The organism is Pseudomonas sp. BW7P1 (genome assembly GCF_024981055.1).
GTDB lineage: Bacteria > Pseudomonadota > Gammaproteobacteria > Pseudomonadales > Pseudomonadaceae > Aquipseudomonas > Aquipseudomonas bananamidigenes.
The window spans coordinates 5,115,841-5,172,684 of the sequence record NZ_CP103374.1; the positions used below are offsets into that span (position 1 = coordinate 5,115,841).

Annotated in this window: 56 protein-coding genes and 1 tRNA gene (1 of these 57 only partly in view); 23 read left to right on the top strand and 34 right to left on the bottom strand. The window is 57.8% G+C overall.

The genetic code is table 11. The features are described 5' to 3' along the window. A protein-coding gene (locus NWV16_RS22950) for a sulfite exporter TauE/SafE family protein (RefSeq protein WP_260520883.1) crosses the window boundary here: on the bottom strand, positions 1-312 show its beginning. Its footprint begins 456 nt before the window's first position; only the first 312 of its 768 coding nucleotides appear in the window; it begins with the start codon at positions 310-312; its stop codon lies beyond the left edge, outside the window. Positions 313-413: 101 nt separating this feature from the next. Between NWV16_RS22950 and NWV16_RS22955 the strand changes: the two genes are divergently transcribed. From NWV16_RS22955 to leuA, 4 genes are all read left to right on the top strand, one after another. Next, complete coding sequence (locus tag NWV16_RS22955; protein WP_260520884.1) at positions 414-1,301, top strand: LysR family transcriptional regulator; 888 nt, start codon at positions 414-416, stop codon at positions 1,299-1,301. A 10-nt stretch (positions 1,302-1,311) separates the two neighbouring features. After that, positions 1,312-2,691: an exodeoxyribonuclease VII large subunit gene (xseA, locus tag NWV16_RS22960; protein ID WP_260520885.1), complete on the top strand. Its 1,380-nt coding sequence runs from the start codon at positions 1,312-1,314 to the stop codon at positions 2,689-2,691. Positions 2,692-2,694: 3 nt separating this feature from the next. Next, a complete protein-coding gene (locus NWV16_RS22965) occupies positions 2,695-3,516 on the top strand; it encodes a peptidoglycan DD-metalloendopeptidase family protein (protein WP_260520886.1) in 822 nt (273 codons plus the stop codon). Between the two features lie 343 nt (positions 3,517-3,859). Beyond that, positions 3,860-5,539: a 2-isopropylmalate synthase gene (gene leuA, locus NWV16_RS22970; protein WP_260520887.1), complete on the top strand. Its 1,680-nt coding sequence runs from the start codon at positions 3,860-3,862 to the stop codon at positions 5,537-5,539. Positions 5,540-5,741: 202 nt separating this feature from the next. Here leuA and NWV16_RS22975 read toward each other — a convergent pair whose 3' ends face one another. The 21 genes from NWV16_RS22975 to trmJ all read right to left on the bottom strand — a co-directional run bounded on the left by NWV16_RS22975 (position 5,742) and on the right by trmJ (position 24,535). After that, positions 5,742-6,533 (bottom strand): amidohydrolase, encoded by a 792-nt coding sequence (locus NWV16_RS22975; protein WP_260520888.1) that lies wholly within the window; start codon positions 6,531-6,533, stop codon positions 5,742-5,744. Next, positions 6,521-7,669, bottom strand: coding sequence for a pyridoxal phosphate-dependent aminotransferase (locus tag NWV16_RS22980; RefSeq protein WP_260520889.1), 1,149 nt, complete (start codon positions 7,667-7,669; stop codon positions 6,521-6,523). The genes NWV16_RS22975 and NWV16_RS22980 overlap by 13 nt, the downstream gene beginning before the upstream one ends. A 164-nt stretch (positions 7,670-7,833) precedes the next feature. Next, on the bottom strand, positions 7,834-9,306 hold the full coding sequence (gene der / locus NWV16_RS22985) for a ribosome biogenesis GTPase Der (protein ID WP_065257694.1): 1,473 nt from the start codon (positions 9,304-9,306) through the stop codon (positions 7,834-7,836). Between the two features lie 135 nt (positions 9,307-9,441). Continuing rightward, positions 9,442-10,593: an outer membrane protein assembly factor BamB gene (gene bamB / locus NWV16_RS22990; RefSeq protein ID WP_065257693.1), complete on the bottom strand. Its 1,152-nt coding sequence runs from the start codon at positions 10,591-10,593 to the stop codon at positions 9,442-9,444. Then, positions 10,586-11,227 (bottom strand): tetratricopeptide repeat protein, encoded by a 642-nt coding sequence (locus NWV16_RS22995; RefSeq protein ID WP_065257692.1) that lies wholly within the window; start codon positions 11,225-11,227, stop codon positions 10,586-10,588. Before NWV16_RS22995 ends, bamB begins: the two co-directional genes overlap by 8 nt. 41 nt (positions 11,228-11,268) lie before the next feature. Beyond that, complete coding sequence (gene hisS / locus NWV16_RS23000) at positions 11,269-12,558, bottom strand: histidine--tRNA ligase (protein ID WP_260520890.1); 1,290 nt, start codon at positions 12,556-12,558, stop codon at positions 11,269-11,271. Positions 12,559-12,580: 22 nt separating this feature from the next. Next, the gene (gene ispG, locus NWV16_RS23005; protein WP_053152544.1) at positions 12,581-13,690 is read right to left on the bottom strand and encodes a flavodoxin-dependent (E)-4-hydroxy-3-methylbut-2-enyl-diphosphate synthase; all 1,110 of its coding nucleotides are present in this window, start codon (positions 13,688-13,690) and stop codon (positions 12,581-12,583) included. Between the two features lie 3 nt (positions 13,691-13,693). Continuing rightward, positions 13,694-14,758 (bottom strand): RodZ family helix-turn-helix domain-containing protein, encoded by a 1,065-nt coding sequence (locus tag NWV16_RS23010; protein WP_260520891.1) that lies wholly within the window; start codon positions 14,756-14,758, stop codon positions 13,694-13,696. Beyond that, the gene (gene pilW / locus NWV16_RS23015) at positions 14,758-15,516 is read right to left on the bottom strand and encodes a type IV pilus biogenesis/stability protein PilW (protein ID WP_065257689.1); all 759 of its coding nucleotides are present in this window, start codon (positions 15,514-15,516) and stop codon (positions 14,758-14,760) included. The genes NWV16_RS23010 and pilW overlap by 1 nt, the downstream gene beginning before the upstream one ends. 12 nt (positions 15,517-15,528) lie before the next feature. Beyond that, a complete protein-coding gene (gene rlmN / locus NWV16_RS23020) occupies positions 15,529-16,677 on the bottom strand; it encodes a 23S rRNA (adenine(2503)-C(2))-methyltransferase RlmN (RefSeq protein WP_260520892.1) in 1,149 nt (382 codons plus the stop codon). A gap of 29 nt (positions 16,678-16,706) precedes the next feature. Next, a complete protein-coding gene (gene ndk / locus NWV16_RS23025) occupies positions 16,707-17,132 on the bottom strand; it encodes a nucleoside-diphosphate kinase (RefSeq protein ID WP_065257687.1) in 426 nt (141 codons plus the stop codon). Positions 17,133-17,220: 88 nt separating this feature from the next. After that, a complete protein-coding gene (iscX, locus tag NWV16_RS23030) occupies positions 17,221-17,421 on the bottom strand; it encodes a Fe-S cluster assembly protein IscX (RefSeq protein ID WP_260520893.1) in 201 nt (66 codons plus the stop codon). Positions 17,422-17,435: 14 nt separating this feature from the next. Then, complete coding sequence (fdx, locus tag NWV16_RS23035; protein WP_041071821.1) at positions 17,436-17,777, bottom strand: ISC system 2Fe-2S type ferredoxin; 342 nt, start codon at positions 17,775-17,777, stop codon at positions 17,436-17,438. After that, entirely contained in the window at positions 17,777-19,642 is a 1,866-nt protein-coding gene (hscA, locus tag NWV16_RS23040) for a Fe-S protein assembly chaperone HscA (protein ID WP_260520894.1), read from the bottom strand. The genes fdx and hscA overlap by 1 nt, the downstream gene beginning before the upstream one ends. A 51-nt stretch (positions 19,643-19,693) precedes the next feature. Further along, complete coding sequence (hscB, locus tag NWV16_RS23045; RefSeq protein ID WP_260520895.1) at positions 19,694-20,215, bottom strand: co-chaperone HscB; 522 nt, start codon at positions 20,213-20,215, stop codon at positions 19,694-19,696. Between the two features lie 8 nt (positions 20,216-20,223). After that, positions 20,224-20,547: an iron-sulfur cluster assembly protein IscA gene (gene iscA / locus NWV16_RS23050; RefSeq protein WP_017904917.1), complete on the bottom strand. Its 324-nt coding sequence runs from the start codon at positions 20,545-20,547 to the stop codon at positions 20,224-20,226. A 28-nt stretch (positions 20,548-20,575) separates the two neighbouring features. Further along, entirely contained in the window at positions 20,576-20,962 is a 387-nt protein-coding gene (iscU, locus tag NWV16_RS23055) for a Fe-S cluster assembly scaffold IscU (protein WP_003227907.1), read from the bottom strand. Between the two features lie 98 nt (positions 20,963-21,060). Continuing rightward, positions 21,061-22,275 (bottom strand): IscS subfamily cysteine desulfurase, encoded by a 1,215-nt coding sequence (locus tag NWV16_RS23060; RefSeq protein ID WP_085709396.1) that lies wholly within the window; start codon positions 22,273-22,275, stop codon positions 21,061-21,063. Between the two features lie 50 nt (positions 22,276-22,325). Next, complete coding sequence (iscR, locus tag NWV16_RS23065; protein WP_007956690.1) at positions 22,326-22,817, bottom strand: Fe-S cluster assembly transcriptional regulator IscR; 492 nt, start codon at positions 22,815-22,817, stop codon at positions 22,326-22,328. 168 nt (positions 22,818-22,985) lie between these two features. After that, positions 22,986-23,762, bottom strand: coding sequence for a serine O-acetyltransferase (gene cysE / locus NWV16_RS23070; RefSeq protein ID WP_260520896.1), 777 nt, complete (start codon positions 23,760-23,762; stop codon positions 22,986-22,988). 2 nt (positions 23,763-23,764) lie between these two features. Beyond that, entirely contained in the window at positions 23,765-24,535 is a 771-nt protein-coding gene (gene trmJ, locus NWV16_RS23075; RefSeq protein WP_260520897.1) for a tRNA (cytosine(32)/uridine(32)-2'-O)-methyltransferase TrmJ, read from the bottom strand. Between the two features lie 145 nt (positions 24,536-24,680). Between trmJ and suhB the strand changes: the two genes are divergently transcribed. Further along, the gene (gene suhB, locus NWV16_RS23080; RefSeq protein ID WP_085709393.1) at positions 24,681-25,499 is read left to right on the top strand and encodes an inositol-phosphate phosphatase; all 819 of its coding nucleotides are present in this window, start codon (positions 24,681-24,683) and stop codon (positions 25,497-25,499) included. A gap of 98 nt (positions 25,500-25,597) precedes the next feature. Here suhB and NWV16_RS23085 read toward each other — a convergent pair whose 3' ends face one another. The 6 genes from NWV16_RS23085 to queA form a co-directional block, all read right to left on the bottom strand. After that, the gene (locus tag NWV16_RS23085) at positions 25,598-26,146 is read right to left on the bottom strand and encodes a glycine zipper 2TM domain-containing protein (RefSeq protein ID WP_065257678.1); all 549 of its coding nucleotides are present in this window, start codon (positions 26,144-26,146) and stop codon (positions 25,598-25,600) included. Positions 26,147-26,266: 120 nt separating this feature from the next. Further along, positions 26,267-27,181: a protein translocase subunit SecF gene (gene secF / locus NWV16_RS23090; protein ID WP_065257677.1), complete on the bottom strand. Its 915-nt coding sequence runs from the start codon at positions 27,179-27,181 to the stop codon at positions 26,267-26,269. 9 nt (positions 27,182-27,190) lie between these two features. Beyond that, positions 27,191-29,059: a protein translocase subunit SecD gene (gene secD / locus NWV16_RS23095; protein ID WP_065257676.1), complete on the bottom strand. Its 1,869-nt coding sequence runs from the start codon at positions 29,057-29,059 to the stop codon at positions 27,191-27,193. A 64-nt stretch (positions 29,060-29,123) separates the two neighbouring features. Continuing rightward, positions 29,124-29,459, bottom strand: a complete 336-nt coding sequence (yajC, locus tag NWV16_RS23100; RefSeq protein ID WP_065257675.1) for a preprotein translocase subunit YajC — start codon at positions 29,457-29,459, stop codon at positions 29,124-29,126. Between the two features lie 43 nt (positions 29,460-29,502). Beyond that, on the bottom strand, positions 29,503-30,618 hold the full coding sequence (gene tgt / locus NWV16_RS23105) for a tRNA guanosine(34) transglycosylase Tgt (RefSeq protein ID WP_260523576.1): 1,116 nt from the start codon (positions 30,616-30,618) through the stop codon (positions 29,503-29,505). 14 nt (positions 30,619-30,632) lie between these two features. After that, positions 30,633-31,682: a tRNA preQ1(34) S-adenosylmethionine ribosyltransferase-isomerase QueA gene (gene queA / locus NWV16_RS23110; RefSeq protein WP_065257673.1), complete on the bottom strand. Its 1,050-nt coding sequence runs from the start codon at positions 31,680-31,682 to the stop codon at positions 30,633-30,635. Positions 31,683-31,790: 108 nt separating this feature from the next. Between queA and NWV16_RS23115 the strand changes: the two genes are divergently transcribed. The 8 genes from NWV16_RS23115 (at position 31,791) to NWV16_RS23150 (ending at position 39,986) form a co-directional block, all read left to right on the top strand. Beyond that, positions 31,791-31,875 (top strand) — tRNA-Leu (locus NWV16_RS23115). Between the two features lie 160 nt (positions 31,876-32,035). Further along, entirely contained in the window at positions 32,036-33,064 is a 1,029-nt protein-coding gene (locus tag NWV16_RS23120; protein WP_260520898.1) for a hypothetical protein, read from the top strand. A gap of 161 nt (positions 33,065-33,225) precedes the next feature. Continuing rightward, positions 33,226-33,840, top strand: coding sequence for a hypothetical protein (locus NWV16_RS23125; RefSeq protein ID WP_260520899.1), 615 nt, complete (start codon positions 33,226-33,228; stop codon positions 33,838-33,840). Between the two features lie 670 nt (positions 33,841-34,510). Next, positions 34,511-35,701 (top strand): DUF4297 domain-containing protein, encoded by a 1,191-nt coding sequence (locus NWV16_RS23130; protein WP_260520900.1) that lies wholly within the window; start codon positions 34,511-34,513, stop codon positions 35,699-35,701. Beyond that, the gene (locus NWV16_RS23135; protein WP_260520901.1) at positions 35,698-36,177 is read left to right on the top strand and encodes a hypothetical protein; all 480 of its coding nucleotides are present in this window, start codon (positions 35,698-35,700) and stop codon (positions 36,175-36,177) included. The genes NWV16_RS23130 and NWV16_RS23135 overlap by 4 nt, the downstream gene beginning before the upstream one ends. Next, complete coding sequence (locus tag NWV16_RS23140) at positions 36,174-37,955, top strand: hypothetical protein (protein ID WP_260520902.1); 1,782 nt, start codon at positions 36,174-36,176, stop codon at positions 37,953-37,955. The genes NWV16_RS23135 and NWV16_RS23140 overlap by 4 nt, the downstream gene beginning before the upstream one ends. A 109-nt stretch (positions 37,956-38,064) precedes the next feature. Then, the gene (locus NWV16_RS23145; protein ID WP_260520903.1) at positions 38,065-39,408 is read left to right on the top strand and encodes a hypothetical protein; all 1,344 of its coding nucleotides are present in this window, start codon (positions 38,065-38,067) and stop codon (positions 39,406-39,408) included. A 248-nt stretch (positions 39,409-39,656) separates the two neighbouring features. Further along, entirely contained in the window at positions 39,657-39,986 is a 330-nt protein-coding gene (locus NWV16_RS23150; protein ID WP_260520904.1) for a hypothetical protein, read from the top strand. A 34-nt stretch (positions 39,987-40,020) separates the two neighbouring features. On the opposite strand, the gene NWV16_RS23155 is transcribed toward NWV16_RS23150, so the two are convergent. Continuing rightward, a complete protein-coding gene (locus NWV16_RS23155; RefSeq protein WP_260520905.1) occupies positions 40,021-40,770 on the bottom strand; it encodes a hypothetical protein in 750 nt (249 codons plus the stop codon). 18 nt (positions 40,771-40,788) lie between these two features. Here NWV16_RS23155 and NWV16_RS23160 point away from each other — a divergent pair, with 18 nt between their 5' ends. The 3 genes from NWV16_RS23160 (at position 40,789) to NWV16_RS23170 (ending at position 44,111) form a co-directional block, all read left to right on the top strand. Continuing rightward, a complete protein-coding gene (locus tag NWV16_RS23160; protein WP_260520906.1) occupies positions 40,789-41,259 on the top strand; it encodes a hypothetical protein in 471 nt (156 codons plus the stop codon). 117 nt (positions 41,260-41,376) lie between these two features. After that, positions 41,377-42,120, top strand: coding sequence for a hypothetical protein (locus tag NWV16_RS23165; RefSeq protein ID WP_260520907.1), 744 nt, complete (start codon positions 41,377-41,379; stop codon positions 42,118-42,120). 71 nt (positions 42,121-42,191) lie between these two features. Next, on the top strand, positions 42,192-44,111 hold the full coding sequence (locus tag NWV16_RS23170) for an alkaline phosphatase D family protein (protein ID WP_260520908.1): 1,920 nt from the start codon (positions 42,192-42,194) through the stop codon (positions 44,109-44,111). A gap of 53 nt (positions 44,112-44,164) precedes the next feature. On the opposite strand, the gene NWV16_RS23175 is transcribed toward NWV16_RS23170, so the two are convergent. Then, positions 44,165-45,337, bottom strand: a complete 1,173-nt coding sequence (locus tag NWV16_RS23175) for an aspartate aminotransferase family protein (protein ID WP_260520909.1) — start codon at positions 45,335-45,337, stop codon at positions 44,165-44,167. Positions 45,338-45,439: 102 nt separating this feature from the next. On the opposite strand from NWV16_RS23175, the gene NWV16_RS23180 reads away from it, so the two are divergent. The 4 genes from NWV16_RS23180 to NWV16_RS23195 all read left to right on the top strand — a co-directional run bounded on the left by NWV16_RS23180 (position 45,440) and on the right by NWV16_RS23195 (position 49,806). Beyond that, entirely contained in the window at positions 45,440-46,345 is a 906-nt protein-coding gene (locus NWV16_RS23180) for a LysR family transcriptional regulator (RefSeq protein ID WP_260520910.1), read from the top strand. Between the two features lie 247 nt (positions 46,346-46,592). Then, positions 46,593-48,074, top strand: coding sequence for an MBOAT family O-acyltransferase (locus NWV16_RS23185; RefSeq protein WP_260520911.1), 1,482 nt, complete (start codon positions 46,593-46,595; stop codon positions 48,072-48,074). A 55-nt stretch (positions 48,075-48,129) separates the two neighbouring features. Next, the gene (locus tag NWV16_RS23190; RefSeq protein WP_260520912.1) at positions 48,130-49,212 is read left to right on the top strand and encodes an alginate O-acetyltransferase AlgX-related protein; all 1,083 of its coding nucleotides are present in this window, start codon (positions 48,130-48,132) and stop codon (positions 49,210-49,212) included. A 78-nt stretch (positions 49,213-49,290) separates the two neighbouring features. Continuing rightward, a complete protein-coding gene (locus NWV16_RS23195) occupies positions 49,291-49,806 on the top strand; it encodes a hypothetical protein (protein WP_260520913.1) in 516 nt (171 codons plus the stop codon). 18 nt (positions 49,807-49,824) lie between these two features. Here the strand turns inward: NWV16_RS23195 and msrA are convergent, their stop codons facing one another. From msrA to msrB, 3 genes are read right to left on the bottom strand one after another with little or no spacing between them, the layout of a single operon-like run. Continuing rightward, the gene (gene msrA, locus NWV16_RS23200) at positions 49,825-50,529 is read right to left on the bottom strand and encodes a peptide-methionine (S)-S-oxide reductase MsrA (protein ID WP_260520914.1); all 705 of its coding nucleotides are present in this window, start codon (positions 50,527-50,529) and stop codon (positions 49,825-49,827) included. A 15-nt stretch (positions 50,530-50,544) separates the two neighbouring features. Then, entirely contained in the window at positions 50,545-52,353 is a 1,809-nt protein-coding gene (locus tag NWV16_RS23205) for a cytochrome c biogenesis protein DipZ (RefSeq protein ID WP_260520915.1), read from the bottom strand. Between the two features lie 43 nt (positions 52,354-52,396). After that, positions 52,397-52,915 (bottom strand): peptide-methionine (R)-S-oxide reductase MsrB, encoded by a 519-nt coding sequence (msrB, locus tag NWV16_RS23210; protein ID WP_260520916.1) that lies wholly within the window; start codon positions 52,913-52,915, stop codon positions 52,397-52,399. 152 nt (positions 52,916-53,067) lie between these two features. Here msrB and NWV16_RS23215 point away from each other — a divergent pair, with 152 nt between their 5' ends. From NWV16_RS23215 to NWV16_RS23225, 3 genes are all read left to right on the top strand, one after another. After that, positions 53,068-53,784: a response regulator transcription factor gene (locus NWV16_RS23215; RefSeq protein ID WP_260520917.1), complete on the top strand. Its 717-nt coding sequence runs from the start codon at positions 53,068-53,070 to the stop codon at positions 53,782-53,784. After that, positions 53,781-55,301 (top strand): HAMP domain-containing sensor histidine kinase, encoded by a 1,521-nt coding sequence (locus tag NWV16_RS23220; RefSeq protein ID WP_260520918.1) that lies wholly within the window; start codon positions 53,781-53,783, stop codon positions 55,299-55,301. The genes NWV16_RS23215 and NWV16_RS23220 overlap by 4 nt, the downstream gene beginning before the upstream one ends. Before the next feature lie 115 nt (positions 55,302-55,416). Next, complete coding sequence (locus NWV16_RS23225) at positions 55,417-56,121, top strand: hypothetical protein (protein WP_260520919.1); 705 nt, start codon at positions 55,417-55,419, stop codon at positions 56,119-56,121. A 69-nt stretch (positions 56,122-56,190) separates the two neighbouring features. Here NWV16_RS23225 and NWV16_RS23230 read toward each other — a convergent pair whose 3' ends face one another. After that, entirely contained in the window at positions 56,191-56,682 is a 492-nt protein-coding gene (locus tag NWV16_RS23230) for a RidA family protein (protein WP_065261336.1), read from the bottom strand. Between the last annotated feature and the right edge of the window lie 162 nt (positions 56,683-56,844).

The window sequence follows — 56,844 nt, forward strand, 5'->3', positions numbered from 1 at the left end:
GAGGTTAAGCAGGAAAATCACCCCAAGGGTGCATCCCACCGCCATGCACGGCAGCAACCGCAGCAACTCCGGCTTCGCCACATCACGCCGCGACGGCAGCAGATTGCCGAACGCCGCGATGAAATCCAGCAGCACCAACAACGGCACGATCTTCGACAGTGGCATGAACAGAATCAGGATCGGGCCCGCCACCAGGGCCGTACCGAAACCGGCAATGCCGAACACGATGTAAGCCAGCGCGACGCCCAGCCCGACAACCGCCCAGCCTCCGAAGCTCCACGCCCATTCGTTCAACAACCCCGCCACACTCATCCGCTCGCTTCCTTTAATAAGCCAGCCATGACTTTAGCCAGCGCCGAGAGATGCGACTAATATCATCGAAACCGTCAAGCCATCTCGAAAAGGCATGCCTCGTGCTTTCAACCCGTCAATTGCGCTACTTCGTGGAAATTGCCGAGTGCGGCAGCTTCAGCGCTGCCGCCGAACGCCTGTTCATCGCCCAGTCGGCGCTGAGCCGGCAGATCAAGGACATGGAAAACCGCCTGCAAACGCCGCTGTTCGAACGCACGGCGCGCCAGCCCCGCCTCACTGCGGCTGGTGAAGCTTTTTTGCCCCGGGCGAGAAACCTGCTCAATGAATTGAACAAGGCCAGCACCCTGGCCACGGAAATCGGCCACGGCCAGCGTGGCACCCTGCGCCTGTGTCACTCCAGCACCGTGCCGATCAGCGGTCGACTATTGCGCGACATGAGTACTTACCTGGAGCAGCAACCCGGAGTTTCACTGGACATCGGCACGCTCTCTTCGGAGGCACAGCTCGAAGAACTTGCCGAGGGTCGACTCGACATCGGTTTGCTGCGTCTTCCGGTGCTGCGCCAGCGCGAAAGTGTTCAGATTGTTCCGCTGTACACCGAGCGCTTGCTGCTTGCCGTGCCGACGAATCATCGACTGGCGTTGGCGGAGGCAGTCGATCTGGCGCAGTTGAAGGACGAAGCGTTCATTTCCATTCCGCATCCGCAGCGCGGCGGATTGAGTTATTTGTGCGCCGACCTGTGCATGCGTCACGGTTTTTTTCCCCGGGCAGCCCGCGTGATGTCGCGCAAGACCACACAGCTGCAATTGATTCAGGCCGGATTCGGCATCGCTCTGTTGCCGGAATCGATGCAGGACATCGCTGCGCCCGGCGTACGATTTGTGCCGCTGGCGGGAGATTGTCAGAGCACTGTCGCCCTCGCCTTTCGGCAAAATCCCACGCCACTGGTGCAACACTTCCTCCAGACATTCAGCGGCGAAAGCCTTTAAACTGCGCCCCATGATTAAAGATCCCTTTGCAAGACTCGGCCTGGACCGCGAGGTCCTGACCGTCAGCCAGCTCAACGGCCGTGCGCGGGTGTTGCTCGAAGACGTGTTCAGCAACATCTGGGTCGAAGGCGAAATCTCCAACCTCGCCCGTCCGGCGTCCGGGCACGTGTACTTCACACTCAAGGACAGCGGTGCGCAGGTACGTTGCGCGCTGTTCCGGCAGAACGCCGTGCGCGTGCGTCAGGCACTGAAGGATGGCCTGGCGGTCAAGGTGCGTGGCAAGGTTTCGCTGTTCGAAGGCCGTGGCGACTACCAGCTGATCCTCGACACCGTGGAGCCGGCGGGCGACGGCGCCCTGCGTCTGGCGTTCGATGCACTGAAGGAAAAGCTCAGCGCCGAAGGCCTGTTCAGTGCCGAGCGCAAGGTGCCGCTGCCGGCCCATCCGCAGCACATCGGCATCATCAGCTCGCCGACCGGCGCGGTGATCCGCGACATCATCAGCGTGTTCCGTCGCCGGGCACCGCAGGTCAGACTTACGCTGATCCCGACGGCCGTTCAGGGTCGGGAAGCCACGACGCAGATCGTCCGCGCCCTGAAACTGGCCGACGCCCGTGGTTTCGACGCACTGATCCTGGCCCGTGGCGGCGGTTCGCTGGAAGACCTGTGGTGCTTCAACGAAGAAGCCGTGGCCCGGGCAGTGGATGCCTGTGTCACGCCGATTGTCAGCGCAGTCGGCCATGAAACCGACGTGTCGATAAGCGATTTCGTGGCGGACGTGCGTGCGCCGACACCGTCTGCGGCCGCCGAACTGCTTGCTCCGGACTCCAGCCACCTGATCCGTCAGGTCGAAAGCCTGTATCGTCGACTGGTGATGCGCATGCGTGACCGTTTGATGCGTGATCGTCTGCGGCTTGAAGGAATGACCCGCCGCCTGCGCCATCCCGGTGAACGACTGCGTCAGCAGGCACAGCGCCTGGATGATCTGGACATGCGCCTGCGCCGGGCGTTCGAACGCCAGCTCAATACCCGCCGCGAACGCCTGATCCGCCTGGAAACCCGCCTCGCCGGACAGCATCCCGGACGGCAACTGGCCCTGTTGCGCCAGCGCCTCGACAGCCTTGCCGAACGCCTGCCCCGCGCCATGCGCGAAGGCCTGAAAAACCGCCGCCTGCAATTGCACAGCCAGATGCAGACGCTGCATGTCGTCAGCCCGTTGGCCACCCTCGGCCGTGGCTACAGCATTCTGCTCGACGAGCGTGGCCACGCGATCCGCAGCGCATCACAAACCCGGACCGGGCAGCGCCTGAAGGCCAGGCTGGGCGAAGGCGAACTGCAAGTACGCGTCGAGGACAATCACCTGACGCCCGTCACCCTCTCTTTACTGGACTGATCCATGCCGCGTTTTCTCGCTCCGCTGTTATTGCTGTGCCTGACTTTCAATGCCCACGCGGACAGCTACATCACCCGGCTGCTGAACAAACCGGTGCCGGGCGGTGTGGCGGTCGTCGATCTGGGTGCTGCCGCGCAGGCGCCGAAAGCCACGTATCAGGGCAAGCCGGTATTGGTGGTCAAGGAGCAGAACAACTGGCTGGCGATTGTCGGCGTTCCGTTGACCGTCAAACCCGGCGTTCAGCAAATCAGCAGCGGCGGCCGAAACCTGAACTTCACCGTCGGCAACAAGAAATACCCGGAACAGCACATCACGCTGAAGAATACGCAACAGGTCAATCCGAACCCGGCCAACCTCAAGCGCATCGAGGGCGAGCTGGCCGAGCAGATCAAGGCCTACCGCAGTTTCAGCCCGAACACGCCAAGCAACCTGCTGCTGGACAAGCCGGTCAACGGACCGCTGTCGAGCAAGTTTGGCGTTCGCCGTTTCTTCAACGGCGAAGAGCGCAATCCCCATGCGGGCCTGGACTTCGCAGTACCGGCGGGCACACCGATCAAGACCCCGGCGGCGGGCAAGGTGATCCTGATCGGCAACTACTTCTTCAACGGCAACACCGTGTTCGTCGACCACGGCCAGGGCTTCATCAGCATGTTCTGCCACATGTCGAAGATCGATGTGCAGAACGGCCAGCAACTGGCTCGCGGCGCGGTGGTTGGCAAGGTCGGCGCCACTGGCCGGGCCACCGGGCCACACATGCACTGGAACGTCAGCCTGAACGATGCGCGAGTCGATCCGGCAATTTTCATTGGCGCATTCCAGCCCTGACTCCAGGCTGAAAAGCCTCCAACGGGGATTGCGCATGACGAATGGCATGCGCAATCCGCTTAAACAATAACCGCCATTTCAAGAATAAAATCTCGGAAAAATCCGCTTTCCGGGTATTCCTCTCAATTTTTTTCGACTGCTTGCCATCCTCATTCCCCGCGGTTAGGGTTGAAAGCATGAAAACCTCTCACACCCTTATTCAGCTTCGCCAGCACCGCAGTCTGTGCCTCGTCAGCGCACGACTGCCGGGCTGAATCGCTGCGCCTCGTCCCACGCTTTTCCAAGAACGTTCGTTCCACCGGCAGGCCGCCTCTTTTCGGCCCAGACAATAAGGAATTTCCCGATGAGCATGCTCAAAGACCCGTCTTCGAAATACCGCCCGTTTCCTGTGATCAACCTGCCTGATCGTACCTGGCCGTCGAAAACCATCGATGCCGCGCCGATCTGGTGCAGTTCCGACCTGCGTGACGGCAACCAGTCGCTGATCGAGCCGATGGACTCGGTGAAAAAGCTGCGCTTCTGGAAAACCCTGGTGCAGGTGGGCGTGAAGGAAATCGAGGCATCGTTCCCTGCCGCGTCGCAGACGGATTTCGACTTCGTGCGCACGCTGATCGAGGACGGCCACATCCCGGATGACACCACCATTCAGGTACTGACCCAGGGCCGTGAAGACCTGATCGAGCGCACCTTCGAATCCCTGCGCGGGGCGAAGAAAGCCATCGTTCACCTGTACAACGCCACCTCGCCGTCCTTCCGTCGCATCGTGTTCAATCAGGACAAGGACGGGATCAAGGCCATCGCGGTGAACGCTGCCAAGCTGTTCGTCAAATACGCAGCCCAGCAGCCGGACACCGATTGGACCTTCGAGTACTCGCCGGAAACCTTCAGCGCCACCGAGCTGGAATTCGCCAAGGAAGTCTGTGATGCCGTGATCGAGGTCTGGAACCCGACGCCCGAGCACAAGATCATCCTCAACCTGCCGGCCACCGTTGAATGCGCCACCCCGAATGTCTACGCCGACCAGATCGAGTGGTTCCACCGCAACATCAATCGTCGTGACAGCGTGATCATCAGCCTGCACACCCACAACGACCGCGGCACCGGCGTGGCCGCCACCGAACTGGGCCTGATGGCCGGCGCCGACCGCGTCGAAGGCTGCCTGTTCGGCAACGGCGAACGTACCGGCAACGTCGATCTCGTCACCGTGGCACTGAACATGTACACCCAGGGCCTTGACCCACAGCTGGACTTCTCCGACATCGACGGCGTGCGCAAGGTCGTCGAAGAGTGCAACCAGATTCAGGTTCACCCGCGTCATCCGTACGTCGGCGACCTGGTGCACACCGCGTTCTCCGGCTCCCACCAGGACGCGATCCGCAAGGGCTTCGCCCAGCAGAAATCCGATGCACTGTGGGAAGTACCGTATCTGCCGATCGACCCGGCCGACATCGGCCGCAGCTACGAGGCGGTGATCCGCGTCAACAGCCAGTCGGGCAAGGGCGGTATCGCCTATCTGCTGGAGCAGGAATACGGCATCAGCCTGCCACGTCGCATGCAGATCGAGTTCAGCCAGGTCGTGCAGCGCGAAACCGATCGTCTGGGCCTGGAAATGACCGCCCAGCAGATTCACTCGTTGCTGCACACCGAGTACCTGCAAGCCAACACCCCGTATGCGCTGGTCAGCCATCGCCTGCAGGAAGAAAACGGTCACAGCGCCGTCGAAGTGGAAGTGGCGAGCAAGGGCCAGGGCGAAACCAACCTGCACTGGCGCGGCAAGGGCAACGGCGCGCTGGAAGCACTGGTGGCCGGCCTGCCGATTCCGGTGGAGATCATGGACTACAACGAACACGCCATCGGCGCGGGCACCAACGCCAAGGCAGCGGCTTATATCGAGCTGCGGGTGAATGGCGAACGCGCAGTACACGGCGTGGGTATCGATGAGAACATCACCACCGCCAGCTTCAAGGCACTGTTCAGCGCGCTGAACCGCTCACTGAGCCAGCCGGAAGCGAAAGCGGCGTAAATTACCGCTGAAATGAAAAAGGCCCCGGAGTGCGAACTCCGGGGCCTTTTTCATGCCTGCTGGCTTTATGTTGCCTGAACTGGCCTCTTCGCGGGCAAGCCCGCTCCCACAGGGTTTTCTGGTGTACATGACATTGAGTACACAACGGTCACTGTGGGAGCGGGCTTGCCCGCGATGGGGTCCGCACTGACAACGCAAAAAATCAGGTGAACTCGAAGGTGTCCGCATCCAGATTCGCCGGAAAGCGCTCGCGGTAAGCCGCCAGTGGTGCCGCTTCCAATACCACCTTGAATACCCCGTCAGCCTCCCCGGCCGTCAGCAAGGTCTCGCCCTGAAAATCCAGCACCTGACTGTCACCGGTGTAGGCAAACCCCTTGCCGTCGGTGCCGATGCGATTCACGGCCGCCACGTAGCACAGGTTTTCAATCGCTCGCGCCGGCAACAGACGGTTCCAGTGCAGACGCCGTGCCCCCGGCCAGTTGGCGGTGTACAGCAGCAGATCGGTGTCCTGCGCATCACGGCTCCACACCGGGAAGCGCAGGTCGTAGCAAATCAGCGGCCTGATACGCCAGCCCTTGAGTTCGAACTGCACCTGACGCTCGCCGGGGGTGTAGTGATTGTGCTCACCGGCCATGCGGAACAGATGGCGCTTGTCGTAATGCCACACTTCACCGTCGGGGCGCGCCCAGAGCAAGCGATTTCGATGGCTGCCGTCAGCCGCCTGAACGATCACGCTGCCGGTGATCACCGCATTGAGTTTCGCTGCCTGAGCCTTCATCCATTTGCTGGTCGGACCGTTTTCGGTTTCGGCCAGGGTTTCGGACTCCATGGAAAAGCCAGTGGTGAACATTTCCGGCAGGATGATCAAATCGGCGCCCCGGGCCTGCTCCAACAAGACGTCGAAGTGCTCGAGGTTAGCCTGGCGATCATGCCAGGCCAGGCTGGTCTGGATCAGCGCCAGATTGAGATCAGGCAAAGCACTCAGATCACGCATAGTTTTGCCGCTGCTTCCCGCAGCGTCTCCTCGCGTTTGGCGAAGCACAGGCGCACCAGGCGCTGGCCTTCAGGTGGATTGCGGTAGAACACCGACACCGGGATACTCGCCACACCATGCTCGCGGGTCATCCACATCGCCATCTCGACATCGTTCAGGTCGGGACGAATCTGCGAGTAGTCGACCAGCTGGAAATAGGTGCCGGTGACCCGGGTGAAGCTGAAACGCGACGGCTCCAGCAGATCACAGAACAGATCACGCTTGGCCTGATAGAAACCGGGCAACTCTTCGACGTGTTCCGGATGCCCGGCCATGTAATCGGCCAGCGCATACTGCAGCGGCGTCACGCCACAGAAACTGACGTATTGATGCACCTTGCGCAGCTCGGCAGTCAGCGCTGGCGGTGCCACCACGTAGCCGGTTTTCCAGCCGGTGACGTGATAGGTCTTGCCGAACGAGCTGACCACGAACGCACGCTGATACAGCTCTTCATGGGCCAGCACGCTCACGTGCGGAACGCCGTCGTACACCAGGTGTTCGTAGACTTCGTCGCTGATCACATAGATGTCGCGATCGCGGATCAGCGCCGCCAGCTGGTCCAGCTCTGCGCGACTGATCAGGGCGCCGCTGGGGTTGTGCGGGGTGTTGAGGATGATCATCCGCGTGCGCGGGCTCAGCGCTGCACTGAGCTTGTCGAAGTCGATGGAGAAATCATCCAGCCCCAGCTGCACATGCACGCAGCGTCCGCCGGCCAGCTCCACCGAAGGCTCGTAGCTGTCGTAGGCCGGATCGAACACGATGACTTCATCGCCACTGTGGATAACCGCCTGAATCGCACAGAAGATTGCCTGGGTCGCACCGGGGGTGACGGTCACCTCGTGATCGGCATCGACATTCACGCCGTAGCTGCGGGCGATCTTCGCTGCAATCTGTTGGCGCAGGGCCGGCAGACCGGTCATCGGTGAATACTGGTTATGGCCGCTGGCGATGTGCCGACCGACCGCGTCGCGCAGTGCCTGCGGGCCGTCGAAATCGGGAAAACCCTGGGACAGGTTGATGGCTCCGGTCTGCGCCGCGAGCTGAGACATCTGCGTGAAAATAGTGATGCCGACATTCGGCAACTTGCTGGTAATCATCGGAAGCCCCTTGCAGGTGAGCTGCAAGTTTCAAGCGGCAAGCTCCAAATCTCAAGCGGCAAGTTACAAGCAGCAAGCAGAAATCACCGCCCACAAAAAAGGGCTTCGTGCGAAGCCCTCTTTGTTTTTCCGCTCTTGCTTGAAGCTTGCCGTTCGAAACGGCTTTATCGCTTGTCGCGACGCTTCTTTTCGGCCTTCTTGTGGTGCGACATCAAGCGACGCTTCTTGTTGACCTGGCGGTCGGTCAGCGTGTTCTTGTTGCCTTCGTACGGGTTCTCGCCACCTTTGAACTCGATGCGGATCGGCGTACCGACCAGCTTGAGCACACGGCGGTAAGTGTTTTCCAGATAGCGCACGTACGAATTCGGCACTTTCTCGATCTGGTTGCCGTGGATCACGATCAGTGGCGGGTTGGCACCGCCCAGGTGAGCATAACGCAGCTTGATCCGACGGCCGTTGACCATCGGAGGCTGGTGCTCGCTGACCGCGTCTTCGAGGATCTGGGTCAGGCGGCTGGTCGGCCAGCGGGTGACCGCCGACTTGAACGAGTTCTGCACCGATGCGTAGAGATTGCCCACGCCGGTACCGTGCAGTGCCGAAATGAAGTGGATGTCGGCGAAGTCGACGAAGAACAGCCGGCGTTCCAGCTCGGTCTTCACATAGTCACGCTCGCCCGGGGTCATGCCGTCCCACTTGTTCAGCGCAATGACCATTGCACGACCTGCTTCGAGCGCGAAGCCCAGCAGGTTGAGGTCGTGATCGACCACGCCCTCGCGGGCGTCCATGACGAAGATCACCACGTTGGCGTCCTTGATCGCCTGCAGGGTTTTGACCACGGAGAACTTTTCGACTTCTTCGTGGATCTTGCCGCGCTTGCGCACGCCCGCGGTGTCGATCAGCGTGTACTTCTCGTCATTACGCTCGAACGGAATGTAGATGCTGTCTCGGGTGGTGCCAGGCTGGTCATAAACGATCACCCGCTCCTCGCCCAGCATGCGGTTGACCAGCGTCGACTTGCCGACGTTCGGCCGGCCGATGATGGCGATCTTGATGCCGTCCTTTTCGCTCGGGCCCGGAATGCGTTTGGCTTCCTCGCCTTCGGCGACCTCTTCCTGCTCTTCGCCTTCCTGCGGTTCTTCTGCATCCTTCGGGAACTCGCTCAAGGCGATTTCCAGCAGATTGCTGATGCCGCGACCATGGGCGCCGGCGATCGGAATCGCATCGCCCATGCCCATCGGCGCGAATTCGGCGCGGGCCATTTCCGGATCGATATTGTCGACCTTGTTGGCGACCACGTAGGAACGCTTGTTACGCTTGCGCAGGTGTTCGCCGATCATCTGGTCGGCGGCGGTGAAACCGGCCTTGGCATCTACCAGGAACAGAACGACATCCGCTTCTTCGATGGCCAGCAGCGACTGCTCGGCCATTTTTTCGTCCATACCATGTTCGTCACCGGAGATACCGCCGGTGTCGATCAGAATGTAGGAACGCCCTTGCCACTTGGCCTCACCGTACTGGCGATCACGGGTCAGACCGGACAGGTCGCCGACGATGGCGTCACGGGTCCTGGTCAGGCGGTTGAACAAGGTGGACTTGCCGACGTTCGGTCGGCCCACCAGGGCGATTACGGGAACCATGCGGCTCTCCACTTCGTTATTTCAGAAAATACAAAAGCCGCTGCGAGGCAGCGGCTGGTGCTCGGGGCAACGCCTGAAAGCGCTGCAAGCCTTGTGGAACAAGGCCGCCTGGGGTGTTAACCCCAAGCATAGTTGTTACTTGATGGTCAGGGCTTCCAGTTTGCCGCTGTTGCCATAGACGTAGATGGTGTCACCCACTACCAGCGGACGGGCACGCAGGCCGTCGCTGTCGATGCGCTCACGGCCGACGAAACGACCGTCCACCTGACTCAGCAGATGCAGGTAACCTTCCAGGTCACCGACTGCAACGTAGCTGGAGAACACTTCCGGAGCCGACAATTGACGGCGGGCCAGCGAGTCGTTGCTCCACAGCGCAGTGGTCGAGCGCTCGTCGACACCTTCAACGGTGCCCGAAGACAGGCTCACGTAAACGTTGCCGAAGCCCTGGGCGATACCGGCATAACTGGACGCATCGCGCTGCCAGAGTTGACGACCGCTTTCCAGATCCAGTGCCGCAACGCGACCCTGATAGCTGGCGACGTACAGCGTACCGCCGGACAACAGCAGACCGCCGTCGATGTCGACCACACGCTCCAGTTCCGAACGCCCCTGCGGAATAGCGATCCGTTGTTCCCAGACCGGCACACCGTTGGAGATGTCCAGAGCGACCACTTTACCGGTCGACAGACCAGCCACCGCAAGGCGGTTGGTGGCGAGCGGCGCACTGGTGCCACGCAGGGTCAGTACGGCCGGAGTGCTGTCATACACCCAGCGTTGCTGACCGGAGGAAGCATCCAGACCGATCAGACGATCGTCCTGGGTCTGCACGACCACGATGTCACCGTTGCTGGCAGGAGGTGCCAGCACTTCGCTGGTCACTCGGGCGCGCCATTTCTCTTCACCGTTGAGGGTGTCGAGGGCGATGACATCACCACGCAATGTGCCGACCAGGACCAGACCGTAACCCACGCCGACGGCACCGGAGACAGGCAGATCGAGTTCCTTTTTCCACTTCACGTCGCCGTTGCTGCGATCCATGGCCATCACGATGCCGGTCACGTCGGCGGCGTAGATGGTGTCACCATCGATTGCCGGCACCAGCATGTTGTAGGTTTCACCCTGACCGTCACCGATCGAACGACTCCACACTTTGTGCAGAACCACTTCTTCCTTGAAGGAAGTCAGCTCGGCCGGTGGCAATTCCTTGGTGCTGTTGCTGCTGCAACCCGTGGCCAGAATGGCCAGAGCCAGCAATGCTGCATGCTTCCAACCGATCACGTCACGCATCCCCTTTGGCCAGGTCGTCCAGCTTGATTTGAAGGCCGCCGACCGCCGCTTCATCCGACAGTGCCGCCTTGGCTTTTTGATACGCCGCGTTCGCTTCGTCAGTGCGGCCCAGCTGTACCAGCAGGTCGCCCTTGAGTTCTTCACGAGTGGCCAGGAACGACTTGTCGGCATCGCCTTCAAGCAGTTTCAGGGCCTCGTCAGCCTTGTTCTGTGCCCCCAGCACCTGCGCCAGGCGCTGACGGGCGATTTCACCCAGCGCCGCGTTGGCAGGCTTGGCGACGATGGCCTTCAATTCGGTCGCGGCATCGTCGAGCTTGCCGCTGTCGACTGCGACCTTGGCCACGAACAGGCTGCCGTACTGCGCATAGGCAGTACCGCCGAATTCGCTGTTGAGCTTGCCGGCCAGATCCGCGACGCGCGCGGCGTCAGGCTTGCCATCCGGGGTCAGCGTGGTTTCCAGCAATTGCTGATAGAGCACAGAGGCACCTTGTGCCTGATTGCTCTGATACTTGTGGAAAGCCTGCCAGCCGAACACGATGACCAGCGCCAACAGGCCGCCGGTGACCAGAGGTTTGCCGTTGCGTGCCCACCAGTCCTTCAAATCCGCCAACTGTTCGTCTTCGGTACTCGACACCCCAATACTCCTTAATCGCTAAATCGGCTGTTAAGACAGCTTCAACCCTGCACGACGCAGGTGGCCAAGTGAGCGGCAAGCGCATCCCAGGCAATGTTTTGTTGTTCGCCCTGGCCACGCAGGGGTTTGAAACCTACCACTTGCTGGGCCATTTCGTCGTCACCGAGGATCAGTGCATACAGCGCACCGCTCTTGTCGGCCTTCTTGAACTGGCTCTTGAAGCTGCCGGCACCGGCATTGACCTGCAGGCGCAGGTTCGGCAACTGGTCGCGCACTCGCTCGGCCAGGGTCAGACCGGCCAGTTCTGCCGCTTCGCCGAAGGCGCAGAGGTAAACGTCGACCTGACGGGAGAGTTCTTGCGGGATCTGCTCCAGGGTTTCCAGCATCAGCACCAGGCGCTCGATACCCATGGCAAAACCGACGCCAGGGGTCGGCTTGCCGCCCATCTGCTCGACCAGTCCGTCGTAACGGCCGCCCGCGCACACGGTCCCCTGGGCGCCGAGTTTATCGGTGACCCATTCGAAAACGGTCTTGCTGTAGTAATCGAGGCCACGCACCAGTTTCGGGTTGAGCACGTAAGGAATGCCGACGGCATCCAGACGGGCCTTCAGGCCTTCGAAGTGGGCACGGGATTCGTCATCCAGGTAGTCGGCCATCTTCGGTGCATTGACCAGGACGGCCTGCGTGTCGGCGTTTTTGGTGTCGAGCACGCGCAGCGGGTTGGTCTTCAACCGACGCTGGCTGTCTTCGTCCAGTTTGTCGTGGTGCGCCGAGAGGTACTCGACCAGCGCTTCACGATAACGGCCACGGGATTCGCTGGTGCCCAGGCTGTTGAGTTCGAGCTTGACCGCATCACGGATGCCCAGCTCGCCCCACAGGCGCCAGGTCATGATGATCAGCTCGGCATCGATGTCAGGACCGTCGAGGTTGAAGACTTCCAGACCGATCTGGTGGAACTGGCGATAACGGCCCTTCTGCGGACGCTCGTGACGGAACATCGGGCCGATGTACCAGAGTTTCTGCACCTGGCCACCACCGGTAATCCCATGCTCAAGTACCGCACGCACGCAAGCCGCAGTGCCTTCCGGACGCAGGGTCAGGGAGTCGCCGTTGCGGTCATCGAAGGTGTACATCTCTTTTTCGACGATGTCGGTCACTTCACCGATCGAGCGTTTGAACAGCTCGGTGAACTCGACGATCGGCATGCGGATCTGCTTGTAACCGTAGTTATCCAGCAGTCGCGAAACGGTGCCTTCGAAGTAGCGCCATACCGGCGTCTGTTCCGGCAGGATGTCGTTCATGCCACGAATGGCTTGCAGGGACTTGCTCACAGAAATTCCTTAATTCGTTCGATCAGCCGCGCGCGATGACCGCTGCGTCGGCTTCGACCTTCTCGGCCGCCTTCTCGCGGATCAGCTTTTCCAGCTCGTCCACCAGATTGTCATTCGTCAGTTTCTGCGACGGTTTGCCGTCGATGTAAATCAGGTTCGGCGTACCGCCGGTCAAGCCGATATGGGCTTCCTTGGCTTCGCCTGGGCCGTTGACCACGCAACCGATCACCGCGACATCCAGCGGCACCAGCAGGTCTTCAAGGCGTCCTTCCAGCTCGTTCATGGTCTTGACCACATCGAAGTTCTGCCGCGAGCAGCTCGGGCAGGCGATGAAGTTGATGCCACGGGAACGCAGATGCAAGGACTTGAGAATGTCGTAACCGACCTTCACTTCCTCGACCGGATCGGCCGCCAGCGAGATACGGATGGTATCGCCAATCCCCTCGGCGAGCAGCATACCTAGGCCCACGGCAGATTTCACCGTACCGGAGCGCAATCCACCGGCTTCAGTGATGCCCAGGTGCAGCGGCTGGACGATTTCCTTGGCCAGCAGGCGGTAGGCTTCAACGGCCATGAACACGTCGGAGGCTTTCACGCTGACCTTGAAGTCCTGGAAATTCAGGCGCTCGAGGTGCTCGACGTGACGCAGTGCGGACTCGACCAGCGCGGCCGGGGTCGGTTCGCCGTATTTCTTCTGCAGATCCTTTTCCAGCGAACCGGCGTTGACGCCGATACGGATCGGAATCCCGCGGTCACGGGCGGCATCGACCACAGCGCGCACGCGGTCTTCGCGACCGATGTTGCCCGGGTTGATACGCAGGCAGTCCACACCCAGTTCGGCCACACGCAGAGCGATCCGGTAGTCGAAGTGGATATCGGCAACCAGCGGCACCTTGACCAGTTGCTTGATCTTGCCGAACGCCTCGGCAGCGTCCATGTCCGGCACCGACACGCGAACGATGTCGACACCAGCGGCTTCCAGACGGTTGATCTGGGCCACGGTGGCCGCGACGTCGTTGGTATCGCTGTTGGTCATGCTCTGCACCGCGATAGGTGCATCGCCGCCCACAGGCACGTTACCGACCCAGATCTTGCGCGATTCGCGACGTTTGATTGGAGATTCGCCGTGCATGACTTATTGACCCAACTTCAGGCGAGCAGTCTCGCCACTGGTGAACGGAGCGACATCGACCGGCTGGCCGTTGTAGCTGACCTGCGCCGCCCGGGCAACACCCAGACGCACGGCCAGAGGTGGCTTGCCGGCCACGGAAACGCTGTCGCCTTTGTGCTTGAGACCGCTGAACAGAACCTTGCCGCGACCATCGGTGACCTGTGCCCAGCAATCGCCGGTGAACTGCAGTTGCACCTGGCCTTCACCGGCAACCGGAGCGGCGACTTCGGCCGTTGGCGCCGGGGCGGCAGGAGCGACTGGCGCAGTAGCGGTCGGTGCCGGAGCGGTGGGAACATTGGCAGCAGGTGTCGCCGGAGCGGTGGGAACATTGGCAGCAGGTGTCGCCGGAGCGGCGACAACCGGGGCCGGGGTATGAGCCGGAACAACCGGCGCTGCCGGGGCTGCCGGTGCGCTTGCCGGTGCCACTGGCTCGGCACCGGACGATTCTGCAGCGGTTTCCGATTGAGGCAGAGCCAGCGCCGTCGCGCCTTCGGTCTGGCCTTCGGCAACGGCCTGGTCTTCCGGCTCGTCGATCGGATGAATCTGCGTGGTACCGTCAGCGCCTTCGACCTCGACGTGCTCGGGAGCCAGCGTGGTCAGATCCTTGGTCCGCAGCGAGGTCTGATCCTGCCACCAGACAAAACCGCCGCCGATGACTGCAATCAGCAACAGCAGGCTGACGATCCGCAAAATGGTGTGGGAAACCCGGACCGGCTCTTCGATCCGGCCCAGGGCATGGACATTGCTGCCCTGGGAATCGGTGCCGGTGGATTGGTCGAACTGCTGGACCAGGACCGCTTGATCCATCCCGAGCAATTTGGCATAGGCGCGAATATAACCGCGAGCAAAGGTATGCCCCGGCAGCTTGTCGAAGTCGCCGGCTTCGAGGTTGGTCAGGGAGGTCACGGTAAGGTTGAGCTTGAGGGCCACTTCGGCCAGCGACCAGCCATTGCTTTCGCGGGCCTGGCGCAAGGTCTCACCGGGGTTAACGCGAGTCGCTGCTACAACTTCGGGATGCGCCGCTTTCATCATTGCTCCGACAGGTATTGCTGATATTCCGGCGTACCGGGATAGAGTCGTTTTAATTGCAGGCCTGCACTGGCGGCCTTGTCGCGATCTTCAAATACTTTTGCCAACCGAACGGCGAGCAACAGACTACGTGCATTCTGCTCGGACAGCTGGCTGAAACGGTCGTAATAGTCACGCGCCGGCACATAATGCCTGTCTTCGTAGGACAACTCAGCCATTTCCAGCAACGCCCGGGGTTGTTGCTGGTTCAAACGCAGGGCCTTTTCCAGCTGCTGCTGCGCCAGCTCACGCTGCCCCAGCTTCGATGCCGTCATGCCGAGGTTCTCGAACACGCGTGAACGCTCAGGATACAGGGTATCGGCGGCGGCCTGTTCAAAACGCTCGTAGGCTTCCTTGTAACGCTGCTCTTCGTAGAGAAAACTGCCGTAATTGTTCAGGATGCGGGCGTCGGCGGGACGGGATGACAACGCCTTGCGAAAGTGCTCGTCGGCGAGCTTCGGCTCCATCTCCGCCTGGAACACCAGCCCGAGGGCAGCATTGGCGTCAGGGTCCGAGCCATCCAGCTCCAGGGCCTTCTTCAGGGGCACCTTGGCTCGCTCGGTCATTCCCTGCTGCAGATAACCCAGTCCCAGCTGCACGTAGGCAACCCGCGCTTCATCGCGGCCTTTGCTGGTCTTCATCGGGTTGTAGTCACCCGACAGGACACAACCAGCACTCAGGCTGGCCAACAGCAACAGCAGCGCAAAGCGCAGGGACATAGAGATCCTCTCTTAGTTAGGGTTCGCGGCGTTCTGTGCCAGATCGCTGTCGGCGCTCAGTTCGCGCACGGCGATGTAACGTTCGCTGCGACGGGTGCGATCCATCACCTGCCCGACCAATTGACCGCAAGCCGCGTCGATGTCTTCACCACGGGTGGTGCGGACGGTGACGTTGAAACCTGCCTGGTGAAGCTGATCCTGGAACCGGCGGATGGCGTTGTTGCTCGGCCGCTCGTAGCCGGAATGCGGGAACGGGTTGAACGGAATCAGGTTGATCTTGCAGGGAATATCCTTGAGCAGCTCGATCATCTCCACGGCGTGCTCAAGCTTGTCGTTGACGCCCTTGAGCAAGGTGTACTCGATGGTCAGCACGCGCTTCTCGCCGAGGGCGGACATGTAGCGGACACACGAATCGAGGAGCATCTTAAGCGGATATTTCTTGTTGATCGGCACCAATTGGTTACGCAATGCGTCATTCGGTGCGTGCAGGGACAACGCCAGGGAGACATCGATGTGCTTGGCCAGCTCATCGATCATCGGCACCACACCCGACGTGGACAGGGTCACGCGGCGCTTGGAGATCCCGTAGCCCAGGTCATCCATCATCAGATGCATGGCGGCCACGACGTTGTCGAAGTTCAGCAGCGGTTCGCCCATGCCCATCATCACCACGTTGGTGATGGCGCGATCGATGGTAGCCGGAACACTGCCGAAGGATTTATTGGCAATCCACACCTGGCCGATGACTTCGGCGGCGGTGAGGTTACTGTTGAAGCCTTGCTTGCCGGTGGAGCAGAAACTGCAGTCCAGGGCACAGCCTGCCTGGGACGAAACGCACAACGTACCGCGCTTGCCCTGGGGAATGTAAACGGTCTCGACACAGCTGCCGGACGCCACGCGCACCACCCACTTACGGGTGCCGTCGCTGGAAATGTCCTCGCTGACCACTTCGGGACCGCGAACTTCAGCAACGGCCTTGAGCTTTTCGCGCAAGGCCTTGCTGACGTTCGTCATGGCGTCGAAATCATCCACGCCAAAGTGGTGAATCCATTTCATTACCTGACCGGCACGGAAACGCTTCTCCCCGATTGAGTCGAAGAACTTTTCCATTTCCGGCTGGGTGAGACCCAGCAGGTTTGTTTTAACAGTCGATGTAGTCATGGATTCACCTTCACTCTTTAAGCCAATGCTTAGCGAGTGGTTACTTCAGTAGCTGCGAAGAAGTACGAGATTTCGCGAGCGGCAGCGGCTTCGGAGTCCGAACCGTGAACGGCGTTGGCGTCGATCGACTCGGCGAAGTCGGCACGGATGGTGCCTGGAGCAGCTTCTTTAGGGTTGGTGGCGCCCATCAGCTCACGGTTGCGAGCGATGGCGTTTTCGCCTTCCAGAACCTGTACAACAACCGGACCGGAGATCATGAAAGCAACCAGGTCACCGAAGAAACCGCGCTCTTTGTGCTCAGCGTAGAAGCCTTCGGCTTCGGCTTTGGACAGTTGCTTCATTTTCGAAGCGACCACTTTCAGACCAGCCTTTTCGAAACGGGTAACGATTTCGCCGGCAGCGCCTTTTGCAACGGCGTCAGGCTTGATGATGGAGAAAGTACGTTGAACAGCCATGGTGTAACTCCAGAAACGGTAATGTGCGAAAAATTAAACCCGCGAATTATACGCGGGTTCTTGGGTATTGCCTAACCTGCAAGGACGATCAGTCTATTTCATCATTCCAGAGCTGCTGAACCGCCTCCAGCACCTTCTCGCCGACCCGGCCGGAGGTGGCGTCGAAGCCAGGCAGCTCCTTGATCCACTGCTGCAACTCGACGAAATTGACAGAATACGGATCTACACCCGGCCTGGCCTCGGCCAGCTCTTCTGCAATACGTTGAACATCATTCCAACCGTAGCTCATGACAGTCTTACCAGTCAGTGCGGCGCTTCGGCCGCATGGTTAAGCGAATATTTCGGAATTTCGACGGTGAGGTCTTCCTCGCCGACGATAGCCTGACAGGCCAGACGCGATTGCGCTTCAAGACCCCAGGCACGATCGAGGAAATCTTCCTCCAGTTCGTCAGCCTCTTCCAGCGAGTCGAACCCCTCGCGGATGATGCAGTGACAGGTGGTGCAGGCGCAGACGCCACCGCAGGCACTTTCCATCTCGATATGGTGTTCGTGGGCCAGCTCGAGAATCGATGTGCCGGGCTCGGCCTCGACCACCATGCCTTCAGGGCAGAACTTCTCGTGTGGCAGAAAAATGACCTGCGGCATCAGATATCCTCGATTTCATTCAGGTTGCGCCCCGACAGAGCGGCTTTCACCGTCTGATCCATGCGGCGGGCAGCAAAGGCATCGGTCACTTGCGACAGACGCTTGGTCTGCTGCTCGATGGCATGGCCATCGGTACCTTTCATCAGTTCGGTCAGTTCCTGCACCTGCAGATCGATGACCATGCGCTCTTCGGCGTCGAGCAAACGCTCGCCATCCGCCTCCAGAGCACCCTGCACCGCCTCGATCAGGCGCTGGGCATCGACTTGCTGCTCACGCAGAACGCGGGCGACCTTGTCGTCATTGGCGTGCTGGAACGAGTCCTTGAGCATCCTGGCGATTTCGCCGTCGGTCAGGCCGTAGGACGGCTTGACCTGAATGCTGGCCTCGACGCCCGAACCCAGCTCACGGGCAGAGACGCTGAGCAGACCGTCGGCATCGACCTGGAAGGTCACACGAATTTTGGCTGCACCGGCGACCATCGCCGGAATGCCACGCAACTCGAAACGCGCCAGAGAACGGCAGTCACTGATCAGCTCGCGCTCGCCCTGCAACACGTGAATGGCCATGGCCGACTGGCCGTCTTTATAGGTGGTGAAGTCCTGGGCGCGAGCGACAGGGATGGTGGTATTACGTGGAATCACCTTTTCCATCAGGCCGCCCATGGTTTCCAGCCCCAGGGACAGCGGAATCACGTCGAGCAGCAGCAGTTCGCCGCCATCGCGCTTGTTGCCGGCCAACGTATCGGCCTGGATCGCAGCCCCGATGGCCACCACCTGATCCGGGTCGATTTCGGTCAACGGCTGACGACCGAAGGCCTCGGCGACGGCTTCGCGAACACGTGGGACACGGGTCGAACCACCCACCATGACCACGGCGTGCACGTCTTCCAGCTCGACACCGGAATCACGAACGGCACGACGACAGGCTTTCAGGCTGCGGGCCACCATCGGCTCGATCAGCGCATCGAAGGCTTCTCGGGTCAGCTGCGCTTTCCAGCCGCCATAAGTGACTTCAACGCTGTCCGCATTCGTCAGGGCCTCTTTGGCCGCGCAGGCGGTTTGCAGCAGATTGCGCTGTGCGCCCGGATCCAGATCGGCGGACAGCCCCGCACGCTCGATGATCCAGCCAGCGATCGCGTGGTCGAAATCGTCACCGCCCAGGGCACTGTCGCCACCGGTGGCCAGGACCTCGAAGACACCGCCAGTCAAGCGCAGAATCGAAATGTCGAAAGTACCGCCGCCCAGGTCATAAATCGCGACCAGGCCTTCGGCATGCTGGTCCAGACCGTAGGCCACCGCCGCTGCAGTCGGCTCGTTGAGCAGGCGCAGCACGTTCAGACCGGCAAGCTTTGCCGCATCTTTTGTAGCCTGGCGTTGCGCATCGTCGAAATACGCCGGAACAGTGATCACCGCGCCAACCAACTCACCACCGAGGGTGGCCTCAGCACGCTGACGCAGCACTTTCAGGATATCGGCGGAGACTTCGACCGGACTTTTCGGGCCCTGCACGGTGTCGATGAACGGCATGTGCGATTCGCCGCCGACAAAGCGATACGGCAGTTGATCGCCCAGTTGCTTGACGTCGGACAGGCCGCGGCCCATCAGGCGCTTGACCGACAGCACGGTATTCAGGGGATCGGAGGACGCAGCCAGTTTGGCCGATTCGCCGACTTCGACGCGATCGGCGTGATAACGCACGGCGGAAGGCAGGATGACTCGCCCTTCGGCATCGGCCAGCGGCTCGGAAAGACCACTGCGCAACGCAGCGACCAGCGAATTGGTGGTACCCAGGTCGATCCCCACAGCCAGACGACGCTGGTGCGGTTGAGGACTTTGGCCGGGTTCGGCGATCTGCAGTAGGGCCATCGTGATCAGGACTTATCTGTATATCAGGCGTGCGACCGGAGCGGCACTGGGTTAATCGTCGAGGCGCTCTTCTAACTGGCGCACTTCGTAGGTGAGCTTGTCGAGGAACTGCATGCGCCGCATCAGGCGCTCGGCCTGTTCGCGTTGCGCAGCATCATCCCAACAGGCTGCGAAGCTTTCGTTCAGCTGTTCCTGGGCGTTTTTCAGGCGACGCTTGAAGGCGGCGACACCATCCAGATCGGCACTGTCCTGCAGATCTTCGAGTTCTTCGCGCCATTGCATCTGTTGCAACAGAAACTCGGGATCGTGGACCGTGACTTCCATCGGCACGTCATGCCCGCTGATGGTCAGCAGGTAACGCGCACGCCGGGCCGGACTCTTGAGCGTCTGATAGGCATCGTTGAGCCGCGCGGACTGCTCGAGCGCCGAACGCTGCTCACGCTCGGAAGCGTCGGCGAAACGATCCGGATGAACACCGCGCGCCAGCTCGCGATAGCGTGAGGCCAACTGCTCGAGATCCAGACGAAAACCAGGCTGCAACTCGAATAAAGCGAAATGACAAGGAATACCCACGACCGGCCTCAGACGTTGAAGCTTTCGCCGCAGCCACACTCACCGCGTACGTTGGGGTTGTTGAACTTGAAGCCCTCGTTCAACCCTTCCTTGACGAAATCGAGCTCGGTGCCGTCGAGATAGGCCAGGCTTTTCGGGTCGATGATCACTTTTTCGCCGTGACTCTCGAACACCTGATCTTCCGCAACCACCTCGTCGACAAACTCCAGCACGTAGGCAAGGCCGGAACAGCCTGTGGTGCGAACACCCAGACGAATCCCTTCACCCTTGCCGCGCCCGTCCAGGGAGCGTCGCACGTGTCGAGCAGCCGCTTCTGTCATGCTGATAGCCATCGTTGACTCCTTACTCGTCGCCCAATGCTTAGATCAAGCCTTTCTTCTGCTTGTAGTCGCGAACGGCCGCCTTGATGGCGTCCTCAGCGAGTACCGAGCAGTGGATTTTCACTGGCGGCAGGGCCAGTTCTTCGGCCAGCTGGGTGTTCTTGATGGTTTCAGCTTCGTCCAGGGTCTTGCCCTTCATCCACTCGGTGGCGAGGGAACTGGAAGCGATAGCCGAACCGCAGCCGTAGGTCTTGAACTTGGCGTCTTCGATAACGCCCTGGTCGTTGACCTTGATCTGCAGGCGCATCACGTCGCCGCACGCCGGGGCGCCGACCATGCCGGTGCCGACATCCGGGTCTTCGGCATTCATCTTGCCGACGTTACGCGGGTTTTCGTAGTGGTCGATGACCTTTTCGCTGTAAGCCATGATTCTCAATCCTCACTCATCAGGGCCGCTCTTGAGGCCCTGCAGCGCTGCGCAAATCGCCGCGTCGCTACAGGTTCCGTATCCGGCGGCTTCTATGTTTAGTGTGCCGCCCACTCGATCTTCGAGATATCGACGCCGTCTTTGTACATGTCCCAAAGCGGCGACAGTGCGCGCAGCTTGGTAACGGCCTCGCAGACTTTCTGCGCGGCGTAATCGATTTCTTCTTCGGTGGTGAAGCGGCCGAAGGTGAAGCGGATCGAGCTGTGCGCCAGTTCGTCGTTGCGACCCAGGGCACGCAATACGTACGAAGGCTCCAGAGAGGCAGAGGTGCAGGCCGAACCGGACGAAACCGCCAGATCCTTGAGCGCCATGATCAGCGACTCGCCTTCAACGTAGTTGAAGCTCAGGTTCAGGTTGTGTGGAACGCGGGCGGTCAGGCTGCCGTTGACGTACAGCTCTTCCAGGTGCTCGACCTGCTTGTAGAAGCGATCGCTCAACGCCTTGATGCGAACGTTTTCGGCAGCCATGTCTTCCTTGGCCACACGGAATGCCTCACCCATACCGACGATCTGGTGGGTCGCCAGGGTGCCGGAACGCATGCCGCGCTCGTGACCACCGCCGTGCATGGTCGCTTCGATGCGAACACGCGGCTTGCGGCTGACGTACAGCGCGCCGATGCCTTTCGGACCGTAGGTCTTGTGGGCAGAGAACGACATCATGTCGACTTTCAGTTTCTGCAGGTCGATTTCGACCTTGCCGGTGGACTGAGCGGCGTCGACGTGGAACAGAATGCCCTTGGAACGGGTCAGTTCGCCGATGGCGGCGATGTCGTTGACCGTGCCGATTTCGTTGTTCACGTGCATCACCGACACCAGGATGGTGTCTTCGCGCAGCGCCGCTTCGATCATGGCTGGCGTGATCAGACCGTCTTCGGTCGGCTCGAGGTAGGTGACTTCGAAACCTTCACGCTCCAGTTGGCGCATGGTGTCCAGGACGGCCTTGTGCTCGATCTTGGAGGTGATCAGGTGCTTGCCCTTGGAGGCATAGAAATGTGCCGCACCCTTGATTGCCAGGTTGTCGGACTCGGTGGCACCGGAGGTCCAGACGATTTCGCGCGGGTCGGCGTTGACCAGATCGGCCACCTGACGACGGGCGTTTTCGACGGACTCTTCGGCTTTCCAGCCGAACACGTGGGAACGGGACGCCGGGTTACCGAAGTTCCCGTCGACCAGCAGGCATTCACTCATTTTTTGCGCAACGCGCGGATCGACCGGGGTGGTCGCAGAGTAATCAAGGTAAATCGGCAATTTCATGGACTATCTCCTAAATCAGGCTGGCTGGCGTGCCGCTGGCTCTCTGGCTGTCATTCGACGGCGGACGCTTCAATCTTGTCCAGGCGCGGCGCCTTGCCATTGCAACGACGCTGATCCTGACGCTGGGCCACTTCCTGCACCTCACGGCGAGTTACGAGGTCGGCCAAGCTGATACCGCTGAGAAATTCGTGAATCTGCAGGCTCAGGTCGCACCACAGGTGATGGGTCAGGCAGGTGTCGCCAGAATGGCAGTCACCCTGGCCCTGGCATTTGGTGGCATCGACCGATTCGTTCACCGCATCGATCACCTGGGCGACCTGTATGCCCTGCATGTCGCGGGACAACTGGTAGCCACCACCCGGACCGCGCACACTGGAAACCAGGTTACTGCGGCGCAGCTTGGCGAAAAGCTGTTCGAGATAGGACAGGGAGATGCCTTGGCGCTCGGAGATATCGGCCAGGGACACCGGCCCGTGCTGCGCGTGCAACGCCAGGTCAAGCATGGCGGTCACGGCGTATCGGCCTTTTGTAGTCAGTCGCATGGACAATTACCACGGAGTTCGGAATGGGCGGGAGTATGCAATTCCCGAGCATTTAAGTCAACTATAAGACCTAGTGCTTTAGTCGGGTTTACCCGCAAAAGAGCGCGCGAATGATAGCAGGGTCTGCGGCTTAATGGCACACCGGCCGGCAACAGCCCTGCAATAGCTTCAGCGGGTCGCGGTTTCGTCCTTGCCTTTTACACAGGCGAAGTCCTCTTCGCGCAGTTCGGGCAGATCCTTCGCGCAATAATTGCTGCCCAGATCCTTCAATGCCCCGCACATTCCTTCCAGACGACCATCTACCGCCTGCAAATGATCGAGCAATTGACCGATGGCGCGCGCCACCGGGTCCGGCATATCTCCGCTCACGCCATAGGCATCGAAACCGATCTTCTCGGCCATGGCTTTACGCTTGGCATCAGTCTCATCATCGGATTTGGCGATGATTCGTCCGGGAATGCCCACCACCGTGGCACCCGGAGGCACTTCCTTGGTCACCACAGCGTTGGAGCCGACCTTGGCACCGGCACCGACCGTGAACGGTCCGAGCACCTTCGCGCCCGCACCCACGACCACGCCATCACCCAGGGTCGGATGACGCTTGCCTTTGTTCCAACTGGTGCCACCAAGGGTCACACCCTGATAAATCGTCACGTCATCGCCGATTTCAGCGGTTTCGCCGATCACGATGCCCATGCCATGGTCGATGAAGAAACGTCGACCCACTTTCGCACCCGGATGAATCTCGATCCCGGTCAGCCAGCGACCGAAGTTCGATACCAGCCGCGCCAGCCATTTCAGATCGTTGCGCCAGAGCATGCCGGCCAATCGATGAATCCAGATCGCATGCATGCCGGGGTAGCAGGTCAGGACTTCAAAAGCGTTACGCGCCGCCGGGTCTCGGTGGAATACGCTCTGGATATCTTCACGCAAACGCTCGAACATCATTAATCCTTCCGCTTAAGGAGCTCGCCACGGGCCGCTTTCTGGGTTTCCGTGAGGATGCCACGCAAAATATTCATTTCCGCCCGACTGACCGAGCTGCGTCCGTACAACCGACGCAGGCGCGCCATCAAGTGCCGTGGTTTTTCCGGATCGAGGAATTCAATGGCCACCAGGGTCTGTTCCAGGTGTTCATAGAATCGCTCCAGCTCATCCATGGTCGCCAGCTCGGCGCTTTTCACGGAGGCCACTTCCTCTTTCTCGATCCGGGTCGACTGCCCTTGCGCGGCCAGCCAGGCCATGCGCACCTCATAACTCAGCACCTGCACCGCCGCCCCGAGATTCAGCGAACTGAACAGAGGATCGGAGGGGATGTGCACGTGAAAATGACATCGCTGCAGCTCGTCGTTGGTCAGGCCGGAGTCTTCACGCCCGAATACCAGCGCAATTTCTGCACCCTGCCCGGCCTCCTCGACCACCTTGACTCCGCATTCGCGCGGATCCAGCAGCGGCCAGGGAATACGCCGGTCGCGAGCACTGGTGCCAAGCACCAGATTGCAGCCAACCAGGGCATCCTCCAAAGTGGCGACGACTTGTGCGTTTTCAAGGATGTCACCGGCACCCGAAGCACGAGCGTCGGCTTCGTGATGCGGAAAGGCTCGCGGATCGACCAGCACCAGTCGCGACAAACCCATGTTTTTCATGGCACGCGCGGTCCCGCCGATGTTTCCCGGGTGGCTGGTATTGACCAGGACGACACGAATGTTTTGCAGCACGGCAGGCGCTCTCGGACTTGGCAAAGGGGTGCAAATCTTACAGAACAGCCTACCGTTAAGCTATGAAAGCGAACAGCGACCTTCACCTGAAGAAAAGATCTGATAGAATGCGCGGCTTTCTTTAACAACCTTAGGTGACACATCCATGCAGCCAATGCTGAATATCGCGCTGCGCGCCGCCCGCAGCGCCAGTGAACTGATCTTCCGCTCCATCGAGCGCCTGGATACCATCAAGGTCGACGAAAAAGACGCCAAGGATTACGTATCCGAGGTGGATCGCGCCGCCGAACAGAAAATCATCGACGCCCTGCGCAAGGCTTACCCGAATCATTCGATCATGGGTGAAGAGACCGGCATGCACGCCGGTAGCGGTATCGAAGGCGAAGAATACCTGTGGATCATCGATCCGCTGGACGGCACCACCAACTTCCTGCGCGGCATTCCTCACTTCGCTGTCAGCATCGCCTGCAAATACCGTGGCCGCCTTGAACACGCCGTCGTTCTGGATCCGGTTCGTCAGGAAGAGTTCACCGCCAGCCGTGGTCGCGGCGCTCAACTGAACGGTCGTCGCCTGCGCGTCAGCGGTCGCACCAGCCTGGACGGCGCCCTGCTGGGCACCGGTTTCCCGTTCCGTGACGACCAGATGGACAACCTCGACAACTACCTGGGCATGTTCCGCGCCCTGGTTGGCCAGACTGCCGGCATCCGCCGCGCCGGTTCGGCAAGCCTGGACCTGGCCTACGTCGCCGCCGGTCGTTTCGACGCCTTCTGGGAGTCGGGCCTGTCCGAGTGGGACATGGCGGCTGGCGCCCTGCTGATTCAGGAAGCCGGCGGTCTGGTGAGCGACTTCACCGGCGGTCACGACTTCCTTGAAAAAGGCCATGTCGTTGCCGGCAACACCAAATGCTTCAAGGCAGTTCTGACTGCGATCCAGCCGCACCTGCCGGCTTCGCTGAAGCGCTAAGCGTTTCGCTGCCTCCATAAAAACACCCTTCGGGGTGTTTTTTTATGGACATGAAAAAGCACCCCGAAGGGTGCTTCTTTGTATACGTCACCAGCCAGTCACTGACCCGGCTGATTCTGCGACAGGATCAGCCTGCCTTCCTTGTCGACCGGAATCTGGTTGCCCGGATCACGATCCATCCTCACTTTGCCTTCCTTGCCGTCCAGCGAATAGCGGACGTCATAGCCCACGACCTTGTCGCTGATGTCATTCACCGTATTACAACGGGTCTGGGTAGTGGTGTAGGTATCGCGATTCTGCATGCCTTCCTGCACCTTGTTGCCGGCATAACCACCACCGACCGCACCGGCCACCGTGGCAATCTTCTTGCCAGTGCCGCCGCCGATCTGGTTACCCAGCAAACCACCCGCCACGGCACCGATGGCGGTACCGAGAATCTGGTGTTGATCCTTGACCGGCGCCTGCCGGGTCACAGTGACATCCTTGCATACTTCACGTGGCGTCTTGATCTGCGTCTTGACCGGTTCAACGGCCAGAACCTGCGCGTACTCCGGGCCGCTTTTCACCAGGCTGTAGGTGGCGACCGCACCACCGGCAGTCACACCGACAGCACCCAATACCGCACCAACCAGCATCGACTTGTTCACATGAACCTCCTGACCGTCACATGCGGGACGCGCCCGCGCTTCTCCCAGCCTTGGAGCAATAAAAAAGGCGCGAGTTCAACTCGCGCCTTTTTTTGACCGACAACCGGGAAACGAAGGCCGTTACGGGCGGTCGTCGATTTCCTTCTCGGTATTGGCCGGCGGAATCAGGTCTTCCGAAGACAGGTTCAGCCAGATCAGCACCACGTTGGCGATGTAGATCGACGAATACGTACCCGCCAGAACACCGATGAACAGTGCGATGGAAAAACCGAACAGGTTGTCGCCACCGAAGAACAACAGCGCCGCGATCGCCAGCAAGGTGGAGATCGAGGTGGCCATGGTGCGCAGCAGGGTCTGCGTGGTCGAGATGTTGATGTTCTCGATCAGCGAAGCCTTGCGCAGTACGCGAAAGTTCTCACGCACCCGGTCGAACACGACGATGGTGTCGTTCAGCGAGTAACCGATGATCGCCAGCACCGCCGCCAGCACCGTCAGGTCAAAGGTGATCTGGAAGAACGACAGAATGCCCACGGTCACGATCACGTCGTGAACCAGCGAAACGATGGCGCCGACCGCGAATTTCCACTGAAAGCGGAAAGCCAGGTAGATCAGGATGCCGCCGAGCGCCAGCAGCATGCCGAGGCCGCCCTGGTCGCGCAGCTCTTCACCAACCTGCGGGCCGACGAACTCGACTCGCTTGACCGTCGCCGGGTTTTCGCCGCCAACCTTTTGCAGCGCATCCGCCACCTGATGACCGAGTTGCGGGTCTTCGCCCGGCATGCGCACCAGCAGGTCAGTGGTCGCACCGAAGTTCTGCACGATGGCTTCGTGATAACCGGCGGTAACCAGCTGCTCACGCACCTTGGTGACATCGGCCGGACGCTCGTAGGTCAGCTCGATGAGCGTACCGCCGGTGAAATCCAGGCCCCAGTTCATGCCCTTGTGGAACACGCTGAACAGAGCCAGCACGGTAAGGAACAATGTGACGCCGAACGCGAAGTTGCGAACGCCCATGAAGTTGATTGTACGTAACATGGCAGCCCCTTAAATCCACAACTTCTTGAAGTCACGACCGCCGAAGATCAGGTTGACCATCGCGCGGGTCACCATGATGGCCGTGAACATCGAGGTAAAGATCCCGAGGGACATGGTCACTGCAAAGCCCTTCACCGGGCCGGTGCCCATGGCGAAGAGGATGCCGCCGACCAGCAGGGTGGTCAGGTTGGCGTCGAGAATCGCAGTGAAAGCCCGGCCGAAGCCTTCGTTGATTGCACGCTGTACGGTCATGCCGGCGGCGATCTCTTCACGGATCCGCGAGAAGATCAGCACGTTGGCGTCGACCGCCATGCCCATGGTCAGAACGATACCGGCGATACCCGGCAGGGTCAGGGTTGCCCCCAGCAGCGACATCAGTGCCAGCAGCAGCACCATGTTCACCGCCAGTGCGACAGTGGCGATCAGACCGAAGAAGCGGTAGATGGCGATGATGAACAGCGAGACGAACAGCATGCCCCACAGCGATGCATCGATACCCTTGGTGATGTTGTCCGCACCCAGGCTCGGGCCGATGGTGCGTTCTTCAGCGAAGTACATCGGAGCCGCCAGACCACCGGCACGCAGCAGCAGCGCCAGCTCGGAGGACTCGCCCTGGCCGTTCAGGCCGGTGATGCGGAACTGCGCACCCAGCGGCGACTGAATGGTCGCCAGACTGATGATCTTCTTCTCTTCCTTGAAGCTCTGCACCGGTACGTCTTTCTCGACGCCATCGACCATCTGCTTGACGTAGGTGGTCACCGGACGCTGCTCGATGAAGATCACCGCCATGCTGCGACCGACGTTGCTGCGGGTCGCGCGGCTCATCAGCTCGCCACCGTGACCATCCAGACGGATGTTCACTTCAGGGGTGCCGTGCTCGCCGAAACCGGCCTTGGCATCGGTCACCTGGTCACCGGTGATGATCAGGCTACGCTCGATCTGCGCCGGAGGACGCTTGCCTTCACGGAATTCGAAAGTCTCGGAGGTTGCTTTCGAAGCACCTGGTTCGGCAGCCAGACGAAACTCGAGGTTGGCGGTCTTGCCCAGGATACGCTTGGCTTCGGCAGTGTCCTGCACGCCCGGCAGCTCAACCACGATACGGTTGGCGCCCTGACGCTGGACGAGAGGCTCGGCAACACCCAGCTCGTTGACACGGTTGCGTACCGTGGTCAGGTTCTGCTTGATGGAGTATTCACGGATTTCCGCCAGCTTGGCCGGGGTCATCGCCAGACGCAGCACCGGTTGATCGTTGAGATCGGCCGGAACAATGTCGAAATCGTTGAAGTTCTTGCGGATCAGCGCACGGGCCTGCTCGCGGGAGTCAGCATCGCTGAAACCCAGCTGAATGGCGCCGTTGAGCTGCGGCAGACTGCGGTAACGCACCTTCTCTTTGCGCAGCAGGCTCTTGACGTCGCCTTCATAGACTTTCAGGCGTGCATCGAGGGCTTTTTCCATGTCCACTTCCAGCAGGAAGTGCACGCCACCGGACAGGTCCAGACCCAGCTTCATCGGGTGCGCGGCCAGATTGCGCAGCCATTGCGGAGTGGTCTGTGCCAGGTTCAGCGCGACGACGTAGTCATCACCCAATGCCTTGCGCACAACGTCTTTGGCCGGCAACTGGTCTTCTGCCTTGGTCAGACGGATCAGACCGCCCTTGCCGTTCGCTGCCAGATTCGAAGCCTTGACGTTGATCCCGGACTCCCTGAGCGCGGTGCTCGCGCGGTCCAGGTCGGCCTGATTGACCTGCAGGGCCGTGCTGGCGCCGCTGATCTGAATGGCCGGGTCATCGGGGTACAGATTGGGAGCGGAATAAATCAGACCGATCGCCAGCACCGCCAGGATCAGAATGTATTTCCACAGAGGATATTTGTTCAGCATCACGCCGCCCGTTATGAACGCGGGGCGCCTTGCGCGCCCCGTCGATTGAGTAGAAGTTGGAACCTTAGATCGCTTTCAGCGTGCCTTTTGGCAGCGTGGCGGCGATGGCGCCCTTCTGGAACTTCATTTCCACGGTGTCGGAAACTTCCAGAACCACGAAGTCATCGGCCACTTTGGTGATCTTGCCGGCGATGCCGCCGGTGGTGACCACTTCGTCACCCTTCTGCAGGCTGTTCAGCAGGTTCTTCTGCTCTTTGGCGCGCTTGGCCTGTGGACGCCAGATCATCAGGTAGAAGATGACCAGGAAGCCGACCAGGAAAATCCACTCGAAGCCGCCGCCCATAGGCGCTGCAGCCGGTGCGGCCGCGTCAGCCATGGCGTTAGAGATAAAAAAGCTCATTTAGCACTCCAGTTGCAAATGTTGAATCTTGGGGTCAGAAAACTCAGTCCAAAGGCGGAACGGGGAGCCCGCGTTTGGCGTAGAAGGCATCGACAAAGGCGGCCAATGTACCCTGTTGAATAGCCTCGCGCAAACCAGCCATCAGCACCTGATAATGGCGCAAGTTATGGATGGTATTGAGCATGCTTCCCAGCATTTCGCCGCACTTGTCCAGGTGATGCAGATAAGCGCGGGAGAAGTTCTGGCAGGTATAGCAATCACAGGTCGGATCCAGCGGCGAATCATCATGGCGATGGAACGCGTTACGGATCTTCAGCACGCCTGTATCAATGAACAGATGCCCGTTGCGGGCATTACGGGTTGGCATCACGCAATCGAACATGTCCACACCGCGGCGCACACCCTCAACCAGATCTTCCGGTTTGCCAACGCCCATAAGGTAACGAGGTTTGTCAGCCGGCATCATGCCCGGCAGGTAATCCAGCACCTTGATCATTTCATGCTTCGGCTCGCCCACCGACAGACCGCCGATGGCCAGGCCATCGAAGCCGATCTTCTCCAGGCCTTCCAGCGAGCGCATGCGCAGATTCTGATGCATGCCACCCTGAACGATGCCGAACAGCGCCGCCGTATTGTCGCCATGGGCATTCTTCGAACGTTGCGCCCAGCGCAGCGACAGCTCCATGGACACACGGGCGACGTCTTCGTCAGCCGGATACGGAGTGCATTCATCGAAAATCATCACGATGTCCGAGCCCAGATCGCGCTGGACCTGCATCGACTCTTCCGGCCCCATGAACACTTTCGAGCCGTCGACCGGAGAAGCGAAAGTCACGCCCTCTTCCTTGATCTTGCGCATGGCGCCCAGGCTGAACACCTGGAAACCGCCGGAGTCGGTCAGGATCGGACCTTTCCACTGCATGAAATCGTGCAGGTCGCCGTGTTCCTTGATCACTTCGGTGCCAGGTCGCAGCCACAGGTGAAAGGTGTTGCCCAGAATGATTTCCGCGCCGATCGCCTCGATATCCCGCGGCAGCATGCCCTTGACCGTGCCGTAGGTGCCCACCGGCATGAAGGCCGGCGTCTCGACGGTGCCACGGGGAAAGGTCAGGCGACCACGACGAGCCTTGCCATCGGTGGCAAGCAGCTCAAACGACATACGGCATTGGCGACTCATAGTGTTTCCTCAGGGCCACGCGGTGCGGGATTACGGGTAATGAACATCGCATCACCGTAGCTGAAAAAGCGGTAACCGTTGTCCACGGCGGCTTTATAGGCGGCCATGGTTTCCGGATAACCGGCGAATGCCGAAACCAGCATCAGCAATGTGGATTCAGGCAAATGGAAGTTGGTCACCAGGGCATCGACCACATGGAACGGCCGCCCCGGGTAGATAAAGATGTCGGTGTCGCCACTGAACGGCTTGAGCACGCCATCGCGGGCGGCGCTTTCCAGCGAGCGCACACTGGTGGTGCCCACGGCAATCACCCGGCCACCCCGGGCGCGGCAGGCCGCAACGGCATCGACCACATCCTGGCCGACTTCGAGCCATTCGGTGTGCATGTGGTGGTCTTCGATTTTCTCGACGCGCACTGGCTGGAAGGTACCGGCGCCAACGTGCAGCGTCACGAATGCGGTCTCGACGCCCTTGGCGGCGATCGCTTCCATCAGCGTCTGGTCGAAGTGCAGCCCGGCGGTCGGTGCAGCCACCGCACCCAGCTTCTCGGCGTAAACGGTTTGATAACGCTCGCGGTCCGAACCTTCGTCCGGGCGATCGATATAGGGAGGCAACGGCATGTGCCCGACCCGGTCGAGCAACGGCAGCACTTCTTCGGCAAAACCCAACTCGAACAGCGCATCGTGACGCGCCAGCATCTCGGCTTCGCCACCACCGTCAATGAGGATCTTCGAACCCGGTTTCGGCGACTTGCTGGAGCGCACATGGGCCAGCACGCGGTGCGTATCGAGCACCCGCTCGATGAGGATTTCCAGCTTGCCGCCGGAGGCTTTCTGCCCGAACAGCCGCGCCGGAATGACCCGGGTATTGTTGAACACCATCAGATCGCCCGGGCGCAAATGCTCCAGCAGATCAGTGAATTGACGGTGTGCCAGGGCGCCGCTGACCCCGTCCAGGGTCAACAGGCGACTACCGCGACGCTCGGCCAGAGGATGGCGGGCAATCAGCGAATCAGGAAGCTCGAAGGTAAAGTCAGCAACGCGCATGATGGGGTTCGTCTAGCAGGGCCGGAAAGTCTAGCGGAAATATCGAAAATTGACCATGAAACGTGATTGACCAACGGTAGGCACCTCTCTATACTTCGCCGCCATTGAGCCCTGATGGCGGAATTGGTAGACGCGGCGGATTCAAAATCCGTTTTCGAAAGGAGTGGGAGTTCGAGTCTCCCTCGGGGCACCAAAATTAGAAAAGGTCTTGCTTTGCAAGGCCTTTTTTTTTGCATGGCGTAAAGCGGCGTAGACACTTTGACACGTCACCTCATGTCAATCGCGAGTGGCAGGTTAATGAACGTGTCTACGGGAAGATCGATCAAGCGACTCGAGCTAAAGATGGAGCTTAAATGAGACGTCAAGCCCTTATAAAAGCGGTGAAAAATGTAGTCTCTGACATCAGAGAGACTTCATTGAAAGACATGTTCAGCGAGTTGTTGAACGTCACTCGCAAGAAGGACGTCGATAATCCAAACTCGGCATTCAACTTTCGTACGTTCCTCGACTATTCCCTACGCGTCGCCCAGTACACGAGTGCCGAAAGACAGATTCTTGAGATCATGCATCTTTCTATGCTCCAAGATCCAGACTGGTGGCAAAACGCGCCTTCACTTGAAGGCAGCGACCTGTGGGCAATTTCGCGAAACATCCACTTCACATTGGAATGTCTGCCTCTCTTGGTAGCAATGCTGGAACGGGATTATGTCGACCAGAGTGAATCCGAAACCAAGGAAATGATAGCTAGCGGTATGGATACGCTGAGCATCTTGTTGGTAGAAGATCACGATCAACGATCCACCCCCGATCGACTAATCCTCACACTCCAAGGTGTCACCGAGATTTATCAAGCTATCGCCACAATGGAGGGCGAAAGCCACAGCGACTTGGCGGTAGTAGCTATAGACTCCGGCAGCGATAAGTCCTTTGATTTCCTGGGACTCGCGAAAGTTATGGAAATCTTCAAAGAGACGTTGTTAGCAATCTGGGACAGACGCGTTTTCCATCGACATGTGCACGTCTCAATGTGCATCCAAACTATCGCCGAGTCGCTTCCAGTCATCCAACAAATCCACGAAATGAAAGAGGCTGGAGCGATATCACCTGAACAAGCAGAGCTGCTTAAAAGGCAGATGGTGAGCGGCACGTCAAAGCTACTTGAGGTGGGTGCGATAAGCTCTGAGATGGAAGCCCAACCGGGATCGTCTCCACGTGCTCTTATGCGTCCGGAGCCGAAGCTACTAGCAGCGCCTATTGATACAAACCGGAAAGAGTCTGAGCCCAGTATCGAATCCGATGTACGTGATGAAAGCGATCTGAGCGACGACGACATCGATGAGCTTGAGCGACTTCTGGCAAAAGCAAAAAAGAAACGCCAATGACGCCCTCCCCCTACGATACGGAACAGTCACGTGCTGTCGAGGCTTATAGAGAGCTCGTAATCAGCTGTAAAAGCTGATTACGAGGTTTCGACTCCACCCCTCACGCGGGGCACGCGTCCGAGATCAAGCGGCTACAAATCCTGATTGATTGGGAAGACGGTGTGCGATTCGCGAACACCAATATCAAAAAGGCCCAGAAGGAAATCAGCCACGCGCAGACAGATCTCCAAAAGCTGCAGGATAAGCGTGCAAAGCTTTCAACCAAACTTCAGAAACTGGAGAACGAAAAACGCACCGAAATTGAGAAAGCTCAATCTGCTGAGCAACAAGCGGCAGCCGGTTATGCAGCGGCATTGAGTGAAGGAGACGACGCGGACGAACAACGAGCGGAGAAGCTTCTCAAGCAGGCATCAGAGGCCCTGACGCTGGCGACACGCGGTAAACGCGGAGTCGCAACCGTTGTGAATGCCTTGACGGCCGAAGTCGAAAAGCTCGATGAAACTATCACCGTCACCAAACAGCACTTGACCGATCTGCGCCAAGACCAGCTACGAGCAGCTCGCTTCCTCTGGGCCGACCGCCTGGACAAAGCCGCTCAGGACTTTGCAAACGTTGCAGCACAATTGTCCGCCGCCGAAAAAGCACTGGGCCGATATAGCTCGCTGCAGGATCTGTACCTGCCATTGCAGGCACCTATGGGGCGGCAACACATTAGCCAAAGTGAAATCCGTGAGAAGGCAAACGCGATCTCTATCGAGCAGCTCCTGGCTGCGTGACCATCTTTGCATCGCCGCGGCAGGCGGTGATGCTCTCCCCTCCAACCGGAACAGCATTCGCGGAACACCAAACGTGTTCCGCGCAACTGGTGTTCCGGTTGTTCGCATTTGGTGTTCCACCTTTGAAAGCCTTGAAAGACGTGGCCTCCAGTAAATCTGGAACACATGGAACACACGGAACACCTGTATTTGCACACCTCCGCATTAGCATTCCCCTCGCCCCTTTTCACAGCGTGAACCTTCAGCGAGAACAGACGCGGCAGGTAGCTCCGGATCTTCGAAGGTCTACCCTGACTTCATCGCAGCCTGCGCACCCGACACGGCAGATTTTATGGGTCCTCCCGAAGGGGGGCTCCCTACACGGGTTATCAGACTCGCAGGTTTTCTCTAGCTGAAATTTTTCCAGAGATGTCCGTCTTTTTTCGATCTCTGCGTCATATTTGGATATTCGCCTCGACAACCACAGAAATCCCAACACACTGTAAGCATAGCCAGTACTGAATATCCGCAAAAAAATGGTCACTTGATGGCCTGACTGGAAAAGGAGACAGAGCCGAATAGGCCTTCAAATAGGCTTGCGGGAGTGGCCCACTTGGTTAATTCTAGCTGGCAGGGCAATACGCCAGTACGGTCACCTGAACCCGACGCAATCATAATTTACGGAACAATCATGGATGTTGATGACGAGTTTTATTCAGCCAAGCCAAGAGAACAAGTAGGTCGCGACACATTTGCACGCTATAAAGCGCAAGTGCGTGCGGCCAGTTTAGCAGCGCTGGCTATATTAGAAGGTGGAGAAACCGACAGAATATATTGCGACTATCATGATGATTTCGTTATTAGAAAAATTAAATCTGGCCGCGCCAACTATTTATTCGTCCAAGTTAAAACGAGAGGCAAAGCGAATAAAAACTGGACAATAAACGAAATATTCGGATTAAAAAAATCGACTAAAACCAAGAAAGCGACGCAAGATCCGAAGCTCGTAAAGGAAAGCTTTGGCGGAAAACTATTGCAGCATACGATATTGTTTCCGGAAACCTGCGCTGAAATAGTCTTCATGACTAATACACACCTCGATGACTTAGTTGAATCAATCGCTGATTGTATAACCGCAAAAGACCCAACAAACGAATATGTGAAATTTCTGTCTGAAAAATTTAATGAGTGCTTCAATCAAGACAGCCCCGACAAGATTTGCGAAAGTGACGCTTTAACGAAATTAGCTAAACTAAGATTTGAAACCGACGTCCAGTACATCAAAGAAAAAAATCACAATTTCGAATCTCTTGCAAGAAGCTCAATATATGATTACAGCGAGATTGATCTCGACCACAACGAGTCCAAGCAAATCATCATTGGCTTATTAGAATTAACGTCAAAAAAATCGTCAGGAAAAATAGTAGACCTGAGCGAGTCAACCATTAATGAAAACGCTTCAATAGAGATAAACGACCTATTAGACCTCTTATGTATTTCTAGGGAAGCATACAAAGCATTATTGAAAGGCGATGACCCAAAGGCCATTAAATCAGCTTCTGTAATTCAAAGAGCGCTTGCCTCAGCCGGTGCTAGCAATGACGAAATCGAATACGCATCTAGATGCAAGACCAGCTGGGATATATGGTTGAGAGAAAATCGCAACCGGCTTTCCGACTTCGATATAATTTCGATAACCTCTTATATAGACGAATCATTCAACAGTATTTTTCAAGCCGGAAAAAGCTTAAAATTATCGGACGCAAACCCTATAATACTTCAGCTAAGAAATCGCCTCACAGAGCAAGGAATTATTTTCGACCTCGACCCAAACCTGTTACTTGGAGGCTTCTTTTCCGCCCTCGTGAGATGCAAATCATGAACTATGAACAGTTTTTTGAAAGCGTTAGCAGTCGCAATATAGAGATATCATTTACAAATGAAGAGATTCAAAAGAAATACCATCTAAACAATGAAGCTTTATTTCAACTCCCTCTAATTGCATTAGTCGTACTGTTATTGTCAAAGGAAAAAAGAAAACCTTCAATTACGGAGATTGGTCAGCTGGTAGGAGAATCGATCGAAAGCGCGATGGTTGGCTTCAAGGGTTCGTCGCAACACATCGGCTGGTCTGCGATATTGCGCATTCGCACCGTAAAGGCAATTAGTTTTCTTGAACGCTCCGCACTAGTTTCGATTCGAAAATCCGACAACCGCATGACAGCGACTGTCTTAGGGCAAAAAGTCATAGAACGTGCCCTTTCAAACGACGACGACCTTTCCTATAACCTATCATTGATACGACGTGCTTATAGAAACGTCTGTGTGAATCGACAATTAGACATGGAGTTGATATGAGACTTTTACGACTGAGGATTCTGCCTCGCGGCGCCTCTGGCTGGGCCTCAGAAAATTTGGAATTCGGAGCTGATATCACACAGCTGTTTGGACCAAACGGCTGCGGAAAATCACCTCTTATTAAATCAATAGTATTCTGCCTTGGATACCCAAGCAGTTTTCGAGACGACATTTATGACCATTGCCTTAGAGCCGAGCTAGATATATCAATCAACGAAATAGTATTTACAGCACGCCGAACCTTTACTAAAACTGTAGATATAGAAATATCCACCCCTGGCCAACCAACACAAAGTTTTTACAACGAGCTCGACTACACTCGATACTTATTCAACTTACTAAATTTGGATATACAGCCACTCGTATCAGTTGACGAAAAAAAGGCCGCCAATCCTTATTTCTCATCTTTGCTACCAATATTCTATCTTGATCAAGAGGATGGATACCGGAAGTTCTACAGCCCCGCGCATTCATTCCTCAAAGATCAGCCCTCAGAGGTTTTACGAATATTGCTCGGACTCCCACCCAAAAATGCTTTCGACAAAAAAAAGAAGCTTATTGAGGCGAGGCGCGAATTAGAAGTTCGGGACAGACAGGTTTACTCTTTAAAAAAAGAATACGAGGCCGCTCACAAGATTCACGGCTCGGGCAATAAAGAATTAATCGACCATGAACTGAAGGCATTGTATCAACGACTCGAAGAGTTGCAGTCTAGCTCCGCTAACAAAAATGCTTCAACTGAGGCACTAGACGAAATAATCGGAATGAACAATGACTCTATTAGAGCGCTAGATCGGGAACTATCCGACATCGCAAAAAGGGATCGAAGCTTTCAGCAAATCCATGCCGAGATAGAAACAGAAATTAATACACTTAGCCTTAACGAAGAGGCAAAAAGAGTATTTACATCATTTGAAGAAATTTGCAGTTCAGCGAGCTGCCAATTATTTTCTTTCAGCTCAGACTCTTATGGGAAAAATCTGCTATACCTCAAAGATCAGCTAAAAGATTTAGAACGAAATGTTAACATTGGGAAATTACGCTCCGAACAAATTCTAAAGCGACGAACAGAGCTCAAGGAACAAGTTACAACCTTGGTTGAAAAAAGGAATAAGTTGTCAGGCGCTTCGGAAGTTAAAGCACTGGTCGAAGCGGTATCCCAAACGAACTCAAGAATTTTCAGCCTAGAGCATGAGAAACAATCAATTCTAAATTTAGAAGCGCTCTCCATCAAATACTTGGAATCGTTAACACTCCAAGAGATAGCAATTTCAGCTAAAGAAGAACTTGAAATAGGAGGGCAAACCAATCCTTCAATTATAAAATTCCGCACCATCCTCAATACAAACATGTTGAAATGGATGGCAATTCTCGACACAAATAATGTTTCAAGTGAAATTACATTCCAAAATGATTTTACTCCAGTTTTTGGTGGAGAGAGAATATCGCAGTTGGGGGGTAGCACCCGTATACGGGTGATTCTCGCTTATCACGCGGCTCTTCTGGAGTGTTTCTACATGATGGATAAACAGAAAATATCTTTCATTATTTTCGACACTCCCAAACAACAAGATATGCATGGTGTCGATCTAGGACGATTCATAGATGCATTAAAATTATTTGCTAGCGCGACGGGAACTCAAATCATAATCTCAGGCACAGAGTACCATTACAATGGCGACAGCCGAGATGTTGATTGGGAACCAAAATTCCAGGGAGCGAAACAGAAAATGTTCCTTCATGAAATTAGCAAATCCTCAAGAGTGGAAGTTCGCTAATGAATGAGTCTCGCGTGCGAAACAAGGTTTCAGTGCGCTGTGCTAAAAATGCTGCTACCCGTCTTCCTAGGAAGGGCTTGCTCATGAATCAATTAAGGAATAGTTACAGATGACAGACTCTTTAGCTGACATAGATGCTTTGGCATTGAAGTGCAGAGCTGAGCGTTCAAGGGATTACATCTCGGAATCAATCCAGTGCTATCGAGCTGGGGCTTATAGATCCTCCATAGTCCACACTTGGATCGCCGTGGTATTCGATCTAGTTGACAAGATTCGTGAGCTGGCGCTGGCTAACGACCCCATCGCAATTCGTATAAATACTCAATATGAGAACTACATTTCTCAGATTAACCAAGGCAATGATCAAGGGGTAAAGAATGCGCTCGAATTCGAACGCACGATACTCTCCACCTGCCGAAAGGATTTGGACTTTTTCGACCATCAACAAATGACCGATCTTGAGCGCTTGCGGGAGGATCGCCATCAATGTGCACACCCATCCTTCCAAAGGGCCGGTGTGCCTCATCGTCCCTCGGCGGAGCTTGCCAGGCTGCACCTAAGGAATGCGGTTGAGCATGTTTTGTCCCAACCTCCAATTCAGGGTAAATCGGCCATCGCAGAAATCATTACAACCATAGCCTCCGAATACTTTCCGAAGGATCGATATCAAGCCACCACTGTGTTACGCCAGACGCCTTTGGCAAATCCTTCAGACGCATTAATTCGAGGTCTCATTGATGCGCTCATCTTCGGGTATGCCGAAGCTGGAAACCCTGTTCACGAGAAAATCCAGATAGGTGCGGCGTTATCTTCCTTGCTGGACACTCACAGAAATGTCGCGGAGCCAAGAATTGCTCAACAGATGAGTACTCTTGTTCGTCGAATTGACGATAACGGATTGCCTGCGGTTGCTCGGCTTGTAGCAGCAACATCAGAGGCGATTAGCCTCATTGACGATGCTGCTCGGCTACGATTGAGCGAATTTTTGAGGATAGGCCCCGAGGCCGACGTACTCCCTGCAATGGCAGGAATAGGACGCCACCCGCTAATGAATGCGGTCGTAAAAGAACGAATCCTGGGATTCGGAATAGAAAGGTTGGTGACGGCCATTCAAGAACACGGTATGGCCGATCTGGTAAAAGAACGAGCTTTAGGGCTGCTTTCTGAATCGAGCAGCTGGAATAAGACCAATGACGTATTCGAGCGACTCTTGCTACCTCTTTTTACAAATTTAACGAGAGATGACGTCGAGAGAGTAATTCGAATGCCTACAGAAACAGGCGCTGACTTGCCTGGGGCAAATATGTACGAACAATTTATTGACCAGGTCAGCCGCACAGGGATCATTCCTGACGCAGAGCTCGACACCTTACTAAACAATAATCGAGCGGATTATTTGGTGAGGATTCGTCAGCGTGAACGTGAACGGACACGCGCCCAGCAGCAGGCTTGATTTTCTCAATGGTTTTTTTGGTGTGTTCAGCTTACTAAGGCTGAACATCCCCGTGCTAGGAAGCTCCAAGGTGTATCCCTATATGTATCCCTAGCTATATAATCTAGCTGCAAGCCACGTAATATATGGAACCCTACGGTCTCCCTCGGGCACCAAAATTAGAAAAGGTCTTGCTTTGCAAGGCCTTTTTTTTCGCCTGCCGGAAAGTGCCGCTGGCCCTCCGGCGTGATCTCGCACAGGTTCACCCCATGGAAACGTCACTGGAAACAGTCGCCCTTTTCTCCCTGAAACTCGCCTACGAGGAAGAAGGCCTGAGCCCGATTTTGCGGGATGATCTGGTCATGGGCGACTATCAGAAAGACGTGTTCGAACTGCTGGTGCGCAGGGGTGATATCGAGGCGATCCAGTTCAAGATGAGCGAGTGCCTGGCACTGGCGATGGATGCCTTGGGTGGCACCGAGAAACCTATGGGGCGGGAACTGCACAAGTTGTCCACCGACCTCGGGCAGGCGCAGTCGCTGGAGCAGCTGGATCAGCCGCTCCTCGCGCTCAAGGGTTATTTAAAGGACATTCTGTAATCAGACGCGCGCTCTGAAGAAACAGCCCCTCGGATTACTTGCGTATTTTTACCACTTGAATGTCGACGGGGAACCCGCCTGGCCCTTCCAGCCTCTTCCATCCCACGTATTGAAAAATCGCGTCCCGATCGATGGTATCGCCCCGCTCCACCATGGCTCCCCCCAACACCGCGACCTCCCTATAGATTGCGCAACTGCCCTCATCGGGATGGGTGTTGTAGATCACATAGGGTTTGACGTATCGCACGGCACGAAAATGTCGGCCGCAACCCCAGTCGACCGTGATCATCAATGTCTTCAGATATGCCTCGCCATCCATATCCGAATCCTCGGCGATCTCGTGCAGCTTGCCCAGTTCGCCCACGTCGCTAAAGCCCAGAGCGCGGGCGCGCCGGTATTCCGGGGACTCCAAATGCTCGGCCTCAGCCTTTAAGGCCTTTTGAAGGATCTCTTTGTCCTGGACGTTATGTTCGTTGTTCCAGATTTCGGTCGCTTGGGCAATGACGTTTTCGCAACGGGCATAGTCGGCAGAGGCAAGGTTTGCCTGGGTGAGGTGCTGGCGATGGAGAAAAACGGGTCGCATCAAGCTATCGATGCGGAGCATCGCTTCCCTGGCTGTCAGGGTCCCGTTTTGAACGTTGTTCACCAGTTGCTGAAAATGATCACAATCAGAGAGGTATCCCTTCCAGGCGACCTCCGCGGTGTCGGCGGCAAATGCTGGAGTCATTACGATTGCAAGGAGGAAAGCGCCGAGCAGGCGCGAGATACCAGAAATACCAGGCATGTGTAGTCCGTTACGCAGATGAAGAAAGTGGCGCGACGCTACTATTTTGATATCTTCTCATCCATTGCTGACTATCGCATCAATAGCACCTCTCTCCAAAAAAACTGCATTCAAGGAACGAACCGCATGTTTGCCTTATTTTACTTCTTCGCCTGGGCCGCCATGTGGGTTTGGGTCGTGAAGAAGCGTGGCAACTGGAATCTGCTTCTGGCCAATCTGGCAGGCGCCGCCAGCGGTTTTCTGGTGGCACTGGCCATCTCGATTGTATGTTCCGGCCTTTTCCCCTCAGCCGTCACCCCGTCCTCCGCAAATTTGCTCCGCGACCTGCTGGAGGTGATGACAACCGCCGGGGCGATTGCGGGAGTCTGGATGTGGATGCTCCGCCGCCCCCAACCCGAACAACCGCTGGCCCGTCACCTGCTCGCTGGCCTGCGCGGACTTACTGCCGGCGTCACGACGCTGATGTTTTTCGTACTCAACTTTCGCTGAACAACGCTTACGTCACTGGTATCACGCTTCTATTTTGATATCTTGCCGTCCATCTTCAGCGCCCATCGTCGGGGCGACGCTGATTTCCGGTTTTTGCAGGTTTAAGGAAAGGATCGAATGGAGTTTCTGCGTTTTCTGGCATTTGTCGCGGCCTGGGGTTTCATGTGGCGCTGGGTGGTGAAAAACCGCGGCAGCTGGCATCTGTTCTACGCCAACATCGTGGGGGCGGCGGGTGGCTTGATTGTGGGGATGGTGGTGTTGTCGATCACGCTTTCACTGTTCCCGTCCGCGCATGACTATGAGGCCACGCAAACTGAAAACGTCGTGGCGCAGGACGCAGAACCAACCTCGCTGCTGCCGGAAGCCGAGTCGACCGCAAGCCAGGCTGCTCTGAAAGCCGCGCCGGTGTTTGCCGCTATCGAGCCGGACAACAAACCCTCTCCACCGGATTCAGCCTTGCTGCCGAACTACGCCAGTCGGGCGCCGAAGACCCTGTCGGTGCAAACCGTGCTGGACCAGAGTGACGACCAGGGGCGCAAAGCCCTGTCAGCTCTGAGCAAAAAACTGCGCAACGATGCGCAGGGTGACAAGTCGATGCTCGCGTATGTCATGTGCAGCCCGTTCGTGACCAGCACCCTGCGCTTCCCCGCGTCTGCCCGCTTTGCCGACAGCAAAAGCATCGCGCCGCAACGCTTCAAGGATCAGGTCTACTCCTTCAGCAACAGCGTCACCGCGCGAAACATGAATGGCGACGACGTCACCTACCGTTTCGACTGCTCCGTACAGGAACAGCCCAGCGTCGACGCAAAGCCAGCCGAATGGCGCCTGTTGGCGCTGAAGCTGCAAAAGTCGGACTCTTAAGCCTCGCTTAAGGGTTGAAGGCACAGGCTGAGCTATCATCGCCAGCCTGTGCGCCTCGAGCTTTTCCCCTGATGCCTCCGACATTTGATGACCTGAATCCTTTGCCTGCTGTCTTGGCCGGGCCGCTGCTGCGACGTCTGGAACCGACGCGTATCGTGCTTTGGCTGGCAGGCAGTCGCGAGCTGTCGCTGACCTTGCGCCTGCAAGGCATAGGAGACATGTCACTGGATGCCGGGAAATGCACGGTTATTCCTGTAGGAACTCATGCATTCATTCACCTGATAGACCTCACGCTCGACAGCCCCCTGCCCTGCGACACGCGGGTCGATTACGACTTGCTGATCGATGGCCGACATCCCGTCGCCGACTGGGCGCCGCATCTGCTGTATGGCAAAGCCACGTGCCCGAACCTTGTCGTGCGCTCACGGATCGATCAATTGCTCCACGGCTCCTGCCGCAAACCGCACCACCCTGCGGCTGACGGTTTGCTCTGTGTCGATCAACTGCTCGCAGCTGAAAGCGAGCCAAAAGAACGCCCGGCGCTGCTGATGATGAGCGGCGATCAGATTTACGCCGATGACGTCGCCGGTCCGATGCTGCGGGCGATTCATGCCTTGATCGAGCGGCTCGGCCTGTTCGGTGAGCAACTCGAAGGTGCCGTGGTCAGCGACAGCGCCCGACTCTACGAACACCCGGCCAGTTATTACCACCGTGCAGATTTGTTACCGGCGCTCGAGAGCAACGAGACTTTGCGTGAGCGATTTTTCGGTGGCGCACGCAAGCCGATTTTCACCAGCAGCAGCGCGGACAACCATCTGGTGACGTTCGCCGAAGTCATGGCCATGTACTTGTTGGTGTGGTCACCGACGCCATGGACATTGATCGGCCCACAAATGCCGGCGCTGAGACCCGAGCGTCGCAAGCGCTATGTCCTGGAACAGACCCGGATCGATACCTTCAAGGCAGGTCTGGGCAATGTCGCCCGGGCGTTGGCGCACTTGCCGAGCCTGATGATCTTCGACGATCACGACATCACCGATGACTGGAATCTTTCCGCGCAATGGGAGGAAACCGCCTATGGCCATCCGTTCTCCAGACGCATCATCGGCAATGCGCTGATCGCCTATATGTTGTGCCAGGGCTGGGGCAACAACCCGGATGCATTCAACGAACTGCTGGAGAAAACCCGGCGCCTGAGCGCCAGCGGTTATGATCGTTATCTCGACGCGCCGGTGCAGGACGATCTGATTGATGAACTGCTGCGCTTTCAGCACTGGCATTTCGTGCTGCCGACCAGTCCGGCCCTGGTGGTGCTCGACACCCGCACCCGGCGCTGGCGCAGCGAGATGGCGCTCAAGCAACCTTCCGGCCTGCTCGACTGGGAAGCTCTGACCGAATTGCAGCAAGAGCTGCTTGATCACCCTTCAGCGATCATCGTCTCTCCGGCACCGATTTTCGGCGTGAAGCTGATCGAAACCGTGCAGAAAGTCTTCAGCTGGTGCGGTTATCCCCTGTTGGTGGACGCGGAAAACTGGATGGCCCATCGCGGCGCCGCTCAGGTGATCCTGAACATTTTCCGACACACCCGTACACCCGGCAGTTACGTGGTGCTGTCGGGGGACGTGCATTATTCCTTCGTTTACGAAGTGCTTATCCGACACCGCAAGGCCGGTCCACGTATCTGGCAGATCACCAGCAGCGGCATCAAGAACGAGTTCCCACCGACCCTGCTCGAATGGTTTGACCGCCTCAACCGCTGGCTTTACTCACCCCGCTCGCCGCTGAACTGGCTGACCAAACGCCGACGCATGCGCATCGTGCCGTACGTTCCCGAACATGCCGAAGCGGGTGAACGGCTGTGGAATTCGGCAGGGATCGGCCAGGTGTTTTTCAATGAGCAAGGACAGCCCCGGGACATCATTCAGCACAACGCGAACGGCGCACCGAAGACCCGGATGCTGGCGCCGGATTTGTCGGACTACCCTGATTAAACAAAAAATGCCTGCCGAAAAACCGGCAGCCATTTCAGACGCGACCTGGACGATCAGCTTTCGCCAAGCGCTCGCGCCACCCCTCTAACAATCATCCCTACCTCCCGCTCATCAATCGTCAGCGGCGGCAGCAGCCGGATCGTCTTGCCGCGAGTGACGTTGATCAGCAGCCCGTGATCCCGTGCGGCAATCAGGGTCAGGTCGCGGACCGGATGCTTCAGTTCGATGCCGATCATCAATCCCTGACCACGAAGCGCCAGCACATTCGGGTTGTCCGAGAGTTCCGCCCGCAGGCGGCTGAGCAAACGCTCGCCTTGTACCCGGGCATTCTCCAGCAAACCCTGTTCTTCGATGATGTCGAGCACGGTGCAACCCACCCGGCAGGCCAGCGGATTGCCGCCAAAAGTGCTGCCATGGCTGCCTGGCGTAAACAGTTCCGCCGCTCTGCCCCGCGCCAGGCAGGCACCGATCGGTACGCCGTTACCCAAGCCCTTGGCGAGGGTCATGACGTCTGGGACGATGCCTTCATGCTGAAACGCAAACCACCGGCCGGTGCGACCGATGCCGGTCTGGATCTCGTCGAGCATCAGCAGCCAGGCGTGGCGATTGCAGAGCTCGCGCAGCGCTTTCAGGTAACCCGATGGCGCCATTTGCACGCCGCTTTCACCCTGGATCGGCTCCACCAGAATCGCCACGATCCGCTCGCCATGCCTCTGCTGCAACTGCTCCAGCGCTTCAAGATCGCCAAAGGGCACCTTGACGAAATCCCCCGGCAATTCGTTGAATCCCAGACGCACCGCCGGGCCATCGCTGGCCGATAACGTGCCGAGAGTGCGGCCATGAAACGCATTGGCCATGACCACCACCAACGGCTGCTCGATCCCCTTGCGCCACCCGTGCAGGCGCGCCAGTTTCAGCGCGGTTTCGTTGGCCTCGGCGCCGGAGTTGTTGAAGAACGCCCGCTCCATCCCCGACAACTGCGCAAGTTTGAGCGCCAGTTGCTGCTGCCAGTCGATGCTGTAGAGGTTGGAGGTGTGCAACAGCAATCCCGCCTGCTCGCTGATCGCCGAAACAATCCGCGGATGCGAGTGACCGACATTGGTCACCGCCACACCCGCGACGGCATCGAGGTACTCGCGACCGGCCTGATCCCACAAACGGGTGCCCAGGCCTTTGGTGAAACTCAGGGCCAGCGGTTGGTACGTGTTCATCAGGGCGGCGGTCATGACTTCAAACTCCAGTGAAGGTCGGTGTGTTTGCAGTATGGTTAGCCACCAGAGCTGGATAAACTCGACAAAACTTCAATCATTTATAAGCAGGACTTGATAATGGATCTGTTCCAGTCAATGAGCGTCTACGTCAAGGTCGTGGAAACCGGCAGCATGACCGCGGCCGCCCTGCAGTGCGAAATGTCCACAACCATGGTCGGTAATCACCTGCGGGCACTGGAACAGCGACTCGGTGTGCAGTTGCTGCAACGCACTACCCGCCGCCAGCGGCTGACTGAGTTCGGCACGGTCTATTACCGGCGCTGTCTGGAGGTGCTGGGCTTGGTGCAAGACTCCGAACGACTGGCCGAGCAGACCCTGGATGAACCTCGCGGCTTGCTGCGTATCACCGCCCCGCTGACCTTTGGCGTCGAACGCCTGGCCCCGGCGCTCAGCGAGTTTTCCCTGCAATATCCACAGGTGCGTATGGATGTCGTGCTGACCAACAGCCGCCCGGATCTGTTGGAAAGTGGTCTCGACGTCGCGTTTCGACTCGGCCATTTCGAGCCATCGAACCTGATCGCCCGCCCCCTGATCGACTACACCCTGACCGTATGCGCTTCCCCGGATTATGTGGCCCGGCGCGGCATGCCCCTGACGCCTGAAGACCTGCGACAGCATGATTGCCTTTCGTTTGCCTACCCGGCCGGCGATGACTGGCAATCAGTGGAAAAGCGCTGGCGCCTGAGCGGCCCGGACGGAGAAATCATGGTCGATGTCAGCGGGCCGATGCTGATGAATACCTCAGCCGGTTTGCATCAGGCGGCCCGCACCGGCATGGGCATCGTGATGCTGCCGGACGCACTGGTGGAGCAGGATTTGCGCGACGGCAGACTGGTCACGGTAATGCCCGATTACCAGCCTCCGAGTCGTCCTTTGCACTTGCTGTATGCGCAGGATCGTTATCGGCTGCCGAAGCTTCGGCGCTTCGTCGAGTTTGCGATGCGGACATGGGGGAAAGTCTGACAAAGTTTCGCATCAATCCATTCGCCTGCAAGGTCACTGGCTACTGTCCATGCCTGAAACTACCAGCTCGATGGCCACGAAGAGACCGAGTTTTCGTGTTCCTTGTTCAAACACTCAACAGATTTGAAAGCTCTTTCCTCTATATCCGTAGGAACTGTCTGAATCCGATTTTTCAGCATTCGCGAGCCCATTGCGCCTGAATACAATCCGCCAGTTTCTGAAAGCGCGGATGCATCCAGGGCCTCTCATGACCTTCAGCTCACCCAAGTTCCTCCTGATTTATCTGCCCATCGTTTTTTTTGTGTATTTCTTCCTGAATCGTCAGCGACTGATAACGGCTGGAAAAGTCTGGCTTGTCATTGCCAGTCTGATCTTTTACGGACATTGGAGCGTCGCTTACATTCCATTACTCCTGTTCTCCATCACCTTCAATTTCGTGGTGGGAAAAGCCCTTGCAGCCCCCATGACAAACCATAGTCCAGGCATGTCAAAAAAGACGATTCTGGGGATTGGGGTTGTCACCGACCTGGCCCTGCTCGGGTACTTCAAATACACAAACTTCCTTGTCGACAACCTCAACTCGGCACTCGGCACCGAGCTGTTTTTCTACCAGGTCATTTTGCCTCTGGGCATCAGCTTCTACACCTTCACGCAAATCGCTTTTTTGGTGGACTGCTACAAGAACCTCGCGAAAGAGTACAACTTCGTGAACTACGCGCTGTTCGTGACGTTCTTTCCTCATCTGATCGCCGGGCCGATTCTTCACCATAAAGAAATGATGAGTCAGTTTCAGTCGCGCTGGACCCTCGTCATTCGCCACAGAAACGTGGTCATGGGCCTGTTCATTTTCAGCATTGGCCTGTTCAAGAAAGTGATGATTGCCGACACGTTTGCTCTCTGGGCGGATGCCGGATTCGCTCAGGGTGTCAGTCATGATTTTTTCAGTGCGTGGACGACCAGCCTTTCATACACCTTCCAGCTCTATTTCGACTTCAGCGGCTATTGCGATATGGCGATAGGCGCCGCGTTGTTGTTCAACATCTGGCTGCCTGTCAACTTCAACTCACCTTACAAGGCGCACGACATTCAGGACTTCTGGCGGCGTTGGCACATGACGTTGAGCCGTTATCTTCGCGACTACCTATACGTTCCACTGGGCGGTAACAGGTGCGGCCGGCAGCGCTTGTATTTCAATTTGATGGTGACATTCGTTCTCGGCGGACTTTGGCACGGCGCGAGCTGGATGTTCATCATTTGGGGAGCATTACACGGTGGCGCCATTGTCGTGCACCGGATCTGGAAACAAGGAGGCCTTTCGTTTCCGGATCCTGTCGCATGGTTTGTCACATTCATGTTTGTGAACATCTCTTGGGTGTTCTTCAGAGCCGACTCCATCGACGATGCCCAGCGCATATTGCGAGGGATGGTCGATTTCGATTCGATCCATCGACTCTCCGCCCATACCGTCCCGACCGCCAATCTTGCATGGGGAGGAACGCTTTCCGACCGATTGCTCGAGATCTTGCCCACAGGGCTGGTCATCCACCTTGCACCTTCATTGATGATTGCCATCGCGCTGCTGATCATCCTCCAAAAGAACGCCTACCAACTTACCGTTCATTCTGTTTTTGGTAAGGCGAAGACTCTCGCCATGTCCACAATGTTTTGCCTCGCGCTGTACGCCAGTGTGCAGAGCAAAAGCCCCGTTTTCCTCTATTTCAATTTCTAGGGGCTCGCCTGTGAAAAGACATTTATACGCGGCACTCACCCTGACGGTATTGATCATGTGTACCGTTCCAATCATCAACCTCTACCAGGTGTTTACGACGCAGAGCGACGTGAAATGGTGGAAGTCCAAGGTGCTGTACAACATGGATCTGCTTCATGGATACATCAGCAAACTGCTTTACCCCATAGGGATATCGATTAATCCGGGAAAAGTCATCATCGGCAAGGAGGGCTGGCTCTTTCTGGGCGATGAATTTGCCGACAACATTTCGATCAAACGCAGGAACCTCGACTTGCAGGAGACGCATACCATCAAAAAGGTTGCGCAATCCGTGGAGTCCTGGGATCAGTGGCTGAGCAACAAGGGTGTAACTGCATTTCGAATTGTCATCGGTCCTGACAAGGACTCCGTATATCCGGAATTCCTGCCAGACTGGATTTCGCACGTGCACCCCAGGCCAACCGAGGTGCTGCTACGGAGTGTTCGAGACAATATTTATATCGATCCGACAAAGGCATTGCTCAATGCAAAGGAACGACTTTCCCATCCGCTTTACTACAAGACCGATACGCACTGGAACAATGCAGGGGCATGGATCGCCTTCGACGAGTTGCGTAAAAGTTTGTCAACAAACCATACGCAGTTGATGTGGCCGCCCGATCGAGCCCCCCTGATATTGAAAACTCGCGAGCGCACTGGCGGCGACCTGGCGCAGTTTCTGAGAATGCAGGCGTCGTTGAGCGACAATGAAATTGTGCTCAGTTACCAAGACGAATACGTACTATCGGTAGAACACCATGACTTCAACTCCGGTGAAATCTTGTTCGCTGGTCAAAACATCGATATCGCATCTCCGGCGTCTCCTCTTCTGGTCAAGTCAGCGCAAGCCTTGAATCCGAAAAAAGTGCTTTGGTTACGCGATTCGTTTGGCTCGTCAATATCTCCCTTGATGTCAGCCACCTTCGCCGAAACATTGCATGTTTATTTTCTGCCACTCAAAGCCGAGGAATTCGTCACGCTCATTGAACGATTCCAGCCTGACTACGTGTTCATCACGAGTGTCGAGCGCGATATTCGCAGTGATTTTTTCCAATCGGGTCCCCCTCTCTCGAACGCTGATACCGCAATGATCAATTAACCAGGCAGACAGATACTTTTATCTTGAGCTCGGCAACGACTATGCTCGTCGTTCCCTTTTCAGCATGGATGCTGCGAAATGCTCACAGTTTTGCAAAACACCCCGATACGGGCCTATGTGATTTTTCTGTTGGTGGTTTATTTCGGTATCAAGGCCTTTTCTCCCACCCGTGAAAGCCGTCTTTCGATGCTCATAACACCACCGGCGTTTCTGGCGTGGTCGTTCTACTCCCTGAATTTGACGACCAATCCGACCCTGTTCTTTTGCAGCTGGACGGGCGCGCTGCTGCTGGGCAGCCTCTCGGCCTGGCTGGTTTTTTCCCGTAAGGGCGTGGCACTTGACGACTCCGCGACAGCACTGATCATGCCGGGCACCGTCAAGATTCTGATCATGTTTCTGATGTTTTTTTTCGCGAACTTTTACTTCGAATATCAAAAGAACATGCATCCGGAGCTTTACGCCTCGGCAGACATGCAACTGCTCAAGTCCACTGTTTCGGGTTTCATGTGCGGCCTGATCAGCACCCGATCACTGAAGTTCTACTGGACGCTGCGAGTCCTCGCCGCCCGACAGTCGCCAGTGACCGCACCATAATCATTGCACGACCGGTGATCACGACCCGCTTTTCACCAGCACCGGTTTGTCCTGATAACGTTCGGCGAACAGTTGCTTCAACTGCGCCACTTTCGGTAGATCGTTGATCACGATGTACGGATAGGTCGGATGCTCGGTGAGGAAGTCCTGATGATAGTCCTCCGCCGGGTAGAAGCCGTTGAAGGTTTCCAGTCGGGTCACGATGGGTTTGCTGTAGGCATGCGCCGCATCGAGCTGTGCGATGTAGGCCTGAGCCACCCGTTGCTGATCGGCATTGACCGGAAACAGCGCTGAACGATATTGGGTGCCGCTGTCCGGGCCCTGACGGTTAAGCTCGGTCGGGTTGTGGGCCACCGAAAAGTAGATCTGCAACAGGCTGCCGTAGCTGACCTGTGTCGGATCGAAGGTGACCTGCACCGACTCGGCGTGCCCCGTATCACCCTCGCTGACCTGTTCATATTCCGCCGTATTCGCTGCGCCGCCGGCGTAACCGGAAACGGCTTTCTGCACGCCTTTGACATGCTGGAAAACCCCCTGCACGCCCCAGAAACAGCCGCCGGCGAACACCGCAGTTTCGCTGTGCGCCTGGGTGTTTTCATCAAGCGCCGGCGGCGGGATGACTACCCCCTCTTCCGCACCGAAGGAAAACGCCGAGCATTGCGCTACGACCCCGGCTGCTGCAGCACCCAAAAGCACGCGACGCCAGATAGTTTGAGTATTCATGCTGTGAACTCCTGATCAGCCGAAGGTAAAGGCGTAGGCCGACACGCCCGGGTCGAGAAACTCGATGCTGAAGGTTCGGTCCCTCACCCCATTGGTTTGCCGCACCAATTGATACAAGCGTTGCTCGGTGACCCGACCACTGCCGTCCGGTGCCACGTCGACACCGTGGGCATCATCCGGCGCCTGACCGTCGATGGTCACTTTGAAGCGCACCGGTTTACCGTCCGTCCCCGGTCCCAGCACCAGGTGCAAATCACGGGCATGGAAGCGATAAACGATGCGGCTGGCCGGAGCGCTGGCGGTGGCGCGCTCGGCACCGACTGCCCATTGCCCGCCCAGGCTCCAATCATTCAGAGCCAGGTTGGTCGGCGTCGTGTAAGCCGCCACCTTGTCAGGCACAAGGCTGGTTTCCGGTACGAAATGTTCCGCACGCTGGTAGCCGATGTAGGTTTCCGGCGACAGCACCTGATTCATGTCCGGCGCCAGCTGTACGCCTTGGGCATCGGCATTGATCAGACCGTCGGCAACAGTTTTCGCACCGGCCTCACGCAGCAGTTGCTGGATGACCCGTTCCGATTCGGCGTAGTCCCCTTCGCCAAAGTGGTGGTAGCGAATGCGCCCCTGGGCGTCGGCAAAATAATGCGCCGGCCAGTATTCATTGCTGAAAGCACGCCAGATCCTGTAGTCGTTATCGATGGCCACCGGGTAGTTGATGCCCAGTTCCTTCATGGCTTTGGTGACATTGCCTACATCACGCTCGAAGGCAAATTCCGGTGCATGCACGCCGATCACTACCAGGCCCTGATCCTTGTACTTCTCGGCCCAGGCCTTGACGTAAGGCAGGGTGCGCAGGCAGTTGATGCAGGAGTAGGTCCAGAAATCCACCAGCACCACCTTGCCCTTCAATGCCTGAGCATCAAGCGGCGCGGAATTGAGCCACTGCACCGCGCCATCGAGCGGCGGCAACTGGCCTTCGACCGGCAATGAGCCCGGTGCCTTCGCAGACATTTTCATCGCGCCACCAGCCGCCATCATGCTGCCGTTCGCCGCGTCATCCGCTGCGGGAATCTGCGCCATCATCGTGCCGTTGCCCTGAGGAGATTTCCCCGAAAGCCTGCCGACCAATGCCTGCTCCAGCCCTCCGGTAGAGGCCGTCGACACCCGCGCCAGAATCCCGGTATCGAGACCCAGCGCAATGGCGGCCACGCCAGCCAGCATCGCCGCACCGAGCCCGCGACGGATCCACTCGCCGGTGCCAATCGAACACTTCATCAGCGCAAAGACCTTACCGCCGAGCAACAATGCCGCCGCCAGCGACGTCGCGGCGCCCGCCGCGTAAGCGAGCAACAACAGCGTGGTGGCGATGCTTGCCCCTTGCAACGCGGCACCGGTCAGAATCAGTCCGAGGATGGGCCCGGCGCAGGGCGCCCACAGCAGCCCTGTTGCGACACCGATCAGAAACGAAGCGCCGGGACGTGGACGGTTGTCCTGCCCCGCGACCTCCGACAGACGATTGCCGGCGGACACCAGCGGCCGGGTCAGGCGCTCGGCCAGATGCGGCAGCAGCAAGGTCAGCCCGAACAGTGCAACGAACAGCAACGCGAGCCAGCGACCGTACTGATTGACTTGCACCACCCAACCGCCGCCCACCGCCGCCAGTGTCGCGACGAGGGCGAAGGTCAATGCCATTCCGGCCAACAGCGGCAAGCCACTCTTGATAAACGGCTGCCCGGTGCGAGCGAAGACAAAAGGCAGAACCGGCAGGATGCACGGGCTGACGATCGTCAGCACACCGCCGAGATAAGCGAGAACCAAGAGCCACATGGTGTCGTCCTGTAGTGAGAGAAGATTGCAGGCGGGCCACGACTCAGACCGCCACGGGTTTGAAGGTCATGGCCAGGCCGTTCATGCAGTAGCGCAGACCGGTGGGTTTGGGTCCGTCGTCGAACACATGGCCGAGGTGACCGCCGCAACGCCGGCAGTGGACTTCCTCCCGGGTCATGCCGAAGGATCGGTCCTGGCGGGTGGCCACGGCGTGTTCCAGCGGCGCCCAGAAACTGGGCCAGCCGGTACGGCTGTCGAACTTGGTGTCCGACGAAAACAGCGCCAGATCGCAGCCGGCACAGGCAAACGTGCCGGCCCGATGTTCATTGTTGAGCGGGCTGCTGTAGGCGCGCTCGGTGCCCTCATTGCGCAGTACGTCGAATTGCTCGTCAGTGAGCAATGCGTGCCATTCACTGTCGCTATGGGATACTTCAAAAGCTTCGTCTGCGTAGGCCTCAGCGACCAGCGCCGACCCCGTGGATAACTTTGGCAATACACCGGCCAGCAGTGCTGCAAGCCCCAGTCCGCCGCCCGTTGCCAGAATCTGTCGCCGTGAAAACATGGCCGTCTCCCAAAATTCCAGATGCCTGTCGTGGAACACAGCCTAGGCTTGGGTTGATCGCCAAATCCTCACGGGAAGTTAAACAATTCGTGATAACTCGCCCCGAGGAAAACCCGCACAATGCGCCCTATTGCGCCGAAGGATTGAGCTTCATGGAACAGACCAAACGCGTCCTGGTGGTCGAGGACGACCTGCACATCGCCGACCTCATTTGCCTGCATCTGCGTGACGAGCAATTCGAAGTGGTCCACAGCACCGACGGCGATGAAGGCATGCGCCTGCTGCAACAGGGACACTGGGACGCACTCATCCTCGACCTGATGCTGCCCGGGGTGGACGGCCTGGAAATCTGCCGCCGTGCCCGGGCCATGGCCCGCTACACACCGATCATCATCACCAGCGCCCGCTCCAGCGAACTGCACCGCATCCTTGGCCTGGAGCTGGGCGCCGACGACTATCTCGCCAAGCCGTTTTCGATGCTGGAACTGGTCGCCCGGGTCAAGGCGCTGCTGCGCCGGGTGGACGCCATGGCGCGCAATCTGAAGATGGACGCCGGCAGCCTGAGTCTCGATGGCCTGACCATCGACCCGATCACCCGTGAGGTCACCCTCGACGGCCAGCGCCTGGATCTCACGCCTCGGGAATTCGACCTGCTGTATTTCTTCGCCCGTCAGCCGGGCAAGGTGTTCTCGCGCATGGACCTGCTCAACGCGGTCTGGGGCTACAGCCACGAAGGTTACGAACACACGGTCAACACCCACATCAATCGCCTGCGGGCGAAGATCGAGGCCGATCCGGCCCAGCCCGTGCGCATCCTCACGGTGTGGGGCCGTGGCTACAAATTCGGCATGAGTACGGAACAACCATGAAACTGACCCTGACGCAGCGCCTGTCCCTGGTATTCGCCGTGTTGCTGCTGGCGTGCTGCGGTACGTCTGCATGGTTGCAGGTGCGCTCCAGCCAGATGCACGAGCTGGAGGTGGTGCAGGGCCTGTCCCGTGACCTGGCGCAACACATCGCCCATGACACGGTGCTGATGGACAGCAACGGTCTGATGCCCGGCGCGGTGCGCGAGCTGTTCAGCCAGTTGATGCTGGTCAACCCGAGTGTCGAGGTGTACCTGCTCGACACCGAAGGCCGGATCGTCGGCAACGCGGCGCCGGAAGGACGCCTGCGCCGGCAGTCCGTCGATCTGCAACCGATCCGGCGACTGCTCGACGAACAACCGCTGCCGATCCTCGGCGACGACCCGCGCAGCATCGATGGCCGCAAGGTCTTCAGTGCGGCGCCGTTGCAGGTCAACGGCAAGCCGGCCGGATATCTTTATGTGGTGTTGCTCAGTGAAGCCCACGATCGCTTCGCCGAACGCGGGGCCACCAGCGCAGCGCTGAATACGGCGCTGCTGTCCATCGGGCTGGCGGCGTTCCTGTGCCTGATTGCCGGTCTGACGGCATTCAACCTGATCACCCGGCCGCTGCGTCGGTTGACCGAAACCGTGAGCCGGTTCGATATCGACGGCGTCCCCCAATCACTGCCAGCCGCACCGACACCTGTGGACAAGTCCGCCGACCCGGATGAAATCGCCGTGCTCGACGCAGCGTTCCGGCAAATGCAGAACCGCCTCGGTGAACAATGGCGCTCACTCACCCGCCAGGACCAGGAACGCCGGGAACTGGTGGCGAACATTTCCCACGACTTGCGCACGCCGCTGGCTTCGCTGCACGGTTATCTGGAAACCCTGTCGCTCAAGGACGCCACACTGTCTGCCGAAGAACGGCGCCGTTATCTGGGGATCGCCCTGGACCAGAGCCGCAAGGTCGGCGGGCTCGCGCAGTCATTGCTGGAACTGGTGCGTCTCGAACATGGTTTTGTGCAGCCGGTACTGGAGAAATTTTCCTTGACCGATCTGGTCCAGGACATTTTCCAGAAATTCGAACTCGGCGCCGAAGCCCGAAACGTCGGACTCAAGGCCAGTTTCAGCGCCAACCTGCCGACCGTCTGCGCCGACCTCGGGTTGATCGAACGGGTGCTGACCAACCTGGTCGATAACGCCTTGCGTCATACGCCGCCAGGGGGCGAAATCGAACTCGACCTGAAACCCCGGGGTGCAACGGTTGAAATCACCGTCAGCGATACCGGCCCCGGCATTGCCGCCGAGTTGCGTGAAGGTTTGTTTCTGCGTCCTTTCAATATCGGTGGTGCGCGACGGGATGGCGGACTCGGACTGCGGATCGTGCACCGGATCCTGCAACTGCACGGGCGCGAGATCCGCTTGCTGGATGTCGTCGGGCGCGGGGCGACCTTTCGCTTCTCGCTGCCGGTGGATCAACAGGACGCCGAACAATGGATCATCCGTTCGATGAACCTGAATTCGCCGGGCAAATGATCCCCATCGGGCCGTTGATCCGTGACAACACCGCCCCTCTCCCCTAAATTAGTCGGCCTGAAAAAGCCCCCATGCTTTCTCGTCTTATCCCAAGTTAAAAAGTAGTGAAATTTCAATGTCCGATTTCAACACCGCTGAATCCGTAGTTACCCTGTCGTCCAAAGCGGAATACGAAAACTCCATCAATCTTTCACAACACATTCCACAAGCGAAGATCATCAGCGAGATGGTGCTCGACGCATTCCAGTCGACTCGCGAGAGCGAGCAGATCCGCGAACTGCGTGCCGCGATCCGCCAGGCTCACGACCGCTTCGATGACGACCAGGCCTACGAGCTGATGGGCCAGCTCAAGCGCCTGAAGGACGCCGAGGCAGCCGACATTGCGGCGCTTGAAGACCTGAGCAGCAAGTTTCCGATCAGCCGCATCCTCTCCAGTTTCAAGGACGACCCGGCATTTCAGGAAATCGTCTATGGTCTGGCTCTGAAGATCCTCAACCAGACCCATCAGGCCATCAGCAATCCGAGCGGCGGCAAGAGCAAGGCTGCCCGCGCCAGGAAAGACGTCGAAGTGTTCAGCATCAGCAAGGACGGCATCAGTGTGACCCTGCCAATGCGCACGCCGCGTTCGCGTCTGAGTGTGGATCGTGAGGCGCTGGAATTCCTCGGTTTCACCTTTGTCGGCGAAGGCGAAGAAGCGGAAATCGAGGGCGAAACCTTCGTCGACAATAGCGGTACCGAACACGCGATCAACCGCAAGAACATCATCACCGCCCTGCAGCAGCAGACCGCGTTCGACGGTTACAGCATCGCAGCGCAATAAAACCGGCACAGACAAAAAAGCCCCGCTCTGAATCTCAGGCGGGGCTTTTTGCTGTTCGGTTTTGCGGGATTACGTCGAAGGATGCACGGCTGCGATCATGTCGACTTCGATGGCCGCGTTTTTCGGCAACTGATAGACACCGACAGTGGTGCGCGTGTGTCGCCCGGCATCACCCAATACATGACTGAAAACGTCCGATGCGCCGTTGGCCACTTCGCTCAGGTCAACGAAATCAGGGGTCGACTTCACATAGACCGTGACCCGTAACAGCGCCCTGACCTTGTCCAGCGAACCGATCGCATCGACGATGAACGCCAGGCAGCGCATGGCGCTTATGCTCGCGGCAGCCTGGGCATCCTCGAGGGTCAGCTCCAGCCCGACCCGGCCGGGATACTGAATCTTTCCTTCCGTACGCGGCACCATACCGCTGATGTACAGCTCATCGTGATGACGCACCAACGGCGAGTAATTGCCGCCCACGGTGTTCTCGCCATTGATGTCGTAATTCAGCTCTTTTGCCAGTGCAATGAAGCGTTCGTCGCAGGTCATCCTCTCAGTCATTTCGCCCAGCCTCTTGATCGATGCGTGAAGAATTGCAGATTACGACAGTCGGGCGGCGAGCAGTGCATAGCGCCATAACTGACAGGGTTGGATCCAAATCTAGGGCTTTTGCCGAAACACTGCAACCTGTGGTGGCTTGTACAAAAAAGCCCCGCACGACAT

Excerpts from the sequence above, each read along its gene's own strand:
- secD (WP_065257676.1), bottom strand. The coding sequence starts at position 29,059 with ATGCTGAACAAATATCCTCTGTGGAAATACATTCTGATCCTGGCGGTG.
- NWV16_RS23160 (WP_260520906.1), top strand. The coding sequence starts at position 40,789 with ATGAAGAAAGTGGCGCGACGCTACTATTTTGATATCTTCTCATCCATT.
- yajC (WP_065257675.1), bottom strand. The coding sequence starts at position 29,459 with ATGAGCTTTTTTATCTCTAACGCCATGGCTGACGCGGCCGCACCGGCT.
- ispG (WP_053152544.1), bottom strand. The coding sequence starts at position 13,690 with ATGCACGGCGAATCTCCAATCAAACGTCGCGAATCGCGCAAGATCTGG.
- queA (WP_065257673.1), bottom strand. The coding sequence starts at position 31,682 with ATGCGCGTTGCTGACTTTACCTTCGAGCTTCCTGATTCGCTGATTGCC.
- NWV16_RS23135 (WP_260520901.1), top strand. The coding sequence starts at position 35,698 with ATGAACTATGAACAGTTTTTTGAAAGCGTTAGCAGTCGCAATATAGAG.
- hscA (WP_260520894.1), bottom strand. The coding sequence starts at position 19,642 with ATGGCCCTACTGCAGATCGCCGAACCCGGCCAAAGTCCTCAACCGCAC.
- NWV16_RS23195 (WP_260520913.1), top strand. The coding sequence starts at position 49,291 with ATGCTCACAGTTTTGCAAAACACCCCGATACGGGCCTATGTGATTTTT.
- suhB (WP_085709393.1), top strand. The coding sequence starts at position 24,681 with ATGCAGCCAATGCTGAATATCGCGCTGCGCGCCGCCCGCAGCGCCAGT.
- tgt (WP_260523576.1), bottom strand. The coding sequence starts at position 30,618 with ATGTCGTTTGAGCTGCTTGCCACCGATGGCAAGGCTCGTCGTGGTCGC.
- NWV16_RS22980 (WP_260520889.1), bottom strand. The coding sequence starts at position 7,669 with ATGATTACCAGCAAGTTGCCGAATGTCGGCATCACTATTTTCACGCAG.
- NWV16_RS23120 (WP_260520898.1), top strand. The coding sequence starts at position 32,036 with ATGAGACGTCAAGCCCTTATAAAAGCGGTGAAAAATGTAGTCTCTGAC.
- NWV16_RS23165 (WP_260520907.1), top strand. The coding sequence starts at position 41,377 with ATGGAGTTTCTGCGTTTTCTGGCATTTGTCGCGGCCTGGGGTTTCATG.
- NWV16_RS23140 (WP_260520902.1), top strand. The coding sequence starts at position 36,174 with ATGAGACTTTTACGACTGAGGATTCTGCCTCGCGGCGCCTCTGGCTGG.
- NWV16_RS23145 (WP_260520903.1), top strand. The coding sequence starts at position 38,065 with ATGACAGACTCTTTAGCTGACATAGATGCTTTGGCATTGAAGTGCAGA.
- iscX (WP_260520893.1), bottom strand. The coding sequence starts at position 17,421 with ATGAGCTACGGTTGGAATGATGTTCAACGTATTGCAGAAGAGCTGGCC.
- NWV16_RS23150 (WP_260520904.1), top strand. The coding sequence starts at position 39,657 with ATGGAAACGTCACTGGAAACAGTCGCCCTTTTCTCCCTGAAACTCGCC.
- cysE (WP_260520896.1), bottom strand. The coding sequence starts at position 23,762 with ATGTTCGAGCGTTTGCGTGAAGATATCCAGAGCGTATTCCACCGAGAC.
- msrA (WP_260520914.1), bottom strand. The coding sequence starts at position 50,529 with ATGAATACTCAAACTATCTGGCGTCGCGTGCTTTTGGGTGCTGCAGCA.
- NWV16_RS23205 (WP_260520915.1), bottom strand. The coding sequence starts at position 52,353 with ATGTGGCTCTTGGTTCTCGCTTATCTCGGCGGTGTGCTGACGATCGTC.
- der (WP_065257694.1), bottom strand. The coding sequence starts at position 9,306 with ATGGTTCCCGTAATCGCCCTGGTGGGCCGACCGAACGTCGGCAAGTCC.
- NWV16_RS23010 (WP_260520891.1), bottom strand. The coding sequence starts at position 14,758 with ATGAAAGCGGCGCATCCCGAAGTTGTAGCAGCGACTCGCGTTAACCCC.
- NWV16_RS22975 (WP_260520888.1), bottom strand. The coding sequence starts at position 6,533 with ATGCGTGATCTGAGTGCTTTGCCTGATCTCAATCTGGCGCTGATCCAG.
- NWV16_RS23225 (WP_260520919.1), top strand. The coding sequence starts at position 55,417 with ATGTCCGATTTCAACACCGCTGAATCCGTAGTTACCCTGTCGTCCAAA.
- NWV16_RS23230 (WP_065261336.1), bottom strand. The coding sequence starts at position 56,682 with ATGACTGAGAGGATGACCTGCGACGAACGCTTCATTGCACTGGCAAAA.
- NWV16_RS23215 (WP_260520917.1), top strand. The coding sequence starts at position 53,068 with ATGGAACAGACCAAACGCGTCCTGGTGGTCGAGGACGACCTGCACATC.
- NWV16_RS23185 (WP_260520911.1), top strand. The coding sequence starts at position 46,593 with ATGACCTTCAGCTCACCCAAGTTCCTCCTGATTTATCTGCCCATCGTT.
- iscA (WP_017904917.1), bottom strand. The coding sequence starts at position 20,547 with ATGGCTATCAGCATGACAGAAGCGGCTGCTCGACACGTGCGACGCTCC.
- leuA (WP_260520887.1), top strand. The coding sequence starts at position 3,860 with ATGAGCATGCTCAAAGACCCGTCTTCGAAATACCGCCCGTTTCCTGTG.
- xseA (WP_260520885.1), top strand. The coding sequence starts at position 1,312 with ATGATTAAAGATCCCTTTGCAAGACTCGGCCTGGACCGCGAGGTCCTG.
- NWV16_RS23180 (WP_260520910.1), top strand. The coding sequence starts at position 45,440 with ATGGATCTGTTCCAGTCAATGAGCGTCTACGTCAAGGTCGTGGAAACC.
- NWV16_RS23130 (WP_260520900.1), top strand. The coding sequence starts at position 34,511 with ATGGATGTTGATGACGAGTTTTATTCAGCCAAGCCAAGAGAACAAGTA.
- NWV16_RS23170 (WP_260520908.1), top strand. The coding sequence starts at position 42,192 with ATGCCTCCGACATTTGATGACCTGAATCCTTTGCCTGCTGTCTTGGCC.
- NWV16_RS23060 (WP_085709396.1), bottom strand. The coding sequence starts at position 22,275 with ATGAAATTGCCGATTTACCTTGATTACTCTGCGACCACCCCGGTCGAT.
- pilW (WP_065257689.1), bottom strand. The coding sequence starts at position 15,516 with ATGTCCCTGCGCTTTGCGCTGCTGTTGCTGTTGGCCAGCCTGAGTGCT.
- msrB (WP_260520916.1), bottom strand. The coding sequence starts at position 52,915 with ATGTTTTCACGGCGACAGATTCTGGCAACGGGCGGCGGACTGGGGCTT.
- ndk (WP_065257687.1), bottom strand. The coding sequence starts at position 17,132 with ATGGCTGTTCAACGTACTTTCTCCATCATCAAGCCTGACGCCGTTGCA.
- iscR (WP_007956690.1), bottom strand. The coding sequence starts at position 22,817 with ATGCGACTGACTACAAAAGGCCGATACGCCGTGACCGCCATGCTTGAC.
- NWV16_RS22965 (WP_260520886.1), top strand. The coding sequence starts at position 2,695 with ATGCCGCGTTTTCTCGCTCCGCTGTTATTGCTGTGCCTGACTTTCAAT.
- rlmN (WP_260520892.1), bottom strand. The coding sequence starts at position 16,677 with ATGACTACATCGACTGTTAAAACAAACCTGCTGGGTCTCACCCAGCCG.
- fdx (WP_041071821.1), bottom strand. The coding sequence starts at position 17,777 with ATGCCGCAGGTCATTTTTCTGCCACACGAGAAGTTCTGCCCTGAAGGC.
- NWV16_RS23175 (WP_260520909.1), bottom strand. The coding sequence starts at position 45,337 with ATGACCGCCGCCCTGATGAACACGTACCAACCGCTGGCCCTGAGTTTC.
- secF (WP_065257677.1), bottom strand. The coding sequence starts at position 27,181 with ATGTTACGTACAATCAACTTCATGGGCGTTCGCAACTTCGCGTTCGGC.
- NWV16_RS23220 (WP_260520918.1), top strand. The coding sequence starts at position 53,781 with ATGAAACTGACCCTGACGCAGCGCCTGTCCCTGGTATTCGCCGTGTTG.
- iscU (WP_003227907.1), bottom strand. The coding sequence starts at position 20,962 with ATGGCTTACAGCGAAAAGGTCATCGACCACTACGAAAACCCGCGTAAC.
- bamB (WP_065257693.1), bottom strand. The coding sequence starts at position 10,593 with ATGCGTGACGTGATCGGTTGGAAGCATGCAGCATTGCTGGCTCTGGCC.
- NWV16_RS23155 (WP_260520905.1), bottom strand. The coding sequence starts at position 40,770 with ATGCCTGGTATTTCTGGTATCTCGCGCCTGCTCGGCGCTTTCCTCCTT.
- NWV16_RS23190 (WP_260520912.1), top strand. The coding sequence starts at position 48,130 with ATGTGTACCGTTCCAATCATCAACCTCTACCAGGTGTTTACGACGCAG.